Here is a 52,473-nt window from a genome sequence, read left to right as displayed (position 1 = left end):
CCATCGCATGTCCTGATGTCGGACCAGTCCCATGGGCGAGTGTGGCGATGCCCAAGATGACCCGAGTGCTCGCCCGCCGCAGCACCGGGCGGTCTCCTTCGAGCCACTGCAGACGCGTCCGCCGACGTGGTCGTAGATCAGCGCGTGGCCGGCTGCGTGGCCCCGCCGCCCTCGGCGTACCGGTCGGCGACAGCCCGACGCTTGGGCTCCTCGTGAGCCGCGACCGCGTGACGGCGTCGTCCTGGCGGTGGTGGGGTGCCGAGCTATGCGAAGCCCTGTGGGGCACGGCCCCCGACGTGCCCCACGGCTCGCTACCCACCGACCTTGGCTCGGCCGCCGACCGTCGGGAAGAGAGAGGGCGGCATCGAGGTCACCTGGGACACCGGTGCAGCGGGCGTGCGGACGGTGGAAGTGCGTCGACCCCACGCCCAGGCCGGCACAACATGACCGACGAGTTCGTGTCGCGGCACGAACGGACGCCGCCAGGACCGGCTGTCGCTGCTGGCGTCGCGGTTGTCGCCGAGCAGGAAGTAGTGGCCTTCCGGCACGTCGTACTCCGCGGTGAACACCGAGGGCGTCGCGTACGGCTCGGCCAGCGGACGGCCGTCGACGAGGACCTGGCCCAGCCGCAGGGCGAGGTGCTCCCCCGGCAGGCCGATGACGCGCTTGACCACGTGGCGCCCGACCTCGCTGGACGCGACGACGACCAGGTCGCCCCGGCGGACCGGGGTGGTCCGCCGGAGCCTCCTGGTCGGCACCAGCCGGCCGTCGCGCAGGGTGGGTGACATCGAGATCGAGTCGATGCGCGTCAGCCAGGCCATGGTGGGCTCCCCGTCAACGTCTCAGTGCGCGTGGGCGTGGTGGGCGTGCTGCTCGTCGTGGCCGTGGCCGTGGTCGTGGCCCTCGGCGTACTTGAAGAACGAGACGTACGCCTGCATGTACCGTCGCGCCGCGTCGAGGTCGTCGGGGTCGAAGTCGCGGAGGGAGACCGCTCGGTCGAAGCGGCGCTCCAGCTCCGCCCACCGCTCGTCGGCGACCAGCCCACGCAACGGGTCGATGCTGCGGCGCTCGATGGCCAGGTCGGCGGCGGCCACCTCGGGTGGGATGGGCGTCCAGGCCGGCTTGATCCCGTCGAACCCTGCCCCCTCGCCGGCCCGGTGGACGCGGACCAGGGTCTCGAGGAACCACCGGTCGGCCACCTCGGCTGCCTCACCGCCGGCAGCCCGGACGCGGCGGGCCTTGTCGTACGCCTCCCGCACCTCGGCCTCGCCGTCGGGGTGGACCCACTTGAGGGCAATGTTGACGTTGCCCTCCTCGAGGGCCCGGCGGCCGTCGACGACGGCGGGGCCGTCCTCGGTGTCGCAGTGCGCGGAGGCGGGGCGGACCAGCAGGTCGCGCAGGGTCTGGATGACGTTCATCTCGGTGTTCCTCTCGGCGGTCAGGTGGTGCTCGTCCTGATGGACCCACCGTCGCGCGGAACGGACCGGCGCGCCTTGACGCCGGTCAAGCCCCTCGGGCGCGGAGGTCGAGTGCGCCGGTATCGAGGATGTCGACGTGCGACCCCCGGACCCGGATGAGGCCGTCCGCCTCGAGCGCGGCCAGGCGCCGGCTCAGGGTCTCGGGCGAGCTGCCGAGGAAAGTCGCGACGTCCTTCTTGGCCAGCGGCAGCGTCACCGTCGCCGCCCCGTCGGGCCCCCAGGAGGCGGGCAGGTCCAGGAGGTACGCGGCCACCCGCGCCCCCACGTCCGCCAGGGTGCGGGCGGCCAGCATCCGCTCGGCGCCGGCCAGCCGCTCGGCCAGCGAGCGCATCATCGCCACGCCGATGTCGGGGTACTTCCTGATCAGCCCGCGCAGGGCGTCGTGGTCGATGACGCACACCCGGGACGGCTCGAGCGCCACGCAGTCCTGCTCGGGCCGGTCGCCGGTGAGGAACCACACCTCGCCCGCCACCTGCCCCGGCCCGAGGACCTGCAGGATCGTCTCCCGTCCCTCGGCCGTCGTCGTCGACAGCTTGACCCGGCCCTCGTGGACGACGAAGAGACGCGCCTGCCGCTCCCCGGCCCGCACCAGCGTGGCACCCCGCTCCACCGACACGGGGCGCGCGTACGCCGCGACCTCCTCCTGCTGCTCCCGGGTGAGCGGCTGGAAGATCGGGACGAGCGCGACGCAGGGCTCGCTCATGTCAGCAGTATCGACCGGGGTGCAACTCAGTCGGCAACGGCTCGATCAAGCCCGACATCGACTGGCCTTCACAGCGCACGAGCTTTGCAGGGGTGCGGGTTCCTTCGCCAGGTTCCACCACTCGATGTGGAGACAAGAGAGTTGGCGCCGTGCAAAAGAGCGGTGGCGTCGATCGATCGCTTGTCTGTCGCCCGCTACGCCCGACCGCGTCGCCGGATGCGGGAGGCGCCGAGCGAAGATGTGGACAGTTGGACAGCTGAGGACACGGCCCGTAGATGGGGCCAGCCAAGGACGTCACCCCGACGATCTTCAGGAGTCACACAATGCCCATAGCGTCAACGTCGATGTGCTGCACTCCACCGCCTGTCGACCGGCCGGATTGCGGCACGTGCGGATGTGCGGGCAGAGGCGATCCGGGACGGATAGCCTCCGTAAGTGGATATCTGGCAACTTTATGGGGCCTACGCGACGCCCGAGAGTCGTCGCCCTCTCAGTGACGAACAGCGGCAACTGCTCGCCGTGTGCGACCTTCGCCAAGAGGTGAACTCGGGAGGGTTCGACACTTACCTGCGCTTCTGGGGCGCAGACACGGCGCCCGATGCACTTGCGATCGTCGAGGGCGCTCTGGGTGAGCCCTGGCGACAGGGTCTGGTTGAGGCCTTGGACATCTTCGGTACTGCGAACCCTTCGACTGCCGATGAACGGGCGGAGGTGCTCGACGATGCCGCCGAGGCCGACGACATGCTGGGGATGCTCGATGAGCGCTTCTACGAACTGGAGGGCTCGCAGGACGCGGATGCCGCGCTGGGCCAACGTGCGGAAGCGCTCAGCCCGTGGCCGGACGCTGGCACACCAAGTCCAAAGCGCCGCCTTTGGGGTCGGAAGTCGGACTAGGCACCCGCCGATCTTCGGCACGAGGCGGACACCCGGACCTGCGTCTAACCGCCGCGAGTCGACCGGTCTCGCGACCTCTCGATCGATGTTCGGGTCGGAAGGGGGTTCAGCGCGCGTCTGCCTCGGCCAGCAGGGCGGCAGCCTGACGGACCATGGTCTTGGCCTTCTCGACCGTGATGAGGGCCGGTGAGTAGTGCGCGGCGTCCTTGTCGGCGAGCAGGCGCCGGAGCTTGCTGGGCAGGGTGGGGTCCCGTAGTGCAACGTCGCCGAGGAGCTCAACCGCCTGATGGTGGTCCTGGCCCCGGCTCCACTTGCCGAGGCTGAGCCCGCAGATGGCATCGGCTGCGGCGATGCCGGCCAGCACGGCCAGGGCGGCCGCGACGTGTGCCTCGCGGCGATCTTCGGTGAGGACGAGTTCGGCGACCTCGAGGAACGCGCGGGCCTGGTCGCGGCGGGCGCGGCACTCGGCCGGCGTGCACGCCACCACACGACCGGAGCGGCGGGGGGTCATCGCAGCTCCCGTAGCAGCTGGACGAGGCGTTCGCCGCAGACGGGGATGTCCTCGACGCGCCATGACTCGACCAGAGGGTCATCCTCGTGGGCCATCTGCCGCAGTGTGGCGGGGGTGAGGTCGACGATCTGGGCGGCGTTGCCGGTCCAGGCTCGGATGCCCCGGTCGAGGCCGTCGAGCTGGCTCAACCACACATCCTCGTCGAACTCGGCCGACGGCTCGGGCCGGACCAGCAGCACGTCGATGTCGCTGTCGGCGTTGGCGGCGCCCCGAGCGAAGGACCCGAACAGGCCGGCGTGAAGCGGCTCGACCCGCCAGCCGGCCACCTCCTGGCGGATCCTCTCGACGATCTCGTCCCTGACCCTGGTCAGCGCCTCGATGTGGGGCACGGCCACGTGGTCCCGGTTCAGGCGATACAGGGGGTAGCGGGCGGGGGTCGCGACGAGCACGACCCCCTGCCTGACCAGCCGCGCCAACACCTTCCGAACCCCCTCGTCGCTGCCGTGGCCGAGCCGACGGTGGATCTCGGCCGCGGTGCACTCAGCGGTCGTGGCCGCCAACACGTGCAACACCCCGGCATCGAGCGTGGGTGCGACGGTCGCGAGGGGGAATGAGAGGTCCACGCGACGATGATCCAACTATTTTTGGGATGAGTCAACAATAGTTGGAACGCCGCTTGAGTGCCAGCGCCCGCGAGACGCACCCGCCGACAGACCAGCGACTTGCCCCCTATCGCCGCGAACGAGGCAACACCGGACATTCCTGGCAGTTACGGGATGGCGATGCGAGGCGTTCCGCTCGTCATACCGGATCGGTGATGGGGGAGCTCTCGGCCGCCGACTCATTCTCGGCGGGACCGTCCTGTGACGAGTAGTCGGTCGACGAGAGGCTGGAAGGACGGACGGGCTCTCGTTCTTCGGTATTGCTCGGAGACTCGGGACGCAGCTTGGGCGGCGCGGCAGCCCACGTCTTGAGGTCCCCCAGGACGCTGGCATAGAACGTGTCGACTGCGGTGAGGACGGAGTCGATGAAGGCACCGCGCCCACGTCCACGCTTCGCTCCCAAGGGGCTGGTGAGGGCAACGCGGAAGGAGCGGATTTCCCGCGCGGGGTCGGTGACGAGAACGGCCGGGTTCTCTCGGACCACCTTCAGGAGCTCGGCGCTCGATGACCCCCTGGAGTGGGCAGTCATGCACTCGATGCGCGTGGAGTCGCTCGCGTTCTTCAGCTGGCGAGTGAGCCAGTTGACCCGAGTCGTGGGGCGACCTTCCCTCGGCGCGTCGATGTCCACGTGGCAGGTGACCTGCCCGGCGCGCAGGTCCGCCGTGATGACCAGGTGACCTGCCGTGTCCGGGATGCGGATCACGCCGGAGAGCTGGGACGAGGAAGCGAGCTGCTGCGTCAGCGCGCTCGCACGCAGGGTCGGGTCGGCCAGTTCCTTACGGGACAGGACCGGCACGACCTCGGTGCCCAGCCGGCGCCCGAGGCTGAGGCTGGCGAAGCGCAGGAGAGCATCAAACCGGGAGACGACCGTAGCGATGCCCTTGTCCGTGGCCCTGAGCGTCCCGGCCGCGACCGCGTCCCGCACGGCGGTCCAGGACTCGCCCATGTCGTCGAACTCCAGAGCGCCGCTGCGAGTGTGCTCGAGGTAGCGAATGAGCTCACCGAGGATCCACGCCTGATCAGGGTCCGCCACCCCGCGGAACTCCTTCTGCATGACCGCCTCGGCCAGGACCTGTGACCACGACAGGTGGTGCATCTCGACCTTGCGCAGCTTCCGCTTGTCGACCTTGGTGGGGTGCTGGCCCGCGACGGCGGGGATCTCGTTGCTGATCGTCAGGAGCGCGTCGAAGGCTTGGTCACGTGCCACGTCGAGGTAGTTCTCGAGCTGCTCCGCCACCAGGTCGTTGCTGCCGGTCTTGACCTCCACCAGCGCCGTCCACGACTTGGAGCCTCGAGAGACGCGGATCAAGCCGTCGGGGTAGACCTTCTTGTCCCACAGAATGAACGGCACCTCGATGTAGCACTCGACAGCACCAGCCGGCGCACCGAGCGGCTTGAGCAGTGCGCGGTTGAACTCCTTGACCGCGCTGAGCACCGCCAGCAGAGCTGACGTGGCTCGCCTCTCCTGCTCTTCAGCGCCATTGATGCCGGACGTTGGAATCAGACGTGCTTCGTGCCAGGCCTGCTCGACCATTCTTCGTCGCTCCCCGGTGTGACGGATGTGGTGTCCTGCACCGTACCTACATGACGTTGCCGACGTGCGGACCTTGCCGTAGAGGGATGCCGTAGGCACCGCGTGGCAGGACCATCCGGCGTTGGTGCTGCTCCTTTAGGTGGCATTCGACGCGGTGCAAGTCGTCGTCGGCTGACCGGTGCACTCTGGCTGGCCCATTCTCCGTTGGCGCACGCGCTGAGCACCTAGGGTGACGCTGACCAGAAGGGGAGCACTGGATGACTGACGGCGGGGTTGGGAAAGAAGCGGTACCCGAGCACGACGTGGACGACGTGACGCTGGCGAGTGATCTCGCCGGCGACGAAGCTGCGGCGGAGATCGCCGAGGCGGTCGATGGTCGGCGAGGCGTTGCTCGGCGGTACGTCCTGTGGCTGAGACGGCGCCACCCTGAGGCCACGCCGAGTGAGCTGATCGAGACCCTCGAACGGCACTATGTGACTGCGATCAGTGCTGCAGGAGCCGCGGTGACCGTGGGATCGATCGCTGTCACTGTGGGGATCGACCTGATCCCTGGCGGCGGAGCCGTCAAGACCAGTGGCAAGGCAGCCGCGAAGACCGCAACGAAGGTGGCTGCCAAGAAGGCGATGAAAGAGTCGCTCAAGGCCGCGAGCAAGAAGGCTGCGCTGAGCGCGGCAAAGCAGGGCGCGAAGAGGAGCGCCAGCCTCCTTCCCGCTGGTGACGCCAAGATCCAGTTCGAGATCACAGGGCTGTTCGGTCTCGCCGTCGCAGAGGTCCACGGTCTGGAGCTCGATGACCAACAGAGCCAAGCCTTGGTGTACGGCCTCGCGAACGGTCAGCTGAGCCAGGATCGAATTGCCGAGGTGGCCGCCACGGTGGCCGGAACCGACGAGGGGCCCCTCGGGTCCGTCGGCCAGGCCATCGCCCAAGGGCGAGACGACTGGGGGCACTGGGCCGACACCCTTGCCAGGTCTCTTCCCGGCGGACGAGCACAGGAGCTCGTGCGGGGCATGGAATTGGGCGCCTTGGACGACCTCCGTACCTCGATGAACGACGGTCAACGCAGCGTTGTCGAGTACGGGATGGGCGCCGCCGTCGGCGGCGTGACTCGCTTCGTGTTCGGTCGTCAGGTCGTGGAGTCCGCTCGCGAAGCCTTCTCAGAACCCCCCGACACATTCCCTCGGGCACTGCACGTCGATGCAGCGACAGATCCGGAGGAGAAGGACCGTAACCGCGCCTTTCTCGCTCTGGAAGAAGCGGCGAAGTCGGCCGGCAGCCGTATCGGGACGGGTGCGGCCGCCGTGGGCTCAGGAGCAGCGAGCGCAGCCGGGGCCGTCACGAAGCCGTTCCGCCACGTCGACCGGGACGGGGACGGGGTTCCCGATGAACCGCAGGCCGTCACAGGCCTCAAGAACGCGGCGTCCGCCGCCGGTCGACTGACTCGCCCCTTCCGGAGCGTCGATCTCGACGGCGACGGGATTGCTGACGAACGGCAGGCCATCACCGCGATCAAGGGTCTGCAGCGGTCGGTGCCGCGACCGCGACGCTCTCGTGACCAGGAAATCCTGGGAGACAGCCAGAAGACCGAGGAGTAGGAGTCCAGATTCAGCCGACGCGGGATGCCGCAGCTACGCGCATCGAGCTCGGTCCTGACCGAAGGAGGCGGAGGCCGGTCGCGATGAGCCAGATGAGCCAAAGGACCAAGCCGAGGAGGCCGACGAAGATCAGCGGGGAACCGTCGGCGACCGCGAGGTTGCCGACGCCCACGACGAGCATCAGGCCGCCACCGGTGAGCCCGAGGACGCGCTGCCACGGTCGGGTCAGCCCGCTCGCGTGCGTCGCGAGAGCCAGGCCGACCGCGGTGACGCCGAGCATCGGCAGGACGAACGCGAAGGCCGCCGCGTGGACGTGCCAGACGAGCTCGAACGCGCGCGACGCCTCGGTGAGGCCGTCGGCAGAGACCGCGAGCCCGACCTGCAGGACGTTGACGAGCACGAAGACCGCCGACGCCGCCGCTCCGGCCGCCACGGCGAGCCGCGACCACAGGGCGCCGGCTCCGCCGCGCCGCTCGACGATGCCGTGCAGGCCGGTCACGAGCACGAGCAGCAGCGGCAGGTACACGGCGACGATCCCGGCCGCGACGGCGACCGGGCCACGCTGGGCCGCGAAGTACCTCGCGACCTCGTCGATCGGGGTGTCGTAGCCCGGTGCTCCCGCTGCCGCGAGCACCACGTTCTCCGCCACCACGCCGACCGCAACGGCGATCGCGCTGGCGCCGACGAGACGGGCCCCGGCGGGCCGGCCGGAGGGGGCGGTTGGTTCCGCCGCGGGGAGGGTGCTCTGGGTGGACGACATGGTCGGGCTCCTTCGAGGGGTGGGGGGCAGCGCCCGGACGAGCGCAGGGTCGGATGGCGGCCGGTCACCGAGGACCGCCACGAGGGGGCGAGCGGGGTCAGCCGCCGAGCGAGGCCACGAGGGCGGGGACCGGGTGGAGCCAGGTGCTGGCGTTGGCGGCCGCCAGCAGGAGGAAGGCCGCGCCGGCCGCGCCGAACAGGCCGGCCCGCAGGAGCCACGTCGGCTGCGGCGACGGACCCGACCCGCGGACCCGCCACCGGCGCCACACCGCACCAAGGGCCAGGACGGTGAGCGCCACCCCGGTGACGGCCGCGAGCACCGCGAACACCGCGTGGTACCAGGTGAAGTCGCCGAGCAGCGCCCCGGCGACGCCGCCGACCGACGCCGGCGAACCGGCCTCGACGGCACCCCGCAGCTCGCCCAGCACACCGCCGACCTCGCCGGACCCGCCGGCCGGCAGGAACGACGCCACGGACGCGAAGGGCGCGGCCGCTCCCTGGAGGTTGGCGAGCAGCAGCGTCACCGCCGCGAGCAGCCAGACGACCGCCCCGGCGTACGCCGACCGCAGCAGCCACCGACGACCGCCGCGACCGGAGGCCTCCGCACGCCGGCGCACCGACGCCACGAGACCCACGAGGACGACGACGAGCAGGCCGGCGAGCACCGCCTTGACGACGTGGAACTCCCGCCACACCGTGGTCAGCTCGGCCAGCGCCGCCGAGTCGGCGACCGAGCCGGGCAGGTCGGCCCGCACGAACGCCGACTTGGTCGCCGCCACGAGCGACCCCTCCCCGCGGAACCCGCGCAGGGCCGCATAGCCAGCCGGGACGAGGAAGACCGCCGCGGTCAGGAGGACCGCCGACGGCAGGAGGCGACGACGCCTCGGCGCAGCAGCGCTCGGGGCAGAAGACGAGAGAGACGCGGTCACGGGAGGTCCTCCGATGCGGGTTCGACGACGTCGGACACGCTACTTTACGGCGTAAAGAAACGCACGCGTCGGCACGAGGAGTCAGGGATGGACCAGGGACAACCCGCAGGGCGGGGCTCCCTCACCGTCGAGCGCATCCTCGAGGAGGCGATGGCCCTCGCCGACGCCGACGGCCTCGCCGGGCTCTCGATGCGGGCCCTCGGCAAGCGGCTCGGCGTCGAGGGGATGGCCGTTTACCACCACGTCGCGAACAAGGAGGCCCTGCTCGACGCCCTCGTGGACGAAGTCTTCCGCGAGATCGCGCTCCCCGAGGGCGAGGACTGGCGCGACGGGCTGCGCACACGCTCGGTGTCGGAGCGCCACGTCCTGCGCCGGCACCCGTGGGCCATCGGGCTCGTCGAGTCGCGCACCGCGCCGGGCCCGGTGACGCTCGCCCACCAGGACCACGTGATCGGCTACCTGCGCGCCGGCGGCTTCGGCGTCCGCGCGGCGGCCCAGGTCCTCGCCTTCCTCGACGCCTACGTCTACGGCTTCGTCCTCCAGGAGGTCGCCTTCCCGAGCGACCCCACCCCGGTCGTCGACACCCTGCGCGAGCCCGAGGGATCGACCAACCCCTACCCGCACCTCGCGGCCGTCGTCACCGAGGTCGTCGACGCCGGGTACGACTTCGCCGAGGAGTTCGACGTCGGCCTCGAGCTGCTCCTCGACGGCATCGCCTCGCTCCGCGGCTGATCACCCACCCCCGGACACGACGACGCCGCGCCACCCGGCGGGGTGGCGCGGCGGTCAGCGGGACGTCAGCGGCCGAAGAGCTTCGAGAGGAAGCCGGTGCTGGGCTCGTTCTCGTGGCCCTGGCAGCGGTCGGCGGAGCGCACGCCCCGCATCACCTGGTCGACGTGCTGGCCGCAGCCGGCCCAGGTCGTCTTGCCGCACTTGCGGCAGCTCACGGCTCGGCACATGGGTGTCTACTCCTACGGGGAAGGGGTGGTGGGTCGCCGACCAGCATACCCCATGGGGTATCTAGGACTCCAGTCGCCGGAAGAGCACCACGGAGTCGAGGGCCGGGCGGTCGGCGCCGTCGACCGGCCGCTCGCGCAGCTCGGCCGAGACGACCTCGACCGGCAGGTCGGCGACCGCCGCGACGACGGCCTCGGGATCGTGGAGCACGGCGGCGTCCTGCGGCCCGCCGACGCCCTCGGCGAGGTTGCGCTCGGCGTGGCAGACGACGAGCACCGAGCCACCCGGCCGCGCGGCGGCCACCCCGTGGCGCAGCGCGACCCGCCAGTCGGCGTCGGGCAGCTGGAGGTAGGCGAAGAGGACGAGGTCGTACCCGCCGCCAGTGGTCGGCGCGGGAGCCGGGGCCAGGGCATCGGCGACGACGGCCCGGAACGGTCCGGCGCCGACACCCCCATCGAGCCGCTCGGCCGCGATGTCCTGCGCGCGCTCGACGGCGACCGGCGAGAAGTCGGCCGACGTGGCGTCCCATCCCTGCTCGGCGAGCCAGAGCGCGTTGCGCCCCTCACCGGCGGCGATGTCGAGGGCACGGCCGGGCGTCATCGGCCCGACCACCTCGGCGACGAACGCGTTCGGACCCACCGACCACACGAGGTCGGCACCGGCGTACCGGGCGTCCCAGGCGGCGGAGTCCATCAGGCGAGGGAGAGGAAGAGCTTCTCCATCGACTCGACGTCCATCGAGCCCTGCTGCGGGTCGGTGATGCACTGCCGCAGGCCGAGCGCGATGACGGCGAAGCCGGCGCGGTCGAGGGCCTTGGAGACGGCCGCGAGCTGCGTGACGATGTCCTGGCAGTCGCGCCCGTCCTCGATCATCTTGAGGATGCCGCCGATCTGGCCCTGGGCGCGCTTGAGCCGCTTGACGACGGCCTGCATCTCGGTGGGGTCGAGCTCCATGCTGGCTCCTCGGGCGATCGTGGACAAGGACTCGATGGTACCCGGGGCGGTACCCGCCACGGGGCCGGTCGAAGCAGGCATCGGAACTCCTTCGGGTCAGGCTGCGACGGTGCCGGTGACGACCGGGTGGCCGGCGGCGATCCAGGCGGACGTGCCTCCGTCGACGCTCACGGCGTCGTAGCCGAGACCGTTCAGGAGGTCGGTGACGGCGCGGCTGCGGTTGCCGGTCGCGCAGATCACGTGGACGGGACGGTCCTTCGGGATGGACCCGAGGACGGTGGTGACCCGGGAGAGCGGCGCGAGCACGGCCCCGGGCACGTGGCCCTGGACGTACTCGCCGGGCTCCCGGACGTCGAGGACGAAGGCGCCGTCGCGGTGGCGGGCGGCGAGGGTGCGGATGTCGGTGGTGCGCGTCATGCGGTAACTATACCCCAGGGGGTATGCCCTCCGTCAATCGCGCACCACCACCGCCCGGGCCTCAGCCCGCGGTCTGCGCCGCGACCTGGGCGCGGACCTCGTCCATGTCGAGGCCCTTGATGCCCTCGACGACCTGCTCGAGCGCGGCGGGCGGGAGGGCGCCGGCCTGGCGGAAGACGAGGATGCCGTCGCGGAAGCCCATGAGCGTCGGGATCGAGGTGATCTGCGCGGCGCCGGCGAGCGCCTGCTCGGCCTCGGTGTCGACCTTGCCGAAGGTGACGTCGGCGTGGGTCTCGCTCGACTTCTCGTAGGTGGGCGCGAACTGGCGGCACGGACCGCACCAGGAGGCCCACCAGTCGACGAGGACGATGTCGCTCTCGGTGATGGTCTTCTCGAAGGTCTCGGCCGTGAGGTCCACGGTGGCCATGTCAGCTCCTTGGAATGCTCGGGAGATTCTCTGTGCTTACGGATGGGAACAGGATACCCCTCTGGGTATATTCCGGACACCACCCGATCAGGAGGAGAACACCCACGATGGTCGAGATCATCCCCCTTGACACCCCCTCGCTCGGCGACCGCAGCTATCTCGCGCACGACGGGGAGACCGCCCTCGTCGTCGACCCGCAGCGCGACTACGACCGGGTCCTGCAGCTGGCCGAGGACGCCGGCGTGCGCATCACCCACGTCCTCGAGACGCACATCCACAACGACTACGTCACCGGCGGACTCGCCCTCGCCGAGGAGGTGGGCGCCGCCTACCACGTCAACGCCGAGGACCCGGTGGCCTACGACCGCGTCCCGACCCGCAGCGGCGACGTCATCGAGGTGTCGCCGTCGATGACCCTCACCGCCATCGCCACCCCGGGGCACACCTTCACCCACCTGTCCTACGCGCTCTCCTCCCACGGCGAGGACCTCGGCGTCTTCACCGGTGGCTCGCTCCTCTTCGGCTCGACCGGGCGTCCGGACCTCCTCGGCCCCGAGCACACCGATGCGCTGGCTCGCGCGCAGTACGCCTCGGCCCACCGGGTGGCCGGCGCGGTGGCCGACGACGCAGCGGTCTTCCCCACGCACGGCTTCGGCAGCTTCTGCTCGGCGACCCAGTCCGACGCGACCGCGTCGACGATCGGCCGCGAGAAGCGCGAGAACCCCGTCCTCACCCAGGGGGAGGAGGAGTGGGTCCGCGACCTTCTCGACGGCCTCGACGTCCACCCCGCCTACTACGCGCACATGGGTCCGGCGAACCTCGCCGGGCCGGACGCGCCCGACCTCGCTGCTCCCGAGCCGGTCGACACCCGGGCGCTGCGCACGCGCATCGAGCGCGGAGAGTGGGTGGTCGACCTGCGGACGGGGACGGCCTTCGCCGCCGGCCACGTCCCCGGCACGTTCAACATCGGCGTCGAGGGCCAGTTCTCGACCTATGTCGGGTGGCTCAAGCCCTGGGGCGCGGACCTCACCCTGCTCGGCGAGACCGCCGAGCAGGTGGCCCGGGCCCAGCGCGAGCTGGTGCGGATCGGCATCGACCAGCTCGCCGGCAGTGCGACGGGCCAGCCGGCGGACTGGACCGACGGTGAGCTCGGCTCGTTCCCGGTGGCCACCTTCGCCGACCTCGAACAGGTGCGCCACCACCGCCCCGTCACCGTCGTCGACGTCCGCCGGGCCCGCGAGTACGAGGCGGGGCACATCCCGGACGCCGTGAACATCCCCGTCCACGAGGTCCTCGACCGCGCCGACGAGGCGCCCGAGGGCGAGCTGTGGGTGCACTGCGCCGGGGGGTACCGGGCCATGGTCGCGGGGAGCATCCTCGCCGCCAGGGGCCGCCGGGTGGTGGTCGTCGACGACTCGTTCGACAGGGCCGGGGAGGTCGGCCTCCTGGGCTGAGCCCACCTTCACGGAGGCTTCACACGCGCCACACCGGGCCCTTCACGCTCGTGCCGTTCTCTGGTCGTAGGCATCCACCACGACACGAGGAGCACACGATGAACCGCACGATCCGCACCACCGCCGCAACGCTCGGGGCCGGCGCCCTCCTCGCCGGCGGGCTCGCCGCGGGCCAGGCCTTCGGCGTCCAGCTGCCCGGAGCCGCTCCCGCCGCTGCCTCGAGCGCGGCCACCACCACGACGCCCGCCGTCACCGCCGCCCTGCGCTTTGCGAGCGACGAGGAGCGGATGGCCCGCGACCTCTACGCCGCCATCGCCGACCGCTACGACGGGGCCCTCCCCTTCAGCCGGATCACGACGAGCGAGCAGCGCCACCTCGAGGCCGTCACCGCCCTCCTGGCGCGCTACGGCATCGCCGACCCGAGCGCCGGCAAGGCCGCCGGCAGCTACGCGGACCCGACGGTGCAGAAGCTCCACGACGCGTGGTGGACCCAGGCGCAGCGCTCGCTCGACGACGCCTACGACGTGGGCGTCGCGCTCGAGCAGCGCGACATCGCCGACCTCGAGAAGACCATCGCCGGAGACCTCCCGAGCGACGTCGACGCCGTCCTGACCACCCTGCTGCGCGCGTCGCAGATGCACCTGCGGGCGTTCACGGCCGCGGCGAACGGCGAGACCGTCACCGGCGGCGGGATGATGGGCGGCCGCTGGTCCACCGACGGCACGCCCGGTCAGGGCCGCGGCGGGATGATGGGCCGCTGGGGCAACGGGCCCGGCCCGGCGGACTGCCCGCTGCTCGACGACTGACGGGTCAGGAGGCGCGCGAGGCGGCTGCCACGGCAGCCGCCTCCGCGTCGTCCGGGGCCCCGAGGAGCACCGCGACCCCGAGCTTCCCGAGCGTGTGCTCCATCCCGGCACCCATGTGGCCGGCCGCGACGGCGCGGACGCCGTGGGTGCGCAGGTAGCGCACGACCCGCGCGTGGTGGGCCCCCGACCCGCCCTCGTCGTGGGCGACGTCCCAGCGGACCTCCTCCTCGGTCCAGCCGGTGACCTCGCCGTTCCGGACGGTCGCCAGCGCCACGGTGTGCGCCCGCCCCCAGGCGGGACCGAGCCGGCGGCCGGGCGCGACGGGGAGGCAGACGACGACCTCCTCGGCCACGGCGTCGGTGGGCTGCTCGGCAGGGCGCTCGGTCACGGGATCCTCCTCGCTGTCGGTGTGGTCACGATACCCATGGGCGTATCCGTCAGGAGGCGGGCCGGTCGGTCGGCAGCCGGAGGACGAAGCGGGCCCCGCGGCCCGGGCCGTCCGAGGCGGCGGTCAGCTCACCACCGTGCGCGCGGGCGATGCCCCGCGCGACGGTGAGCCCGATGCCGGACCCGGTGTCGGCACCCTCGCGACGCCGGCCGGCCACCCGGTAGAAGCGCTCGAAGACGCGCTCGAGGTCGTCGGCGGCCAGGCCCTCGCCGGTGTCGGCCACCGTGACGACGGCCGCGCCGGCCTCTGGCGCCACCCGCACCTCGACCCGGCCCCCCGGTGGCGTGGCCCGCACCGCGTTGCCGACGAGGTTGGTGACGACCTGGGCGACGCGGTCGGGGTCGACGACCGCCTCGACCGGCCCGGTGGCGGTCACCACGAGCTCGAGCCCGGAGTCCTCGGCCTGCGGGCGCAGCCGCTCGGCGGCGGCGGTCACGACGGCCGCGAGGTCGGCCCGTCGCGGCTGGAGCGCGAGCCGACCCTCCTCGGCCCGGGAGAGCGCCGAGAGGTCGTCGGCGAGCCGCCGCAGCCGGCGCACCTCGTCCGAGACCTTGCCCAGCTCCTCCGGACCGGTCGGCAGGACGCCGTCGATCATCCCCTCGACGTAGCCGTCGACCACGGTGAGCGGCGTGCGCATCTCGTGCGCGACCTCGCCGAGCAGCCGGGTGCGGCGGGCCTCGGTCTCGGCGAGCGCGCGGCCGAGGGTGTTGACGTCGTCGGCGAGCGCGGCGAGCTCGGTCTCGTGCGGCGGCTCGACCCGCACGTCGTAGCGGCCCGCGGCGATGAGCCGGGTCGTCTCACCGACCCGCTGCAACGGGCGGACGAGGCGGGCCGCGGCGAGCACCCCGAAGCCGGCGGCCGCGACCACCCCGACGCGCAGGCCGATGCCGATCGCCTCGGTGCGCCCGGCGACGACCTGGGTGCCCACCTCCTGCTTGGTGCCGAAGCCCGGACCGCGGCCCATCATCTGGCCCATCCCGGTCGAGCGGTCGAAGATGACCGGCGTCAGCGCGCGGACGACGACGACCGTCGCGAGGCCGCCGAGCAGCGCGACGACGAGGTGGCTGAGGACGAGGCGGACGGCGACGCGGTTCACGGCTCCCCCTGGGGGCGTGGCAGGAACTTGTACCCGACGCCGCGGACCGTCCCGATGAGCCGCGGGTCGGTGGCGTCGTCGCCGAGGGCGCGGCGCATGCTGCGGACGTGGACGTCGACGACCCGGGCGTCCCCGTAGAAGTCGTAGCCCCAGACCTCCTCGAGCAGCTGGGCCCGACTGAACACTCGTCCGGGAGAGGCGGCGAGCGCGTGCAGGAGGTCGAACTCGAGCGCGGAGAGCCGCACCTCGCGCCCACCGACCCGCAGCTCGCGACGTGCCGGGTCGATCTCGAGGCCGTCGAAGCGCAGCACCCCGTCGTCCGGCTGGCCCGCGCCCGGCGCTGCTGCGTCGCGGGTGCGGCGCAGGACGGTGCGCACCCGCGCGACGACCTCGCGGGGGCTGAACGGCTTGGTGACGTAGTCGTCGGCGCCGGTGGCGAGGCCGACGAGGGTGTCGGCCTCCTCGGCCCGCGCGGTGACGAGGATGACGTAGACGTCGGAGTCGCGGCGCAGGGTGCGCAGCACGTCGAGCCCGTCGAGGTCGGGCAGGCCGATGTCGAGGAGGACGAGGTCGGGGGCGCTGCCGTCGGTGGCGAGCGCGCGGCGCAGGGCCTCGGCCCCGGTCGCGGCCTCGGTGACGAGGTGCCCCTCGGCCTCGAGGTAGGCGCGCAGCACCGTGCGGATCTCCTGCTCGTCGTCGACGACGAGGACGCGTCCGGCCATCCGACCTCCTGGAGCGACCGCGCGCCCGGAGCGAGTGCGCGGCGCCTGACCCCAGCGTAGGAGGATGCGGGCATGCCCCTGACGCTGACCCGCGCCCTCGAGGCCGTGCTCGACGGCGAGGACGCCGAGGCGCTGCGGCGGGCCACCGCGCGGCTCATCGAGGTGTACCGGTCCGGAGCGCCGCCGTCGGCGCAGGTGCTGCGCGACCCGGTCTCCGCGGCGGCCTACGCGGCCTACCGGATGCCGGCCACGCACGCGGCCGTGTCGCGGGTGCTGCGGTACGCGGCCGAGGTGGTGCCGGGGCTCGCGCCCCGGTCGCTCGTCGACGTCGGCGGGGGAACCGGTGCGGCGGCGTGGGCGGTGGCCGAGGCCTTTCCGGGGCTGGGGTCCGTCGAGGTGCTCGACGGGTCGGCGGATGCCCTGGCGCTGGGGGCGCGGATCGCCCGGAACGGGCCGTCCGTGCTAGCCGGGGCGCGGTGGACGCGGCGCGACCTGGCCGCGAATGCGCCTCTGCCGCAGGCTGACCTGGCGACCGTCAGCTACGTCCTCGGCGAGCTTCCGGACGACCTGGGCGGGCGGGTGGTGGACGCCGCGATGGCGGCCGCGGGCGTCGTGGTGGTGGTCGAGCCCGGGACGCCGCGGGGCTTCGCCGCGGTGCACGCCGCCCGCGAGCAGCTGCTGGCCGCCGGGTGGCACCTCGTGGCCCCGTGCCCGCACGAGGACGCCTGCCCGCTCGCCGCCGCCGGCGACTGGTGCCACGTCGGGGTGCGGCTCGACCGCACCGCGCTGCACCGCCGGCTCAAGGGGGCATCCCTCGGTCACGAGGACGAGAAGGTGTCGTACGTCGTCGCCCGGCGGGAGCCCGCCGCGCTGCCCGAGGGGCGCGTGCTGCGGCATCCGGTGACCCGCAAGGGGATGGTCCGGCTCGAGGTCTGCCGGGCCGACGGGAACGCCGCCGCCGAGGTCGTCAGCAAGCGTCAAGGCCCGCGGTACCGGGCCGCGCGCCACGCCGGGTGGGGGGACCGGTGGCCGATCGGGGGAACCGACCCGGCAGACTGACCGTTGACGCCGCTGGACAGGATCCGGCGGTAGCGTCGGGATTTCAGCACCACTAGACAACCAGGAAAGGTCCCATGTCGACCAAGAAGGACATCGCCCAGGCCGTCGCCCAGCGCACGGACGTCTCCGCGTCCGCCGCGGAGGAGATCATCAACGCGGCGCTCGACGTCGTCGGTGAGCACCTCGCCAAGGGGGAGGACGTCAAGCTCGCCGGGTTCGGCAGCTTCGAGACCCGCGAGCGCGCCGCGCGCACCGGCCGCAACCCGCAGACCGGCGAGGAGATCCAGATCGCCGCGTCGACGTCGGTCGGCTTCAAGGCCGCCGCGCAGCTCAAGCGCGCCGTCAACGGCTGACGCAGCAGCACACTGCGCCACGGGGCGCCGACCACCACGGTCGGCGCCCCGTGCGCGTGTCCGGGGGGCTGCGGGCGCGCGGCGCCGGCGGAATATCTTGAGAACGGTTCTCATTGAATGGGGTGCGGCCGGACCCCCACCGGTCGCGACCACCGCACCGCTCTCGAAGGAGTGAGGCCACCCATGGCGAAGACCTCCGCCACCGCCCGCCCGACGATCACCCTGCGCTCGAGCGCCGGGACCGGGACGAGCTACGTCACCGAGAAGAGCCGCCGCAACGACCCGGACCGCCTCGTCCTGCGCAAGTACGACCGCGCCGTCCGCCAGCACGTCGAGTTCCGCGAGACCCGCTGACGCCCACTTATTGCGAATCACCCACCTGGAAGGCACCCTCAGGGCGCCGAAAAGGTGGGTGATTCGCAATAAGTCGGGGTGCGGCGGGGTTGGCCGAAGGGACGGAGATCCCCCGACGAGTCAGGAGAGCACCCGCATCAGCCTCGAGCGTCCCACCGCCCCGAACCCGTACGACCTGCTGCCGGCGGTCCCCTCGTTCACCGTGACGAGCGAGGACGTCACCGACGGCGCACCCCTGGCCGACGCCCAGGTCGCCGACGGCGGCAACACCTCGCCGCAGCTGTCCTGGAGCGGCGCCCCCGAGGGCACGCAGAGCTACGTCGTGACGATGTTCGACCCGGACGCGCCGACCCCGTCGGGCTTCTGGCACTGGGTGCTCGTCGACCTCCCGGCCGACGTCACCTCGCTGCCGGCCGGCGCCGCGTCGGGTGAGCTGCCGGGCAACGCCTTCCACGTGCGCAACGACGGCGGCGAGCGCGGGTTCGCCGGCGCCGCCCCGCCCGAGGGCGACGTGCCGCACCGCTACTACCTCGTCGTCCACGCGGTCTCCGAGCCGAGCCTCGGGGTCGACGCGGACGCCTCGCCCGCCGCCGTCTCCTTCGCCCTGGCCTTCAAGACCCTCGGCCGGGCGATCATCCACGGGACCTACCAGCACTGATGGCGGCAGCCGTCGCGACCACGCGCGACGGATTCCGTCGTCTCACGGCACCCCTGCTGCCCTTTCCGGCAGTGGGGGTGCCGCCGTATGCTCGCCGGCATGCACCAGTACATCGGCGGTGAGCGCCGGGCCGGAAGCACCGGCGAGAGCTTCGACGTCCTCGACCCCAGCACCGACGAGGTGCTCGAGTCCGTCACCCTCGCGGGCCCGGACGACGTCGACACCGCGGTCGCCTCCGCGAAGGCCGCGTACGCCGAGTGGTCGCGGGCCACGCCGGTCGAGCGCGCCGCCGTCCTCACCAGGGCCGCCGCGCTCCTCGACGAGCGCGCCGAGGAGCTCGCGCAGCTCGAGTCCCGCCAGGCCGGCAAGCCGATCCGCCTGGCCCGCGAGTTCGACGTGCCCGGCACGGTCGACAACACCGCGTTCTTCGGCGCCGCCGCCCGCCGGCTCGACGGGATGGCCAGCGGCGAGTACTCCGGCGACCACACCTCGTCCATCCGCCGCGAGCCGATCGGCGTCGTCGGCTCGATCGCGCCGTGGAACTACCCGCTGCAGATGGCGGCCTGGAAGGTGCTGCCGGCCATCGCCGCGGGCAACACGATCGTCCTCAAGCCGGCCGAGATCACCCCGCTCACCGCGCTGCCGTTCGCCGAGGCGTTCACCGAGGCCGGCGCCCCGCCCGGCGTCGTCAACGTCGTCACCGGCACCGGCCCGGTCGCCGGCGAGCACCTCGTCGCCCACCGCGACGTCGCGATGACCTCGTTCACCGGCTCGACCGCCGTCGGCCGCCGCGTGATGGCCACCGCCGCGGCCACCGGCAAGCGCGTCCACCTCGAGCTCGGCGGCAAGGCACCGTTGGTCGTCTTCGACGACGCCGACCTCGAGGCGGCCGTCCACGGCGCCGTCGCCGCGAACCTCATCAACGCCGGCCAGGACTGCACGGCGGCGGCCCGAGCCATCGTCCACCGGTCCGTGTACGACGAGTTCGTCCGGGGGGTCGCCGACCTCTACGCCGAGGTCCGGATGGGCCCGACGGCGGACCCCGCGACCGACCTGGGCCCGCTCTCGTCGCGCGCCCACCTCGCCAAGGTCGCCGGGATGGTCGACCGCGCCCGCGCGTACGCGAAGGTCGTCTGCGGCGGCGCCCCGCCCACCGGCGAGCTGGCCCGCGGGTGCTACCTCGAGCCGGCCGTCGTCACCGACGTGCCGCTCGACTCCGAGATCTGGCGCGACGAGGTCTTCGGCCCGGTGCTCGTCGTCGTGCCGTTCGACGACGACGACAAGGCCATCCGGCTCGCCAACGACACCGAGTTCGGGCTCGCCGCCAGCGCCTGGACCCGCGACACCTACCGCGCCGGCCGGGCCTCCCGCGAGATCGAGGCCGGCTGCGTCTGGGTCAACGACCACATCCCGATCATCAGCGAGATGCCGCACGGCGGCTACAAGTCCTCCGGCTTCGGCAAGGACATGTCGGCGTACTCCTTCGACGAGTACACGAACGTCAAGCACGTGATGCACGACATCACCGGGGTGGCGCACAAGCCGTGGCACCGCACGATCTTCACGCTGCCCGGGCAGGGATGAGCGCGCCGGTCACGGGTGCGCCCCGGCCGCGGACCCTCGCCTACCGTGAGGGGATGACCGACCTGCTGCCCGGCAACCCGCTGCGCACGGTGGTCGAGGTCGTGCGGCGCGGTGCCGACCTCGTCCGCGGTGTCGTCGGGCGCACCGACCATCCCCCGCTGCCCACGGTCGAGCACGTCGACGTCGCGCGGTACGCGGGGCGCTGGTATGAGCTCGCCCGGCTGCCGGTGCTCTTCCAGCCGGACGCGAGCGTCGCCATCGCCGAGTACGGCCTGCGCGATAACGGGACGGTCAGCGTGCGCAACACCGCCTGCCGCGGAACGGATCCCGAGCGGAGCATCGACGGCTCGGCCACGCCGGCCGCCGGGGCCGAGGAGAGCAACGCCCGGCTCCGGGTGCGCTTCGGCGGGGTCGCCCGGCTCGTCCCCACGCCGGTCGAGGGCAACTACTGGGTGATGCGCCTCGCCCCCGACTACTCGGCCGCGCTCGTCGGCACCCCGGACCGCTCGTCCCTCTGGCTGCTCGGCCGTCGGCCCTCGGACTGGGGGACACCGGTCGTCGAGGAGTACCTCGCCTGGGCCGAGGAGCAGGGCTTCGACCTCGACCCGCTGCTCGTCGCCGACTGGTCCGCCCGCACGACCCGCCCGTACCGCCCCGCCGCCTGACCGCCTGACCGCCTGACCGCCTGAACTACTGCCCCCGCACCGCCTGACCCCGAAAGGCCCCCGATGACCGAGTTCGCCTCCCCCACGGTCCAGCCCGACCCCGACAAGGGTGCGCGGGTGGCCGCCGACGACCGCGCCCACGTCTTCCACTCGTGGTCGGCGCAGGCCCAGATCGCCCCGCTGCCGATCGCCGGCGCCTCGGGCTCGCACTTCTGGGACTTCGAGGGCAACCGCTACCTCGACTTCTCGAGCCAGCTGGTCAACGTCAACATCGGCTACCAGCACCCGAAGCTCGTCGCCGCCATCCAGGAGGCCGCGGCCCGGCAGTGCACCATCGCACCGAGCTTCGCCGACGAGTCGCGCTCCGAGGCGGCCCGGATGATCGCCGAGCGCGCGCCCGAGGGCCTCGAGAAGGTGTTCTTCACGAACGGCGGCGCCGAGGCCACCGAGAACGCGATGCGAATGGCGCGCATCCACACCGGCCGGCACAAGATCCTCACGACCTACCGCAGCTACCACGGCGCGACGAGCGGCTCCATCCTCGCGACCGGCGAGCCCCGTCGGTGGGGATCAGAGCCCGGCGCACCGGGATTCGTGCACTTCTGGGGCCCGTACCCGTTCCGCTCGGCGTTCCACTCGACCTCGCCGGAGCAGGAGTGCGAGCGCGCGCTGCAGCACCTGCGCGACACGATCATGGTCGAGGGCCCCCAGACCATCGCGGCGATCATGCTCGAGACCGTCGTCGGCACCAACGGCATCCTCGTGCCGCCGGACGGCTACCTCGCCGGCGTCCGCGAGATCTGCGACGAGCACGGCATCCTGTGGATCGCCGACGAGGTGATGGCCGGCTTCGGGCGGTGCGGCGAGTGGTTCGCCGTCGACCACTGGAGCCTCGCGCCCGACCTCATCTGCTTCGCCAAGGGCGTCAACAGCGGGTACGTGCCGCTCGGTGGCGTCGTGATGTCCTCGAAGGTCGCGGCGACCTTCGACGACCGGCCCTACCCCGGCGGCCTCACGTACTCCGGGCACCCGCTCGCGTGCGCCTCGGCCGTGGCGTCGATGCGGATCTTCGAGGAGGAGGGCATCCTCGAGCACGTCCGGAAGATGGCCGACACCGTCATCGGTCCGCGGCTCGAGGCCATCCGCGACAAGCACCCCTCGGTCGGCGAGGTGCGGGGGCTCGGGGTGTTCTGGGCGCTCGACCTCGTCAAGGACACGACGACCAACGAGGCGCTGGTGCCGTACAACGCGTCCGGCGAGGCGGCCAAGCCGATGGCCGAGCTGATGGCCGCGTGCAAGGCCGAGGGTCTGTGGCCGATGACGCACTTCAACCGGCTGCACGTCGTGCCGCCGTGCACGACGACCGCCGAGGAGCTCGCCGAGGGGCTGGACGTCCTCGACCGCGCGCTCGACGTCGCCGACGCGCACGTCATCGCCTGACCCTGGCCACCCCGCCGTCCACAGCGCGGGCTACGCCGCAGTAATCGTCGCGATCACGACGGTTACTGCGGCGTAGCGTGCGATGGAGCCGGCGGCTCCCCCGCGGTGGGCACCGGTCCCTGCACCGGTGCCCGCCCGCGCGGGTCTCAGGAAGCCGTGGTCGACGGCGCCGGCGTCGGGCTCGAGCTGTTGGCCGGCTTCTGCGGCAGCTGGACGCCGCACTTCTCGGCAGCGGCCTTGAGGTCCGCCCGCACCGCCTTGCGCTGCTCCCTGGTCATCGGGCCCCACGGCCGGGTGACGTTCGCGTCGTCGAGGCACTGCTTCTGGGTGTCGGTCAGGCCGTTCCAGAACGCGCGCGCCTTCGGGAAGGGCAGCTCGACCTTGCACGCCTCGGCGGCCTTGGTCACCTGGTCGCGCAGGGCCTTGCGCTGGGCGTCGTCGAGCGGGCCGACGGGGCGGGTGATCTTGGCGTCCTGGAGGCACTGGCGCTGGGTGTCGCTCAGGCCCTTCCACCACTGGCGCACGCCGTGCCGCACGGGAGCGGTGGCCGTGCTGGAGCTCGTGTCGTCGGCGACGGCGCTCACCGCGGCGACGGGGGCGGGTGCCGCGGTGGCGTTCGTCGCGACGACGCCGGTGGTCACGGCGGCGCCGCCGACGGCCAGGGCGACGAGGGAGGTGCGGAGGGCGGGCATCGGATGCTCCTTGCGGGTCGGTCGGATCGGTGACGACGACGAGACTGCGCGCCGACCCTCGCGACCACTGCGCGTCAACCTCGGGACTTGCTGGAGATCCGCCCCGTGCCTGCCTCGGTGCGAGCTACCCCGCAGTACTCGTCGTCATCACAGCACTTACTGCGCCGTAGCACGCACCTCGAGCGGGGAGGTGGTGCGGCGGCAGGACCTTCAGGAAGTCTCGAGGTTTCCTCCAGACAGGTCCGCGGCCCGCATGGGACGGTGTGCCCGTGGCCGACTCCGCGAGCTCCCCCGCCCCGCGCGTCCTCGTCGTCGACGACGAGGAGAACATCGCCTACCTCGTCTCGTCCGCGTTGCGCCTCGCCGGGATGGAGGTCAGCACCGCGGCCACCGGCGGCGACGCCCTCGAGGCCGCGTCCCGCACCCACCCGGACGTCGTCGTCCTCGACGTGATGCTCCCCGACCTCGACGGCTTCGAGGTGCTGCGCCGGCTCCGTGCCACCGGCACGACCGCCCCGGTCCTCTTCCTCACCGCCCGCACCGAGACCGCCGACCGGGTCCGCGGCCTGACGAGCGGCGGCGACGACTACATCACCAAGCCGTTCGCCCTCGAGGAGCTCGTCGCCCGGGTCCACGTCGCCCTCCGTCGCGGTGGCGTCGCCGCCGCCCCGAGCGCCCGGCACCGGGTGCACGACCTCGTCCTCGACGAGGACCAGCACCGGGTCTGGCGCGGCGACACCGAGGTGCACCTCACGGCGACCGAGTTCAGCCTGCTGCGCCTCCTCCTCGTCAACACCGGCCGGGTCGTCACCCGCGCGCAGATCCTCGACCACGTGTGGCAGTACGACTTCGCCGGCGAGACGGCCATCATCGAGTCGTTCGTCTCGACCCTGCGCAAGAAGGTCGACGCCGCGACGCCCAAGCTCATCCACACCGTCCGCGGCGTCGGCTACACCGTCCGGGAGCCGTGATGACGCTGCGCCGCCGGCTGGTCGTCGCCGTCGTCGTCCTCGGCGTCCTGTCCGTCGTCGCGGGCGTCACCGTCGTCCTCGTCCAGCGGGCCTTCCTCGTGGGCCGCCTCGACGCCGAGATCGCCGCGCTCGCCGAGAACCCCCGGGCCGTCCTCCTCGCCTCGCAGCGCGCCGACGGAGCCGTCGCGACGGCCGCCCTGAGCGACGTCTACGTCGGCCGGATGTCCGGCGACGGCCGGCTCGTCACCGTCCTCGCGCCGCAGGCCGACCCGCAGCTCGTGCCGGCCCTCGACCCCGGCGAGCAGGTCCTCTCCCCCGCCGGCCGGCCCACGGCATCCGGTGTGGCACAACGGGTCCGGGTGGTCACGGTGCCGCTGGCCAACGGGCGCGCGCAGGCCGTCATCGCCGTCCCGACCACCTCCGCCGACCTGACCACCCGGCGCCTCGGCCTGACCCTCGGCCTCACCGGGCTCGTCGTCGCCGCGTTCGTGGGTCTGCTGCTCTGGTGGGTCGACCGGCTCGGCCTGCGGCCCATCGCGCAGATGACCGACGCCGCCGACGCCATCACCGCCGGGGACACGAGCCGCCGCGTGCCCCCTGGCCCGCCGGGCACCGAGGCCGCCCGGCTCGGCGAGGCGCTCAACACGATGATCGACGCGACGAGCGCGACGAACGAGCGGATGCGGCGGTTCGTCGCCGACGCCTCGCACGAGCTGCGCACCCCGCTGACGACGGTCGGCGGCTACGCGGCCCTCCACGCGACCCGCGAGCCGGGCCCGCTCGACGACCGCGGCCGTGCCGAGGTCGACGACGCGATGCGCCGGATCGGCGACGAGGCCGCCCGGATGCGACGCCTCGTCGACGGCCTCCTCGACCTCACCGGGCTCGAGTCCCCCGACGCGCTGCGCCGCGAGCCGGTCGACCTGGCCGACGTCCTGCGCGACGTCGCCTCCGACCTGCGGGTGGTCGCCCCCGACCGCGAGGTGACCCTCGACGCCCCGTCGACCCTGACGGTCGTCGCCGACCGCGACCGCGTCACCCAGGCGCTCGTCGGGCTGACGAGCAACGCCGTGCGGCACACGCCGGAGGGCACCCCGGTCGCGCTGCGCGTCCTCACCCGCCCCGGCTGGGTGCGGGTCGAGGTGTCCGACGCCGGCCCGGGCATCCCGCCGGAGCACCTCGGCCATCTCTTCGAACGGTTCTACCGGGTCGACCGCTCGCGCTCCTCGGGCAGCGGGGGCTCTGGCCTCGGGCTCGCCGTCGTCGACGCCGTCGCCCGCGCCCACGGCGGGGCCGTCTCGGTCGCCTCCGAGCCCGGCCGCGGCACGACGTTCGCCCTCGACCTGCCCGCCTGACCCTGTGGACGGGCTCGGCGGATGTCGGTCCGCCGACGTACGGTGGGGTGTTCAGGGTCCGCCGTCGCAGGGGCGGCCCGTCCGCGTGGGAGGAGGGTGCCCGTGGCGCGCGTCGTCACCGCCGGCCGGCTGTCCGAGCTGACCAACCGCGAGCTCGGCGACGTCTGCGGCACCGTCACCGTCGCCCGCGGGCTCGCGTACGCGCGCGAGGGCCGGGTCGTCGACGTCGAGGTCTCCGCGGACGGCGCGCACGCCACCGGATGGGTCGGCGGCAGCCGGGGCGAGACGTACACGACCGAGGTCGCGCTGCGCCCGCACGAGGCGGTCGGCACCCGCAGCGTCCGGCGCTGGCACAGCGAGTGCTCGTGCCCGGTGGCCGGCGACTGCAAGCACGCCGTCGCCGTCGCCGCCCGGGTCCGCGAGCTCGACCCCACCCCGGCGCGGCAGGAGGAGCCGCCGCGCCCCGCCTGGGAGCGCGCCCTCGGCGGCGTCCTCACCGAGGACGGCCCGCGCGACGTCACGCCGGTCGGGCTGCTCATCGAGGAGGCGCGCGCCGGCTCGGGGCGCGCCCGCGTCACCGACGACACCGGCCGCGCCCAGCTGCGGCTGCGGCCGGTCGTCCCCGGGGTCCGCGACGCCTGGATCCGCACCGGCGTCTCCTGGGAGAGCTTCGCCGGCGGCTACTACGGCTACGGCCGGGTCACCTACTCCGACGACCACGTCGACGCCCTCACCGCCATCGCCGACGCCCACCGCCGCTCGGTCCGCGCGTTCGGCTACGGCCGGATGCCCGACGCCATCCTCCTCGACCACCTCGGTCCCGGATGGGTGACGCTGCTGCGCTCCGCCGACCGCGCAGGCGTCCGGCTGCTGACCGACCTCACCGGCTCCGGCGAGGTCGCCTTCGCCACCGACCCCGCCGAGCTCGTCGTCGACATCGAGCGCACCGACGACGGCGCCAGCCTCCACCCGCGCCTCGACCTCCCGGTCGAGCCGGGCACCGACACCCACCTCGTCGGGTCCCCGGCCACCGGGTTCTGGCTGCGCGACGACGCCACCCTCGTCCTCGGGGCGCTCGCGGAACCGCTGGACGGCAGCCGCCAGCGCCTGCTCGACCTCGGTGTCGTCGAGGTCCCGGAAGCCGACTGGGCGCGGTTCACCGTCACCCACCTGCCCGGGTTGCGCCGCAAGGCCCGGGTCCGCAGCCTCGACCCCGACCTCGACCTCCCCGACTCGGTGCCGCCGCGGCTCGCGCTCACCGTCACCGTCGAGCCCGGCCACCGCACGCACCTGCAGTGGGGGTACCACTACGGCGGTCCCAGCGGCGTGCGGGTGCCGATGGGCTCGGACGAGCCCGACCCGATGCGCGACCACGGCGCCGAGCGGCGGCTCGTCGAGGAGCTGCGCGGGGTCGAGGACATCGAGGCGTTCCACCCGCTGTGGCAGGTCGTCGCGCACCACCCGCGGCTCGTGCCCGAGCTGCGCTTCCACGGCTTCACCACGGTCGGGTTCAGCCGGCTGCTCCCGGTCCTCGAGGAGCTGCCGTTCCTCGACCTGGAGGTGCACGGCGAGGTCGCCGAGTACACCGAGGTCGACGAGGCCCCGCTCATCCAGGTCTCGACGAGCGACGGTCGGGACGGCTCGGGTTCCGGCGGAGGAGGCGGGTCGGCCACCGACTGGTTCGACCTCGACATCTCGGTCACCGTCGCCGGCGAGGACGTGCCGCTCGCGCCGCTCATCGAGGCGATCGCCCGCGGCCACGAGCACCTCATCCTCGACTCCGGCACGTGGTTCTCGCTCGAGCGCCCCGAGCTCGAGACGCTGCGCCGCCTCGTCGACGAGGCGCGTTCGCTCCAGGACAAGCCGTCCGACCCGCTGCGCATCTCGGCCGTGCACATCGGTCTCTGGGAGGAGCTCGCGGCGCTCGGCGTCGTCGAGGAGCAGAGCGAGCGCTGGCAGCGCACCGTCGGCCGGCTCGTCGACGGCACCGGCCTCGAGCCGGCGGAGGTCCCCCGCGGCCTCGACGCCACGCTGCGCCCGTACCAGGTCGACGGCTTCCGCTGGCTCTCGATGCTCTGGGACTGCGGGCTCGGCGGTGTCCTCGCCGACGACATGGGCCTCGGCAAGACGGTGCAGACCCTCGCGATGGTGCTGCGGGCCCAGGAGCGCGGCGAGCTCGAGCACCCCGTCCTCGTCGTCGCGCCCACCTCGGTGCTCTCGACGTGGGCGGGCGAGGCGGCCCGGTTCGCGCCGTCGCTGCGCACCGCCGTCGTCGACCGCACCCGCGGCAAGGACGGCCGGGGGCTCGGCGCGGTCATCGACGGCGCGGACATCGTCATCACGTCGTACACGGTCGCCCGCATCGACGAGGTCGCGTGGCGCTCGCGCGAGTGGTCGGCGGTCGTCCTCGACGAGGCGCAGTTCGTCAAGAACCACCAGGCCAAGACCTACCAGGCGGTCCGACGGCTCTCCGCGCGAGCGAAGTTCGCCATCACCGGCACGCCGCTCGAGAACTCGCTGATGGACCTCTGGTCGCTGCTCTCGATCGTCGCGCCCGGGCTGCACCCGCGGCCCGGCGCGTTCAAGGAGCAGTGGGCCAACCCCATCGAGCGCGACGGCGACGCCGAGCGGCTCGCCACGCTGCGCCGCCGCGTGCGCCCGCTCATGCTGCGCCGCACCAAGGAGTCGGTGGCCCGCGAGCTGCCCCCGAAGCAGGAGCAGCTGCTCACCGTCGACCTCCACCCGCGCCACCGCGCCGTCTACGACCGGCACCTCCAGCGCGAGCGCCAGCGCCTGCTCGGCCTCATCGACGACCTCGACGGCAACCGGATGGCCGTGCTGCGGGCGCTCACCGCGCTGCGGCAGATGTCGCTCGACCCCTCGCTCGTCGACGAGCAGTACGCCGGGCTGGCCGAGTCGGCCAAGGTCGACACCCTCGTCGAGTACGTCACCGAGCTGGCCGGCGAGGGCCATCGGGCGCTCGTGTTCTCGCAGTTCACCGGCTTCCTCGGCATCGTCCGGCGCCGGCTGGAGGCGGAGGGCATCGCCTACGAGTACCTCGACGGCCGCACCCGCGACCGCGCCGACCGGATCGCCGCCTTCCGCGACGGGGACGCCCCGGTCTTCCTCATCTCGCTCAAGGCCGGCGGCTTCGGCCTCACCCTCACCGAGGCCGACTACGTCTTCGTCCTCGACCCGTGGTGGAACCCCGCCGCCGAGGCGCAGGCCATCGACCGTGCACACCGCATCGGGCAGACCAAGCCGGTCAACGTCTACCGGCTCGTCTCGCGGAACACCGTCGAGGAGAAGGTCGTCGCCCTCCAGGAGCGCAAGCGTGACCTCTTCACCCGGGTCGTCGACGAGGGAGCCGCGCTGAGCCGGGCCCTGACCGCCGACGACCTGCGCGACCTCCTCGCACCCTGACGTCGCGACCGGGCTCTTCCCGAACATGTGTGAAGAGCGTCGGTATGCCGACGTTCTTCACACACGTTCGGAGATGGTGAGGGGTCAGTCGGTCCGCAGGGCGCGCAGGCCCGCGGCGAGCAGCTCCGGGACGGCCTCCTCGGCTCCCGCGGCGCTCGCGTCCGCTGCGGCACCCTGCCGGGCGCGGTAGCTGATGCCCTGGGCGATGACCGCGAGCTTGAAGTTCGCCAGGGCCAGGTAGAACGGCCAGTGGGGCAGATCGACGCCCCGCATCAGGGCGTAGCTGTGCGCGAGGTCGTCGCCGGAGGGCAACCGGTCGCTCGCCCAGGCGGCCTCGACCCCGAGGATCGCGTCGAGCTCGGGCTGCCGGTACACGGCCATGAGCGCGACATCGGTCAGCACGTCGCCGATCGTCGCGAGCTCCCAGTCCACGACGGCCAGCACCGTCGTGATGTCGTCGACCGCCAGCAGCGTGTTGTCGATGCGGTAGTCGCCGTGGACGATGCCGACCGCTCCGGGGGTCGTGGGGAGGGCGGAGCGCAGCACGCGGTGGAGCTGCGTGGCGTCGGGAAGGTCGTTCTGCCGCACCTTGGTCCACTGGCGCCACCACAGCCCGACCTGGCGCTCGAGAAAGCCTTCAGGGCGGCCGAAACCGTCGAGCTCGACCTCGTCGACGTCGACGGCGTGCAGGTCGGCCAGCACCCCGACGAGCGCGTCGGTGCAGGCTCTCAGCTCGTCGCTCGAGTGGCCGCGCAGCTGCGGCCGGGTCCGGACGACCTGTCCCTCGACGTACTCGACGACCGCGACGGGGGCACCGAAGACCGACGGGTCTTCGCACAGCACGACCGTCGGGGCGACCGGCACCCGGCTGTGACGCAACGCCCGGGTGACCCGCCACTCGCGGGCGACGTCGTGCGCTGACGGCGTGAGCCCCGACGCCGGGGGCCGACGCGCGACCCACCGGCTCACGCCGTCGCTGACGACGTACGTGAGGTTGGACTTGCCGCCGCTGAGGAGCCCGGCCTCCAAGGGGCCTGCGACCGTCACGCCTCCCTCGACGAGGAGGGCGTGCAGGGCGACGAGGTCGAGGAGCGGCCGGTCGCCGCTCACCCGGGCCCCCCGTGCGCCGCGGGTCCGCCGGAGGGCGTCATGCGGTGTACCCCGTGGTCCCGGCCCGGCTGAGCACGATCTCGCTGACCACGGACCGAGGCGAAAGGTCGAGCAGCGCGAGGATCGTGGTGACGACGTCGGCGACGGGGATCATCGACTCCGGAGGCACCGTGTCGTGCACCCACGCGCTCATGTCGGTGTCGACGTACCCCGGCGCGAGGGCGGTGGCCGTGATCCCCGACCCCGACTCCTCGGCGTTGAGGCCGCGGCACAGCGCGACGAGCGCCGCCTTGCTGGCGCCGTAGACCGACAGGCCGGGCTCGGCGTACACCCCGCCCATGGAGGCCAGCGCCACGACCTTGGCGCCGTGTGCCGGGCGGGCCTCGGCCGCCGCGCGGAGCAGTGCCATCCCCTGGCTCACGAGGAGGAAGGGAGCACGGGTGTTGAGCGCGAACTGCTTGTCGAAGCGCCGTGGCGGGTAGCCGGCCAGGGGCGCCGCCGACCCGACACCGGCCGCGAGCACCATGGCGTCCACTGCGCCGAAGGCCGTCGCGTGCGTCTCGAGGACGGTGGACGACGTCTCGGGCTCGGCGAGGTCGACCGCGACGGCACGCACGGCGACGGCTCCGGCCCCCCTCGCCTCGTCGACGGTGGCGGCCAGCCGGTCACCGTCACGGGCGACGAGGGTCAGGGACCAGCCCCGAGCCGCCAGGGCCAGCGCGACGCCGTGGCCGATGCCGCGGGAGGCGCCGGTGACGACAGCCGAACGCGACGAGGTGGTCGGGGGCCGGGACGGCGCAGCCGGTGCGTCCGTCATCGCGACCCCGGTTCGGCGCCTCCGGCGGCCACGCCGACGATCGAGCGCGCGATCGTCAGGTAGCGCTCGAGCAGTGCCTCGACCGACAGGTCGCCGTCCGGGCGGTACCACGTGGCCACCCCGACGCAGAGCGACGCGATCGACCGGCTGGCGTCCGCGGGGTACGGCGTCGCGAACTGTCCCGAGGCCACCCCGTCGCGGACCACGCCGTCGAGCATCCGCTGCTGCTCGTCCCGCTTCGCGACGTAGCGCTCGCGGTACCCGGGCTCGAGGCTGCGCAGCTCACCGGTCGAGACCATCGCCGAGCGGCGGCGGTACATGTGGAAGCGGAGCAGCGACTCCACGAGGGCGTCGAACTGCGCCCGCGGGTCGGGGGGAGCGGCGTCCAGCGCCTCGTGGCTGCGCCTGAGCAGCTCGTCGATGATGACCGTCATCAGCTCGAAGAGGATGTCCTGCTTCGAGGGGTAGTGGTGGTAGACCCCGGGGACGGAGAGGCCGCAGCGCTGCGCGAGCTCACGCGTGGTCGTCCCGTGGTAGCCGTGCTCGGAGAACGCGTCGAGGGCGGCCTCGAGGATGCGCGGGTAGTCCGTGGGGCCGTAGTGGCGCCAGTCCCCGGCGTCGTCGCCGACCCTCGGGGCTCCGGGCGCCCGGGTGTCGTCGGAGCGGGCGACGGTCGCGTCGGCGGTAGGGCGTCGACTCATGGTCCGTGGCTCCTTCCCGTGCTCAGCGCGTGGTCGACGAGGTCGTCGAGGGCCCCCGGGTCGTCGACGGCCCCCAGGGCAAGCACCCGGTCGGGCTGCTCCCCCTGCAGGATGCGCTTGACCGGGACCTCGAGTCGCTTCCCCGTCCTGGTGTGGGGCAGCCGTCGTACGAATATCACGTCGTCGGGCACGTGGCGCGGGGAGGTGCGCACCCGGATCAGCTGACGGATGCGTGCGGCCAGGTCGGCCGCGGCGTGCTCCCCCGCAGGCACGACGAAGAGCGGGAACCAGTAGCCGCCGTCCGGCCGCTCGACGCCGACGGCGAGCGCGTCCTCGACCTCGGCGAGGTCACTGATCGCCGCGTAGATCTCGGCCGATCCCAGACGGACGCCGGACCGGTTGATCGTGGCGTCCGAGCGCCCGAGGATGACGACCGTGCCCCGCTCCGTGAGGACCGTGAGGTCGCCTTGGCGCCAGGCACCCGGGAAGGTCGCGTAGTAGGTCTCGCGCAGCAGGGCACCGTCCGGGTCGTCCCAGAGGCACACCGGCATCGACGGCATCGGCTCGGTGACGACCATCTCCCCCGGCTCACCGGGTGGGACCGGCGTGCCGTCCGGTCCCCAGACCTCGAGCGCCACCCCGAGGGCGACGCCACTGATCTCACCGTCGTACACCGGGGTCGTCGGTGCGCTCCCGACGAAGATCCCGACGACGTCGGTGCCACCGCTCATCGACCCGAGCTGGACCCGGTCGTCGACGTGCTCGCGGACCCAGGCGTTCGCGGACGCAGGGAGGACCGAACCGGTCACCCCGATGAGCCGGACGCACGAGAGATCGAGGTCGCGGCCCGGTTCCAGCCCGGCCCGGTGCGAGGCCTCGAGGTAGCCCGGGCTCGTGCCGAACACCGTGACTCCGAGGTCCGCGACGACCCGCCACAGGGCATCGGGGGCCGGGGTCGTCGGACGGCCGTCGTAGAGGACGATCGTCGCCCCATGGAGGAGGCCGCACACCTGGGCGTTCCACATCATCCAGTTGGGGGTGGTGAACCAGAAGAACACGTCGTCCTCGTGCAGGTCCATGTGCAGACCGGGTGACACGAGCTGTTCGAGCAGCGCACCCCCGTGCCCGTGGACGATGCCCTTGGGCCGGCCCGTGGTCCCGGAGGTGAAGAGCACCCACAATGGGTGGTCGAACGGGACCTGCTCCGGCCGCCCGTCCGGCGGCGCGGCGAGAGCCTGCGCCCAGGTGCTCGAGCCGCCCGGCACGCCGGATGCAACACCGGCCGTCTCGACGACGATCGTGTGCACCGGGTCGGGCAGCAGGTCGCGCAGCCTGGCGACCTCGGCCCGACGGTCGTGCACACGGCCGCCGAAGTGGTATCCGGTCCCGGCCACGAGGACCGACGGGGCGAGCTGGCCGAGCCGCTCGGCGGCGGCCTCGGGGGCGTAGTCGAGCCCGGCCTGGGCCCAGACCGCACCGACGAGGGCCGTGGCCACGAACGCGACGACCCCCTCGATCGCGTTCGGCAGGTACGCCGCCACGCGGTCGCCCGGACGCACGCCCAGGGCCCGCAGGCGTCCGGCCACCGTGGCCGCCTGCTCGCGCAGCTCGCGGAACGTGATCGTGGAGCGCTCGCCGCTCTCCGTCACCAGCACGACGGCGTCGGCGTCGTCACGGCCGCCTCGCAGCAGGTGCTCGGCGACGTTGAGCCGACCCTCCGGGAACCAGACCGCCCCCGGCATGCGGCGTTCGGCGAGGGCGACCCGTGGCCGGACGGACCACGCGACCTCGAAGAACTCGGCCACCGCTTCCCAGAACTCCCCCGGGTGGGTGGCCGACCAGGCCTGGAGCTCGCGGTAGTCGGTCACGTCGGTGAGCGTCGCGCGACCGGTGTCGCACAGCCACGCCGCGAAGCGCACTATGCGGGTGTCACCGACGGTCCGGGGGTCCGGGCGCCAGGCGGGGTCCAGGTCGCTCATCGGCGCCCCGGGAGGAGCGAGCCGCGGCTGAGCACGACGTCGACGGCGACGGCGAGGACCAGGACGACTCCGGTGGCGAAGAACTGCACCTCCGTGGACAGCCCGAGCAGCTGCACCCCGTTGCTGATCGAGCCGATGACCAGGGAGCCCAACAGCGCCGACCACACCGACCCCCGACCGCCGAAGAGGCTCGTGCCGCCCCCGACCGCCGCGGCGATCGCGTTTAGCATGAGGGGCCCGCCGCCCGACGTCGCGGACACCCCCCGCTGGCGGGAAGAGTCGACCATGCCGGCGACCGCGGCGCAGGCACCGAGGACGAGGAAGGAGTACATGACCATCCGGCGTACCGGGATACCGGCGCGCTGGGCGGCCTCCCGATCGCCGCCGACCGCGTAGAGGTGTGTGCCATAGCGGGTCTGGGTCGTCCAGTACCAGGCCACGAGGAGCATCCCGGCGAGGATGAGGACGGGCAGCGGCAGCCCGCGCTGCCGGCTGAGGACGAAGACGACGGCGAAGAGCCCGACCGCCGCGGCCACCGAGGGCGCAGCGACCGACCGCAGCACGGACCCACCGGAGCCGGTGCTCGTCCGCTCGCGGTGGAGCAGGGTCCGGTAGCCGGCGAACGCGAGGGCGCCGACCGCGGCGAGGGCGAAGCTCGCCCCCGCCGGCACGGCGGTCAGGGCGAGGGAGGCCAGCGGCGTCCCGGCGATGCTGATCGTGAACTCCTCCGGCAGCACGACGAGGAGCAGCCCCTGGAGGATGACCATCCCGCCCAGGGTCACGATGAGGGAGGGGACGCCGAAGATGATGACCTGCGCCTCGACGAAGGTCACGACCATCCCGAGGACGACGGCCGTGGCGATTCCCACTGCGAGTGGCAGGCCGTGGGTGACCACGACGGTGCCGGCCACCGCGGCACAGACGCCCGACAGCGCGGCCGACGACAGGTCGATCTCGCCGACGAGCAGGACGAAGACCACCCCGAGGGAGAGGATCGCCGTCGTCACGATCTGGAGAGTCAGGTTAGTCAGGTTGCCGAAGCTCAGGTAGAAGGGGCTCTGGCTGTAGAACACCGCCCAGATGAGGGCGAGCGTCACGAGGACGGGGATGCTGCGAGGCATCCTCGCGGCGCGCTCGATCGCGTGGCCCACGACAGTGCGTCGCTCCGCGGCCGGGGCCACCGGTGGCCTGGTCGACGTGGTCATCGGGACTCCTCGCTGCGGACGTCGTCGTGTCGTTCGTGCGCGCCGGTCATCGCCCCGACGAGGTCGGAGGCGGCGTACCCGTCCCGCGCGAACTCCGCGACCTTCGAGCCGAGCCGGAGGGCGACGATGCGGTCGGCCACCCGCTGCACGTCCTTCATGTCGTGCGAGATGACGACGACGCCCCGCCCCTGCTCCCGCAGCCGGTCGACGAGGTCGAGCACCTCACCACGCTGCGACACCCCGAGCGCCGCGGTCGGTTCGTCGAGCAGGACGACCGCCGGGTCGCTGATGAGGGCCCGGCAGATCGCGATGCCCTGCCGCTGCCCACCGGAGAGCTCGGAGACAGGCGCCGACAGGGACCGGAGCTTGACCGAGAGCGACTCGAGGATCTGTTGGGCCTGTCGTTCCATGACGTGCCGACGCACGCGGCGACCGGTCCACGACGGGCCGCACCGCTCGTGACCGAGGAAGAGGTTCTGGACGGCGTCGAGGTTGTCACAGAGGGACAGGTCCTGGAAGACCGTGTGGATGCCGGCCTCGGCGGCGGCCCGGGGCGAGTCGAGGCGCACCGCCCTGCCCCGCACCCGGATCTCACCGGAGTCCGGCGACTCGACACCGCTCATGATCTTCACGAGGGTCGACTTGCCGGCACCGTTGTCGCCGATGAGCGCCACGACCTCCCCGGCCGACACGGTCAGGTCGACGCCGTCGAGGGCTCGTACGCCCCCGAAGTGCTTCGAGATCCGGGTCAGCTCGAGCAGGGGTCCCTCGCCCCCGGGGCGGTCATCCCTGTCCACGCTCGGTCCCTTCGTCGGTTGGTCGCCCGCGGGTCGACGGGTCACGGTCGCCGGTCAGGGTGCGGGAGCTGCGGTCCGGCCGGACGGCTGCTCCCGCACCCGGGCGGCACTAGAGCTTGGCCTTGCAGGTCGGGGTCGACGCCGCCGGGCCCGTGCAGATCTGCTGCCACGTGAACATCCCGAGGTCGACCGCCTGCTGGACGGCGTCACCGGGGTCCTTGCCCTCCTCGAGGTGGATGAGCGTGGCGTCGAGCTTGGCCGTGGGCACCTGCATGGCGCCGTTGTCGATCGTGTCCTTGACGAGGTCCGCCGGGGGCTTCTCGCCGTTGATCGCGGCGAGGGCGATCTTGGCCGCCGCCTCGGCCTCGACCTTGAACGCCTTGAGGACGTCGTCCTGCTGCTGCCCGGTGAGCATGTACTGCAGACCGGTGAGCTCCGGGTTCTGCCCGCCGTACACCGGGATGGTCAGGTCCTTGGCGGTCAGGGCGGCGATCATGCCGGCCGTGATGCCGTCGTAGAAGCCGAAGAACGCGTCGACCTTGTTCTGCGTCTTCGTGAGGCACTGCTCGGTGGCCTTCGTCGCGTTGTCCGGGGCCCAGTCCTTGATGTAGTCCTCGCAGACCACCGTGATGTCACCGCTCTTGATCAGCGGGTCGATGACCTCGTTCTGCCCGGCGAGCATCTCGGTCGTGTAGACGTCACCCTTGTTGCCGTACTGCCGCGCGACCTTGACCGGCGTGGCCCCGAGCTTCCCGCTCGTCACCTGCTGTGCGAAGTAGTCCGCCTGTTGCTTGCCGACCTTGCGCGGGTCGAAGACGACCTGGGCGTAGAGCGTTCCCTTGATGGGCGGGTTCTCGTAGCCGATCACCGGCACGTTCGCCTGCTGGGCGGCCTGGAGGAGGCCGGCGCTGAGGTTCGGGTCGGCAGCGACGACGACGAGCGCCTTGGCACCTGACGCGATCGCCGCGTTGGCCTGCGAGAGCTGGGTGTTCGAGTCGCCGTTGGCGTTGACGAACTTCACGGTCACGTTGGGGTCGAGCGCCTTCACCGCGGCCTCGAAGGCCGGTCCGTCCTGCTGGATGTACCGGGTCGGGGTGGTGTTGGGCGCCATGAACACGATGGTCCGCTTCTCGTCCGACCCTCCGCTCGCGCTTCCCAAGCCCGAGCTCCCCGACCCGCCGCTGCCGCAGCCGGCGACGGCGAGGAGGACGCCGGCGCAGGCGGCGGCGGCGGTGAGGGACCTGAGGGAGGGGCCGGTGGACTGACGCTTCATGGGGAACTCCTTCTGCTGGCGCGTCCGGGCACCGGACGGCGGGGGTGGGGCTGGCGGAGGTCGGCCGGGGCCGACGGATGGCGGGCTGGTTCGGGCGGTCGGCGAGGTCGTCGCGGCGGGCCCGAGCCGTCACCTCGAGGTGTCGACCCCCGCGTGCTTGGCGGTGATCTGCAGGGCCAGGTGCTTGGAGTAGATGCGGACCCAGGCCAGCGGGCCGCCCATGAACCAGAAGGCCGGGTGGCCGGTGCGCCGGTACAGGCCGCCGAGCTCGCCGTCCTCGCCGATGCCGAGGACCAGGGGGAGGCGGTCGGCGACGTCGTCGCCGAAGAGGCGCCGCGCGGTCTCACGCATGTTCCGGTAGCCGGTGGCCAGCACGACGAGGTCGGCCTCGAGGGTGCGGCCGTCGGTGAGCCGGATGCCGTCCGGGGTGAACTCGGCGAGCCCGGCACCCTGGGCCAGACCGATCTTGCCCTCGGCGATGAGCCGGGAGGCGCCGACGTCGATGTAGTAGCCGCCGCCGTACGCGAGCGCGTAGCCCATGAGGCCCGTCCCGTCGGGTCCGTCGTTGAGCTTGAAACCGACGGCCTCAAGGGATGCGAGCAGCTCGGCGTCCTTCTCCGCGGTCTGCACCACGCCGTCCTTCGCCAGCTCCAGCACGAGCGGCCAGGGGGTACCGCTCGCGAGGAGGTCCGCGTACGCCGTCGGCGGACCGCCCTCGACGAAGTTGCTGCCGAAGATCGCCGGGATGCCGTGCTCCTGGCTGATGATGTGCGTCGAGGACCGCTGGACGAGCGTCACCTCGGCGCCCGCCTCGTGGAGGTCCTGCGCGATGTCATGGCCGCTGTTGCACGCTCCCACGACGACCGCGCGCCGCCCGGCCCACCGGGCGGCGGACGAGTGCCGGCTCGAGTGGTACGACTCACCCCGGAACGTGTCACGGCCCGGGACGTCGGGGATGTTCGGCTCGCCGGCGGCGCCGGTCGCGAGGACGACGTCCCGTGGGCGGACCACCCGCTCGCCGTCGGGGGTGCGCACCCGCAGCGTCCACCGTCCCTCGGCCTCGTCGTAGCTGCTGTCGACCATCTCGGCCGAGGTCCACACGTTGAGCTCCATCGCGGAGGCGTAGGACTCGAACCAGTCGGCGATCTTGTCCTTCGGGCAGTAGACCGGCCACGACGCGGGGTAGGGCATGTACGGGAGGTCGTCGGCCCACACCGGGTCGTGCAGGACGAGGGAGTGGTACCTCGTGCGCCACCCGTCCCCGACCCGTCCGCTCTTCTCGAGAATCAGGGTGTCGACCCCCATGAGGCGCAGGTTGGCGGCGACGGTGAGCCCGCCCTGACCCGCGCCGATGACGACGACGTCGGGGTGGGAGTCCGCGTACGAGGCCGAGGCGCGGCGCCGGTCCAGCCAGTTCGAGCCGTCGGCGTTCGAGGCGTGCCGCGGTCCGAGCGGGCGGCGGTGCCCGATGGCCCGCTCGTGGCCGCGCAGGTCGTCGAGCTCGGTCATGACGGTCCAGGCGACCCAGCGCCCCTCCTTCTCGACGAGCCGCACGGTGCCCCGGCCGTCCCCGGCCGGCGTCTCGAACCGGAGGAACCCCTCGACGACCTCGTCCTGGCGGCGTGGCCCGAACTCGGTGACGACCCTCAGGTTCTCAAGGGCGCCCGGCCGCAGGTGGTCGGCGAGCATGCCGCGCACCGCATCGGGCCCGCGGTAGGTCCCGAGATCCCACGTGAGGGCGAGGAGGTCGCGCCACCAGCAGTCCGCGGCGAGCAGCCGGGTGACCGCGTCGGCGTCACCTGCCTCGGTGGCGTCGCGAAAGGCGCCCAGCCAGTCCTCGAAGATCGAGCCGGCCGCGTCCCGGGCCACGGGTGCGTCGGAGTTCTGCGTCGCCATTGACGGACCTCTTCCTGGGGAGCATCATCGGTACCGCCCGAGCGCTCGCTCGGTAGGCGAGAGTGTGGACCCTCGCTCCGGCCCGGAGCAACAGGTTCGGCGAAGTTTTTCCGAGGGCCCGTCCCGAACGGGCGGTGGCGATGGAGCCTGCCCGGCGCCGGCCGGCCGCCTCCTGTGACCGAGCCGTGGGACGTCCTCGGCCCAGCTCACCACGAGAGAGGTATCGGATGACCGACGTCAAGCAGCTGGCCTCCCGGACACGCAGTTTCGTCGAGGACCGGGTCATCCCACTCGAGGACGTGGCGGACGGAGACGTCCATGCCGCCGGGGGTGAGTGGCTCCGCGCCGACCTGCAGGAGCAGGCTCGCCGGGCCGGTGTGTTCGCGCCGCACGTCCCGCTGCCCCTCGGGGGTCTCGGGCTCGGCATGACCGAGCGCGCCCCGGTCTTCGAGGCGGCCGGCCGGTCGCTCTTCGGCGCGATGGCCATCAACGCGAACGCTCCCGACGAAGGCAACCTGCACCTGCTCGAGCGCGTCGTGACCGGCGAGCAGCGGGAGCGCTACCTGGTCCCGCTCGCGCGCGGCGAGGTGCGGTCCGCCTTCGCGATGACCGAGCCCCCGCCCGGCGCCGGGTCGGACCCCGCCGGGCTCACCACGACGGCCCGCCGGGACGGCGACTCGTTCGTCCTCGACGGGCGGAAGAAGTTCATCACCGGCGCGGACGGCGCCGGGTTCCTCATCGTCATGGCCCGGACCTCCGGAGCGCCCGGCGACAGCGGGGGGGCGACGATGTTCCTCGTCCCCGCGGACCGACCCGGCGTTCGGATCGGCCGTCACGTCAGCACGATCGACCGCTCCATGCTCGGCGGCCACTGCGAGCTCGAGCTGAACGGCGTGCGGGTGCCGGAGCAGGACGTGCTCGGCGAGGTCGACGAGGGGTTCCGCTACGCACAGGTCCGGCTCGGCCCCGCACGACTGACGCACGTCATGCGCTGGCTGGGCGCCGCCCAGCGCGCGCACGAGGCCGCGGTCGAGTACGTCAGCCGGCGTTCGGGGTTCGGTCGCGCCCTGGCCCGGCACGGGATGGTCGAGCTCATGGTGGCCGACAACGAGATCGACCTCGCCGCGACCCGGTCGCTCCTCCTCACGGCCTGCCGAGCCCTCGACGAGGGCCGGCCCGGACGCGAGGAGACATCGCTCGCGAAGGTCTTCGGTGCCGAGGCCCTGCACCGCGTGGCCGACCGTGCGGTGCAGCTGTGCGGCGGCGCGGGCGTGTCGTCGGACCTGCCGGTCGCCCGCATCGCGCGCGAGATCCGGCCGTTCCGGATCTACGACGGGCCCAGCGAGGTCCACCGGACGTCACTGGCCCGCCGGGCGGTCCGACGCTACGGCGCGAACGAACCGGTGGCCGGGGCGTCCTGACGCCCGGCCTGCGGACCGTGCTCATCACCCTCCTCGCCCGGCAGTTTTCCCGCGAAGGTCCCTCACCGCGGTTCAGTCGGGGTGGGTCATCGCGGCGGGGTCGACCCACCGGTCGTAGTCCTCGCCCGACACCGCCCCGGACGCCAGCGCCGCCTCGCGCAGGGTCGAGCCGTCCCGGTGCGCCTGCTTGGCGATGGCCGCCGCCGCGTCGTACCCGATGTGCGGCGCAAGCGCGGTGACGAGCATGAGGTCGGCGTCGAGGTGCTCGGCGATGCGCTCACGGTCGGCCTCGAGCCCGAGGACGCAGTGCTCGCGGAAGGAGCGGCAGGCGTCCGACACCAGCCGTACCGACTCGAGCACCGCGTGCGCCATGACCGGGGTGAAGACGTTGAGCTGGAAGTTGCCCTGGGTGCCGGCGAACCCGACGGTGGCGTCGTTGCCGAACACCCGCGTGACGACCATCGTCATTGCCTCGGACTGGGTCGGGTTGACCTTGCCCGGCATGATCGAGGACCCGGGCTCGTTCTCGGGGATGCGCAGCTCGCCGATGCCGGTCCGCGGCCCGGAGGCCAGCCAGCGCACGTCGTTGGCCAGCTTCATCAACCCGCCGGCCAGCGTGCGCAGCGCCGACGACACGGCGACCAGGCCGTCGTGGGCGGCCAGCTGGACGAAGAGGTTGTCGGCCTGGTGGAAGGCCAGCCCGGTCTCCGCGGACAGGTGACGCGCCACCGCCGGACCGAAGGCGGCCGGGGCGTTGAGGCCGGTCCCCACCGCCGTCCCCCCGATGGCGAGCGCGAGGACCCGCTCCCCCGCGTGCCGGACGTCGGCCTGGGCCTCACGCAGCTGACCGGCCCACGCCCCGATCTCCTGGCCCAGGGTCACCGGGGTCGCGTCCTGGAGGTGGGTGCGCCCCACCTTGACGACGTCGGCCAGCTCGGCGGCCTTGGCCTCGAGCGCCTCGCAGAGGGCGTCGACGGCCGGGTGCAACCGCTCCGCGAGCTCGAGCGCGACGGCGACGTGCACCGCGGTCGGGAAGGTGTCGTTGCTCGACTGGCTGCGGTTGACGTGGTCGTTCGGGTGCACCGGGTCCTTCGACCCCAGCTCGCCGCCGAGCAGCTCGATGGCCCGGTTGGCGACGACCTCGTTGGCGTTCATGTTCGACTGCGTCCCGGAGCCGGTCTGGAAGACGACGAGCGGGAAGTGGTCGTCCAGCTCGCCGCGCGCCACCTCGTCGGCCGCCCGGACCACCGCGTCGGCCACCGCGTCGGGCAACAGCCCGAGGTCGTGGTTCGCCCGGGCCGCGGCCTTCTTGAGCAACCCCAGCCCCCGCACCACCGGCCGTCCCCAGACGAAGGTGTCGCGGCCGATGTCGAAGTGCTCGAGGCTGCGTTGGGTCTGGGCACCCCAGTACCGGTCGGCCGGCACCTCGACCGGCCCCATCGTGTCGCGCTCGGTGCGGGTCGCCCCGCGGTCGGGACCGTCCTGCGTGCTCATCCCTCCACGGTAGGCCCGGCCCGGGCGGCGCGGGACCCGGGCACCGTGCCGAAGGTCACCGTCCACGCCACGGCACGAGGGGTGGGGTATCTCCCCGCACCGGGTCCGCCTCTGGGACAATGACGACTGCCCTCGCAGCGCTGCAGGTCCCGTCCGGGGTCGTCGTGGCGCTGCGTCGCACGGAAGGAGCGAGGATGCCCCGGCTCGACCCGAGCACCGCCGGCCCGGCCGCACCCACCCTGTGGGCCGCCCGCCGGGAGTGGCGCGCCGCGCTCGAGCTCGCGAACTCCGCCGTCCGCACCCGCGACATCGCCGGCTGGCCGGTCGGCGACGGGCACCCCGTCATCGTCCTGCCCGGCTTCCTCGCCGGCCCGGAGTCCACCGTCTTCCTGCGCACCCACCTGCGCCGCCTCGGCTACCGCGTCCACGACTGGCGCCAGGGCCGCAACCTCGGCGCCAGCCCCGAGCTCGCCGAGCGCCTCGAGGACCTCCTCCTCGAGATCCACGACCGCTACGGCCGACGGGTCAGCCTCGTCGGCTGGAGCGCCGGCGGGGTCTACGCCCGCGAGATGGCCCGCGCGCTGCCCGACTACACGCGCTGCGTCGTCACCCTCGGCAGCCCGTTCCGCCACCACCCGGTCTCCACCCGCGCCTGGGCGATGTACCGGGTGATGAACCGCCACAACATCGACCTCATGTTCACCGAGGAGGCGCTCGCGCTGCGGGCGCAGCCGCTGCAGGTGCCGACGACGAGCATCTGGTCGCGCACCGACGGCATCGTCGCGTGGGAGTGCTGCGTCGCCGACCCCGCGCCGCTGACCGAGAACGTCGAGGTCGGAGCCACCCACCTCGGGTACGGGCACCAGCTCGACACGCTCCGGATCATCGCCGACCGGCTCGCCCAGCCGGAGGGCGCCTGGCGGCCGTGGGCGGACGAGGCCGCCGCGGACGAGGCGCCACCGGCCGACCATCGGGCGGTCTGACCCGGTGGGCCGGTCCCGCTGGGCCTCACCGCTCGACGCGATCTTCCTCATCGGCGAGTCGCCCGAGACGCTGATGCACGTCGGGTCGCTGCTGCACTTCCGCTACCCCGAGGGCGAGGACGACGGGTTCCTGCGCGACCTCGTCGCCGACGTCCGGGCCAGTCCGGTCGAGCCGCCGTGGACGCTGCGCCTGCAGACCCGCCGGCTGATGCGCCAGCCGCTGCACCGCTGGGTCGAGGACGAACGGTTCGACATCGACTACCACGTGCGCCACTCGGCCCTCCCCGCGCAGGGCGGCGAGCGCGAGCTGGGCGTCCTCGTCTCGCGGCTGCACTCCAACCAGCTCGACTTCCGCCGCCCGCCGTGGGAGATGACCTTCATCGAGGGCGTCGGTCCCGGCCGGTTCGCCGTGTACACGAAGATCCACCACAGCCTCGTCGACGGCTACACCGGCACCCGCATCCTCCAGCGCGGGCTGTCCGAGGACCCCGACGACCGCACCCACCCGCACTTCTTCAGCCTCACCCGACGGCCGCGGGTCGAGGGCGAGTCACGCGAACCGGTCGGCGACGTCGCCTCGATCCTGCGCAGCGTCTCGACCTCGGTCACCTCGCTGCCGACGGTGGCCCGCACCCTCGTCGAGACCCAGCTGCGGCGCGGGCAGACCTCGACCCGCGCGGTCACCTCGTACCAGGCGCCGATGAGCATCCTCAACGGCCCGACCGGCCGTTCGCGGCGCTTCGCGACCCAGCAGTACGAGCTCGAGCGGCTCCGGGCCGTGGCCCGCGCCCGCAACGCGACCCTCAACGACGTGCTCATGGCCATCTGCGCCGGCGGCCTGCGCCGCTTCCTCGACGACCTGGCCTCCCTCCCGGACCGCCCGCTCGTCGCCTTCGTGCCGGTCAACGTCCGGGCGCCGGAGAGCGAGGGCGGCGGCAACTACGTCGGGGCCACGCTCGTCTCGCTCGCGACCGACGTCGAGGACCCCCTCGCCCGCCTCTCCGCCATCGCCTCCTCCTCGCGGGCGGCGAAGGCGAGGATGCGCGGGATGGGCGGCGACGCCGTCATCGCCTACAGCGCGCTGCTCCTCGCGCCGGCCGGGCTGCAGGTGGCGCGGGCGATGAGCGGCCTGCCGCTGCCGGGGCCGCTGACCCTCAACGTCTGCATCTCCAACGTGCCGGGGCCGACCAAGCCGCTGTACTGGCGCGGCGCGCAGCTCGAGGCCACCTACCCGGTCTCGATCCCCGGCCACTCGATGGCGCTCAACATCACGGCGCAGTCGTACGCGGGCACCCTGAACATCGGGTTCATCGGCGACCGCGAGTCGCTCCCGCACCTCCAACGGCTCGCGGTGCACACCGGCGAGGCGCTCGCCGACCTCGAGCGGGAGGCCGGAACCGCCTGAGCGCAGGCCCGGGCGACGCGGCCCGGGCCCGAGCCGGTCAGCCCTGGGTGCCCTCACCGGTACCGATGTTGACCATCCACGAGATACCGAAGCGGTCGGTCAGGGCGCCGAACTCGTCGCCCCACATCTGCTTCTCGAGCGGCATCGTCACCGTGGCGCCGTCGGCGAGGCCGTCCCAGTAGCCGCGCAGCGCCGCGTCGTCGCCGCTCAGCGAGACGTGGACGTTCGTCACGCCGCTCGGCACCTCCTCCTGGCCGGGGGGCAGGTCGCTCGCCATGATGACGAAGCCGTCGGCGGTGCGCAGGTGCGCGTGCATGACGCCGTCGGCGCCGGGGCCCTCCACCCCGTACTGGCCGAAGGTCATGACGTCGAGGTCGCCCCCGAGCACCTGCTGGTAGAAGCTCATCGCCTCGCGGGCGGTGCCGGGGAAGTTGAGGTACGGGGTGAGCTGGCTGGCCACGGTGGCCTCCCTGTGTCTCGGGCGGATGGGTGGCCGTGACGGTACGCCCGGCCACCGACGGTGTCACTGCCCCCGGTGGGCCACGGCGCCGGGGAGCGTTGTGCGGACGCCGCGACCGGAGGCGCATCGAGGGAGGGCGAGCACGCCGGGCTCGACCGCGCCGACATCGCCCCAGGGTCAGCGGGGAGCGCCGAGAGGAGGCAACACGCAGAGGGCCGAGGCCGTCTCCCTGCGTGTTGCCTCCTCTCGCGGTGACCGGATGACCGGATGGGCCGACCGGGGTGGCCGGCGGACCGGGTCAGAGGTCGACGGTGTGGCTCTCGCCGGGGTCGGGCCGCTCCCCGCTGACCCGGGCGCGGACCATCTCGACGACCGTCGCGACCCGGCCGGGGCTGTCCCAGTACTCCGCGGTCTCGCCGTCGACCCGCAGGACGACGACGTCCGGGTCCTCGGGCTCCTTCTGGAACCACGTCTTGACCATCTCGTCCCACAGCTCGCGGGCCTTCTCGGGGTCGTGGCGCACCTCGGCCCGTCCCGCGATCGAGACCCACGCGCCCTCCTGGGCGAAGGCGACGTTGACGCGGGGGGTCGACTCGATCTCGTGGGCCGGGGAGCTCTCGCGCAGCGTGAGGAACCACAGGGTGCCGTCGTCGTCGACCTGCTGGAGGGTCATCGGGCGGCTGGTCAGGGCTCCCGTCTCGGGGTGGACGGTCGTGAGCATGGCGAGGCGCTGGTCCTCGACGAGCTCCTTGACGTGGGCGGCGCCGTCGTGGTCGGTCATGCCGGTCTCCTTCTGCTGGGGTCCTCGGGGGCTACCCCGCCGGCACACCAGTGACACGCGGCGTCGAACCTTCAGTCCGCGGCGACCTCGGTGCGGCCCTCGGACCAGAGGGTGTGGAACGCGCCCTCCCGGTCGACCCGCTCGTAGGTGTGCGCGCCGAAGTAGTCGCGCAACCCCTGGACGAGCGCCGCCGGCAGCCGCTCGGCACGCAGCGCGTCGAGGTAGGCGAGCACCGACGAGAACACGGGCACGGGGATGCCCGCCGCGACGCCGGCCGCGACGACGCGGCGCAGCGCCGGCAGCCGCTCGGTGACCGCGGCCGCGAACCCCGGGGTCGCGAGGAGGCTCGGGGCGTCCGGATGGTCCTCGAGCGCCTTGGTGATGTCGCCGAGCAGGCGGGCGCGGATGATGCAGCCGTCCCGCCAGATCCGCGGGAGGTCGGCGAGCTCGACGTCCCAGCCCTGCTCGGCAGAGCCGGCCCGCACCAGGTCGAGCCCCTGGGCGTACGAGACGACCTTGGCGGCGTACAGCGCCTGCCGCAGGTCGTCGGTGTCGACCCGGACCGGCAGCTCGGCGACCACCGGCGCGTCGAGCGCCTCGCGCACGGCGGTGCGCCGCGTGGTGTCGCCGGAGACGGCGCGGGCCATCGTCGCCTCGGCGATTCCGGTGACGGGCACCCCGAGGTCGAGCGCGGTCTGGACGGTCCACCGCCCGGTGCCCTTCTGCTCGGCCGCGTCCCGGACGACGTCGACGAACGGCCGGCCCGTGTCGGCATGGGTGTGCGACAGCACCTTCGCGGTGATCTCGACGAGGTAGGACTCGAGCTCGGTGCCGTTCCAGTCGCGGAAGACCGCGGCGGCGTCCGCGGCGTCGAGGCCGATGAGGCGGTGCATCAGGTCGTAGGTCTCGGCGATGAGCTGCATGTCGGAGTACTCGATGCCGTTGTGCACCATCTTGACGAAGTGGCCGGCGCCGTCCGGCCCGATCAGCGTGCAGCAGGGTTCGTCGTCGACGTGGGCCGAGATGACCTCGAGGAACGGTCCGAGCTCGGCGTAGGTGTCGCCGTCGCAGCCGGGCATGATCGACGGACCCTCGAGGGCACCGACCTCGCCACCGGAGACCCCGACCCCGGCGAAGCGGATGCCGTGCTCGGCCAGCGCGTCGTGGCGCCGCACGGTGTCGCGCCCGTGCGCGTTGCCGGCGTCGGCGACGACGTCGCCCTCCTCGAGGAGGGGCACGAGCTCGTCGATGACGGCGTCCGTGCCCTCCCCGGCCTTGACCATGACGATGATCCGCCGCGGCCGCTCGAGCGCGCCGACGAGGTCCTCGAGCGAGCGGGCCAGCGTGAAGTCGCCCTCGTCGCCGAACTCGTCGACGAGCGCCTCCGCCTTGCTCGTCGTGCGGTTGTGCACCGCCACGCGGAACCCGTTGCGGGCCAGGTTGCGCGCGAGGTTGCGGCCCATCACCGCGAGGCCGGTGACCCCGACCTGGGCGCGCGCGCCCGAGTCGTCCGTCGTCGTGTCGTCCGTGCTCGCGGCGTCGCTGCTCATCCGGGGTCTCCCGTCGTCCAGGGGTGGGGTGCCGACCGGCGGGCGGGCGGCGCGTGCTTGTGGGGCCAACCCCGCCGCGGGTCCCGCTCTTCCCACCCTCGACACGACGCCTCGCCCCCCCGCGCGTCACTCGCGTATCGGGTCACCCGATACGAGCGCGCTTCACCCCGGAACCGTTCCGGGGGGAAGCGCAGCGTTATCGGGTCACCCGATACGCGTGGGGCTCGGGGGCGGAGGGGGTCAGAGGCGGCGCAGGACGCTGCGGCTGCGGCGGAGCAGCTCCTCGCGCCGGTCACCGTCCATCCCGTCCCAGGTGCGGGTGACCATCCGCGAGCGAACGTTGCCCTCGAAGACCTCGCGATGGTGCTCGACGAAGCCCCAGTAGAGGGCGTCCCAGTCCTCGCGCCACTCGCCGGTGCCGAAGTCCGTCATCTTCCTGAGGTAGTTGCTGCCGGACACGTACGGCTTGGTCGTGATGCCGGTGCCGGCGGCGAACTGCGACATGGCGTACACGTTGGGGACCATGACCCAGTCGTAGGCGTCGACGAAGAGGGCCGTGAACCACTCGTAGACCTCGTCGGCATCGGTGCGCAGCAGGCACATCGCGTTGCCGAGGACCATGAGCCGCTCGATGTGGTGCGCGTACCCGCGCTCGAGGACGCCGCGCACGACGTGGTCGACCGGGTCGAGGCCGGTCGTGCCGTCCCACCACCCAGCCGCCAGGGACCGGGTGTGCCGCAAGTGGTTCGAGCTGCGCATCCGCCGCCCGTACAGGTGGTAGGTCGCCCGCACGTACTCCCGCCAGCCGATGAGCTGGCGGACGAACCCCTCGAGCGAGGGGAGCTCGACGTCCTGTCCGTGGGCGGCGTCGAGGACCGTGTCGAGCACCTCGCGCGGGTCGAGCAGGCCGCAGTTGAGGGCCGGGGTGATGGCCGCGTGGAAGACGAACGGGTGGCGCGTGGAGACCGCGTCCTCGTACGGCCCGAACTCGACGAGGCGCTCGTCGACGAACTCGCGCAACCCCACCCGTGCCTGCTCGTGGGTGACCGGCCAGTCGAAGGTGTCGGCGCGGCCCGGTGCGTCGGGGAAGGCCTCGGCGACCCACCCGATGGCCTCCTCGACCTCGGGCAGCCGGTCGAGCGCGCGCCGCTCCGGCACCGGATGGTGCTTCGGCAGCTTCTTCCGGTTCTCGGTGTCGAACGACCACCGTCCGCCGACCGGCCGGTCGTGCCCCGGACCCTCGACGAGGACGTCGAGCCGCTGCCGCTGCCACTGGTAGAAGGTCTGCATCCGGGCCCGGTGCCCGCCGAACCACTCGGCCAGGTCGGGGCGCGTCGTGAGGAAGTTCGGGGTCTCCTCGACGTCCTCGGGCGCGAGGTCGAGGTGCGCCTCGCGGAAGGCCCGGCGGACGTCGCGCAGCAGCCAGTCGTCGACGACGTCGTGCAGCCGCACCTCCTCCGGAGCGGCCTCGGCGAGCAGCTCGGCGAGCCGGGTCCGGGTCGTGCGCCGGGCGTCCGTCTCGATGACGTCGACGTCGAACCCGCTCTCCCGCAACCTCTTCGCGAAGAGACGCATCGACGCCCGGTGGAGCACGAGCTTCTGCGCGTGGAACGGCTGCTGGCGGAAGAGCAGGTCGTCCTCGACGAGCACGAACCGGGTGCCGGTCGGCTCGTCGAGCAGCGACTCGAAGAGCTGGTGCGGGAAGACCACCCGCAGGCGCCGGGTGCGTCTCACCACGCGGTGATCCCGCCGTCGACGAGCAGCTCGGTGCCGGTGACGACCGCGACGTGCCCGGCACCCATCTCCTTCACCGGAGCATCACAGCACAGCGGGCCGGCCGGCCGGACCGCACCGTCTGGGACGATGGCGCGGTGTCCATCCTCGACGGCTCGATGCGCGTCTCGGCCACCGGCGACCTCCCGCCCGAGCACGCCTGGGCCCGCTACACCGAGCCGCGGCGCTGGCCGGCGTGGGCGCCCCAGGTGCGCGAGGTCGACTACCCCCACGAGGTGGTCCGGGCCGGGACGCACGGCCGGGTCCGCGGTCCGGGCGGGCTGGTCGCCGTCTTCACCGTCGACGCCGTCGACCCCGCCGCCCGGACGTGGTCGTGGTCGGTCCGCTCCGGTCCCCTGCGCGTCTCCTTCGACCACGGTGTGGAGCCCGTGGGTGCCGACGGGCCGGGCGCCGCGGGCGGCGGCAGCACCGCGTGGGCCGTGGTCCGCGGCCCGTGGCCGGTCGTCGTGGGCTACGTCCCCGTCGCCCGGTGGGCGCTGGGGCGGTTGGTCGCCGGGACGCGGTGAGCGGACGCGAGCGCGACCGGGTACGCTCGACGTCGTTGTTGAGCTTTCCGTTGTGAAGTGGTGGCAGAACCGGTCCTGACGGGACCGAGCAGCTTTCTGAGCAGAGGTACGTACCAGGCATCACCAACGCCGGACCCCACGACAGTCGTGGGGTCCTCGCTCAGAGAGAAAGGCCATCCCATGGCTACTGGCACCGTGAAGTGGTTCAACGCCGAGAAGGGCTTCGGCTTCATCGCCCCCGACGACGGCTCCGCCGACGTCTTCGCCCACTACTCGGCGATCAACTCGAGCGGCTACCGCTCGCTCGACGAGAACGCCAAGGTCGAGTACGAGACCACGCAGGGCCCCAAGGGCCCGCAGGCGGCGAACATCACCGTCATCGGCTGACGTCGTCACCCCGCGCCGAGAGGCGCACCCCGAACGCCGTCCGGCTCGCCCGGGCGGCGTTCGCGCGTCCGGCGTCAGGCGACCGGGTCGCGGCCGAGGTCGAGGAGGATGCCGGCCCGCGCAGCCCTGCGGATGCCGACCAGCCCGGTGACCTTCTCGACGAGGTCGGAGAACCGCGCCGGCAGACCGTACTTGGCCACGACGGCCGACCGGACCCGCGCGACCTCCTCCGGCGACCGCACGACGACGGCGTCGCCGCGGTACGTGGGCGCCCCGTCGTCGACCCGACCACGCAGGTCGCACGGGCGCGCCTCGACCCGGCTCGTGTGGCCGAGCCGCTTGGTCTTGCCGGTGCCGTCGACGGTGATGACGACGAGCCGGTCGCTCCCGTCGAGCGCCGGGGCGACCCAGACCGGCGTCGCGACGGGGGTGCCGTTGCGACGGAAGGTCGTCAGGGAGGCGTACTTCGCGGTGGCGAGGGGGTGGTCCGCGGCGCTCATGGGCCCAGCCTAGGCGGGCTCGGGGACCCGGACGGTAGCGTCGGCGTCGTGACGCCCGTCATCGACCTCAACGCCGACCTCGGCGAGTCCTTCGGGGCCTGGGTGCTCGGGGACGACGACGCGATGCTCGAGGTCGTCACGAGCGCCAACGTCGCGTGCGGCTTCCACGCCGGCGACGCGACCACGCTGCGCCGCACCGTCGCCCGCGCCGCCGAGCGTGGAGTGGTCGTCGGCGCCCAGGTCGGCTACCGCGACCTCGCGGGCTTCGGGCGGCGCCGGATCGACGTCGCGCCGGAGGACCTCACTGCCGACGTGCTCTACCAGCTCGGTGCTCTGGAGGCGATGTGCCGGGTGACGGGGACCAGGGTGCGGTACGTCAAGCCGCACGGTGCGCTCTACACGACGGCCGCCGTCGACGAGGCGCAGGCCGCGGCGGTCGTCGCCGCGGTCGCCGCGTACGACCGGTCGCTGCCGGTCCTCGGCCTGCCGGGGTCCGCCCTGCTCGCCGCGGCGGCCGCGGAGGGCCTGCCGACGGTCGCCGAGGCGTTCGCCGACCGTGGGTACGACGCCGACGGCCGGCTCGTGTCGCGTCGGGAGCCGGGAGCGCTCGTCACCGACCCCGCAGAGGTGGCTGACCGCGTGGTCCGGATGGTGCGGGAGCGCCGGGTCACGGCGGTCGACGGCACCGACGTCACGATCGCCGCGGACTCGGTGTGCGTCCACGGCGACACCCCGGGAGCGGTGGCCGTCGCGACGGCGGTCCGCGACGCCCTCGCCCACGCGGGGGTCGGCCTGCGGCCGTTCGCCGGCCCGTGAGCATGCCGCGGCGACCGCTCGGCGTGCTCCCCGCAGGCGAGCACGCCGTCCTCGTCGAGCTCGCCGACCTCGACGCGGTGCTCGCGCTCGCCGCCGCGGCCCGGGAGCGGGTGAGTGCGGGTGCCGGTGCCTGGGCGGTCGTCGAGGACGTCGTCCCGGGCGCCCGGACGCTGCTGCTCTCCGGCGAGCGGGTCGCCCCGGCGGACCTGCGCAGCGCCGTGCTCGACCTGGCCCGGACACCGGCCGCGACGGGCCCCGCCCCCTCGAGCGCCACCAGCAGCGCGAAGACCGCCGAGGTGCGGGTGCGCTACGACGGACCGGACCTCGGCGAGGTGGCCCGGCTCACCGGGCTGTCGCGCGGCGAGGTCGTCGCAGCCCACACGGGCACACCCTGGCGAGTGGCCTTCGGGGGGTTCGCGCCGGGCTTCGCGTACCTCGTCGGCGGCGACCCCCGGCTGCGGGTGCCGCGTCGCGACGCGCCGCGCGGTTCGGTGCCGGCCGGCGCGGTGGGCCTCGCCGGCGAGTTCTCGGGTGTCTACCCGCGACCGTCGCCTGGCGGCTGGCAACTCATCGGCTCGACGGATGCCGTTCTCTGGCAACCGGACCGCGAGCCTCCGGCACTGCTCCAGCCGGGCTCCGCCGTGCGGTTCGTGGCCGAGGACCCCGCGTGAGGCCGGCCGCCCTCGAGGTCCTCCGCACCGGGCCGCTGGCGCTCGTCGAGGACGGGGGCCGGCCGGGTCTGGCCGCCGTCGGCGTCGGCCGATCCGGTGCCGCCGACCGCGCCGCGTACCGGCTCGGCTGCCGGCCCCTCGGGCACGGGGACTCCCCCGCCGCGGTCGAGTGCCTCCTCGGCGGGCTGGCCGTCCGGGCCCGTGGTCGCGTCGTCGTCACCCTCACCGGCGCGCCGGCCTCCGCCGTGCTCGACGGCCGACCGGTCCCCCACGCAGCGGTCCTCGAGCTGTCGGACGGCGCCGAGCTCGCCCTCGGCACACCGACATCCGGACTGCGGACCTACCTCTGTGTGCGGGGAGGCCTCGACGTGCCGCCCGTGCTGGGCTCGCGCTCCACGGACACCCTCTCCGGCACCGGACCGGCGCCGCTCGCCGTCGGGGACGTGCTGGCGGTCGGACCGGCGCCGGCCTCCTTCCCGCACGTCGACCACGCCGCCGTCTCGTCGCCACCGCACGGCGAGGTGGTCCTCGACGCGCTGCCGGGACCGCGGAGCCGCTGGGTGGGCGGTCTCGACGCGGTGACCCGCGCCGCCTGGGTCGTCGGCCCGGACAGCGACCGGGTCGGGGTGCGGCTGCGCCCCACCGGTGCGCCGGTCGAGCGCGTCGCGGCCCACCGGGACGTCGAGCTGCCGAGCGAGGGGATGGTCCGCGGCGCGGTCCAGCTGCCGCCCGGCGGCGAGGCCGTCGTGTTCCTCGCCGACCACCCGGTGACCGGCGGCTACCCGGTCGTCGCGGTGCTCACCGACGCGTCCGCCGACCGCGCCGCCCAGCTGCGTCCAGGCCAACCGGTGCGCCTCCGCGCCGCGCCCGCCGTCCGCTAGCTAGCCCCGGCCGAGGTGGGCGAGGAGCAGGGCGGCCGGCCCGGTCCCCGCCGGCCGCAGCGGTGGCGCGAAGTTCGTCCGGCGTCCCTCCACCGGCACCCGGCGGAGCGCGACCGGCAGCAGCGCGGCGGCGAGCAGCGGCGGGAACGG

At 73.2% G+C, this 52,473-nt stretch carries 54 protein-coding genes; 23 read left to right on the top strand and 31 right to left on the bottom strand.

Going from position 1 to position 52,473, the window contains the following annotated elements; genetic code table 11:
- Positions 1-311 precede the first annotated feature (311 nt).
- From lepB to PKA89_RS12425, 3 genes are all read right to left on the bottom strand, one after another.
- Positions 312-821, bottom strand: a complete 510-nt coding sequence (gene lepB, locus PKA89_RS12435; protein ID WP_324419881.1) for a signal peptidase I — start codon at positions 819-821, stop codon at positions 312-314.
- Between the two features lie 21 nt (positions 822-842).
- Positions 843-1,418: a DUF6448 family protein gene (locus PKA89_RS12430; protein WP_324419879.1), complete on the bottom strand. Its 576-nt coding sequence runs from the start codon at positions 1,416-1,418 to the stop codon at positions 843-845.
- A gap of 85 nt (positions 1,419-1,503) precedes the next feature.
- Positions 1,504-2,181 carry a Crp/Fnr family transcriptional regulator gene (locus PKA89_RS12425; protein ID WP_324419877.1) on the bottom strand — a complete coding sequence of 226 codons (678 nt, stop codon included), beginning with the start codon at positions 2,179-2,181 and terminating at the stop codon, positions 1,504-1,506.
- 435 nt (positions 2,182-2,616) lie between these two features.
- Here PKA89_RS12425 and PKA89_RS12420 point away from each other — a divergent pair, with 435 nt between their 5' ends.
- A complete protein-coding gene (locus PKA89_RS12420) occupies positions 2,617-3,075 on the top strand; it encodes a DUF4375 domain-containing protein (RefSeq protein ID WP_324419875.1) in 459 nt (152 codons plus the stop codon).
- Positions 3,076-3,181: 106 nt separating this feature from the next.
- Here the strand turns inward: PKA89_RS12420 and PKA89_RS12415 are convergent, their stop codons facing one another.
- The 3 genes from PKA89_RS12415 to PKA89_RS12405 form a co-directional block, all read right to left on the bottom strand.
- On the bottom strand, positions 3,182-3,586 hold the full coding sequence (locus PKA89_RS12415) for a hypothetical protein (RefSeq protein WP_324419873.1): 405 nt from the start codon (positions 3,584-3,586) through the stop codon (positions 3,182-3,184).
- Positions 3,583-4,224 (bottom strand): nucleotidyltransferase domain-containing protein, encoded by a 642-nt coding sequence (locus tag PKA89_RS12410; protein ID WP_324419871.1) that lies wholly within the window; start codon positions 4,222-4,224, stop codon positions 3,583-3,585. The genes PKA89_RS12415 and PKA89_RS12410 overlap by 4 nt, the downstream gene beginning before the upstream one ends.
- A 163-nt stretch (positions 4,225-4,387) precedes the next feature.
- Entirely contained in the window at positions 4,388-5,782 is a 1,395-nt protein-coding gene (locus PKA89_RS12405; protein WP_324419870.1) for a hypothetical protein, read from the bottom strand.
- A gap of 257 nt (positions 5,783-6,039) precedes the next feature.
- Between PKA89_RS12405 and PKA89_RS12400 the strand changes: the two genes are divergently transcribed.
- Positions 6,040-7,374 (top strand): hypothetical protein, encoded by a 1,335-nt coding sequence (locus tag PKA89_RS12400; protein ID WP_324419868.1) that lies wholly within the window; start codon positions 6,040-6,042, stop codon positions 7,372-7,374.
- A gap of 10 nt (positions 7,375-7,384) precedes the next feature.
- Here the strand turns inward: PKA89_RS12400 and PKA89_RS12395 are convergent, their stop codons facing one another.
- Entirely contained in the window at positions 7,385-8,134 is a 750-nt protein-coding gene (locus PKA89_RS12395) for a hypothetical protein (protein ID WP_324419866.1), read from the bottom strand.
- A gap of 97 nt (positions 8,135-8,231) precedes the next feature.
- Positions 8,232-9,062, bottom strand: a complete 831-nt coding sequence (locus PKA89_RS12390) for a hypothetical protein (RefSeq protein WP_324419864.1) — start codon at positions 9,060-9,062, stop codon at positions 8,232-8,234.
- A gap of 87 nt (positions 9,063-9,149) precedes the next feature.
- On the opposite strand from PKA89_RS12390, the gene PKA89_RS12385 reads away from it, so the two are divergent.
- Positions 9,150-9,794: a TetR/AcrR family transcriptional regulator gene (locus PKA89_RS12385; RefSeq protein ID WP_324419862.1), complete on the top strand. Its 645-nt coding sequence runs from the start codon at positions 9,150-9,152 to the stop codon at positions 9,792-9,794.
- 65 nt (positions 9,795-9,859) lie between these two features.
- Here the strand turns inward: PKA89_RS12385 and PKA89_RS12380 are convergent, their stop codons facing one another.
- The 5 genes from PKA89_RS12380 to trxA all read right to left on the bottom strand — a co-directional run bounded on the left by PKA89_RS12380 (position 9,860) and on the right by trxA (position 11,816).
- Positions 9,860-10,021: a hypothetical protein gene (locus PKA89_RS12380; RefSeq protein WP_324419860.1), complete on the bottom strand. Its 162-nt coding sequence runs from the start codon at positions 10,019-10,021 to the stop codon at positions 9,860-9,862.
- Positions 10,022-10,082: 61 nt separating this feature from the next.
- The gene (locus tag PKA89_RS12375; protein WP_324419858.1) at positions 10,083-10,712 is read right to left on the bottom strand and encodes a methyltransferase domain-containing protein; all 630 of its coding nucleotides are present in this window, start codon (positions 10,710-10,712) and stop codon (positions 10,083-10,085) included.
- Entirely contained in the window at positions 10,712-10,972 is a 261-nt protein-coding gene (locus PKA89_RS12370) for a metal-sensitive transcriptional regulator (RefSeq protein WP_324419856.1), read from the bottom strand. The genes PKA89_RS12375 and PKA89_RS12370 overlap by 1 nt, the downstream gene beginning before the upstream one ends.
- A 96-nt stretch (positions 10,973-11,068) precedes the next feature.
- Positions 11,069-11,389 (bottom strand): rhodanese-like domain-containing protein, encoded by a 321-nt coding sequence (locus PKA89_RS12365; RefSeq protein ID WP_324419854.1) that lies wholly within the window; start codon positions 11,387-11,389, stop codon positions 11,069-11,071.
- A gap of 61 nt (positions 11,390-11,450) precedes the next feature.
- On the bottom strand, positions 11,451-11,816 hold the full coding sequence (trxA, locus tag PKA89_RS12360; RefSeq protein WP_324419852.1) for a thioredoxin: 366 nt from the start codon (positions 11,814-11,816) through the stop codon (positions 11,451-11,453).
- A 107-nt stretch (positions 11,817-11,923) separates the two neighbouring features.
- On the opposite strand from trxA, the gene PKA89_RS12355 reads away from it, so the two are divergent.
- Together PKA89_RS12355 and PKA89_RS12350 are read left to right on the top strand one after the other, a co-directional pair.
- A complete protein-coding gene (locus PKA89_RS12355) occupies positions 11,924-13,270 on the top strand; it encodes an MBL fold metallo-hydrolase (RefSeq protein WP_324419850.1) in 1,347 nt (448 codons plus the stop codon).
- A 98-nt stretch (positions 13,271-13,368) separates the two neighbouring features.
- Complete coding sequence (locus tag PKA89_RS12350; RefSeq protein ID WP_324419848.1) at positions 13,369-14,076, top strand: DUF2202 domain-containing protein; 708 nt, start codon at positions 13,369-13,371, stop codon at positions 14,074-14,076.
- 4 nt (positions 14,077-14,080) lie between these two features.
- Here the strand turns inward: PKA89_RS12350 and PKA89_RS12345 are convergent, their stop codons facing one another.
- The 3 genes from PKA89_RS12345 to PKA89_RS12335 are packed head-to-tail and all read right to left on the bottom strand — an operon-like array spanning position 14,081 to position 16,342.
- Positions 14,081-14,464 carry a NifB/NifX family molybdenum-iron cluster-binding protein gene (locus PKA89_RS12345; RefSeq protein WP_324419847.1) on the bottom strand — a complete coding sequence of 128 codons (384 nt, stop codon included), beginning with the start codon at positions 14,462-14,464 and terminating at the stop codon, positions 14,081-14,083.
- 49 nt (positions 14,465-14,513) lie between these two features.
- Entirely contained in the window at positions 14,514-15,620 is a 1,107-nt protein-coding gene (locus tag PKA89_RS12340) for a HAMP domain-containing sensor histidine kinase (RefSeq protein ID WP_324419845.1), read from the bottom strand.
- Positions 15,617-16,342, bottom strand: a complete 726-nt coding sequence (locus PKA89_RS12335) for a response regulator transcription factor (RefSeq protein WP_324419843.1) — start codon at positions 16,340-16,342, stop codon at positions 15,617-15,619. The genes PKA89_RS12340 and PKA89_RS12335 overlap by 4 nt, the downstream gene beginning before the upstream one ends.
- 72 nt (positions 16,343-16,414) lie before the next feature.
- On the opposite strand from PKA89_RS12335, the gene PKA89_RS12330 reads away from it, so the two are divergent.
- The 7 genes from PKA89_RS12330 to PKA89_RS12300 all read left to right on the top strand — a co-directional run bounded on the left by PKA89_RS12330 (position 16,415) and on the right by PKA89_RS12300 (position 22,455).
- Positions 16,415-17,401, top strand: a complete 987-nt coding sequence (locus PKA89_RS12330; protein ID WP_324419841.1) for a small ribosomal subunit Rsm22 family protein — start codon at positions 16,415-16,417, stop codon at positions 17,399-17,401.
- Positions 17,402-17,475: 74 nt separating this feature from the next.
- The gene (locus PKA89_RS12325) at positions 17,476-17,754 is read left to right on the top strand and encodes an HU family DNA-binding protein (RefSeq protein ID WP_204129686.1); all 279 of its coding nucleotides are present in this window, start codon (positions 17,476-17,478) and stop codon (positions 17,752-17,754) included.
- A 183-nt stretch (positions 17,755-17,937) separates the two neighbouring features.
- A complete protein-coding gene (rpmG, locus tag PKA89_RS12320; protein ID WP_324419837.1) occupies positions 17,938-18,108 on the top strand; it encodes a 50S ribosomal protein L33 in 171 nt (56 codons plus the stop codon).
- Positions 18,109-18,244: 136 nt separating this feature from the next.
- Complete coding sequence (locus tag PKA89_RS12315) at positions 18,245-18,766, top strand: YbhB/YbcL family Raf kinase inhibitor-like protein (protein ID WP_324419883.1); 522 nt, start codon at positions 18,245-18,247, stop codon at positions 18,764-18,766.
- Between the two features lie 99 nt (positions 18,767-18,865).
- Positions 18,866-20,350, top strand: coding sequence for a gamma-aminobutyraldehyde dehydrogenase (locus tag PKA89_RS12310; RefSeq protein ID WP_324419835.1), 1,485 nt, complete (start codon positions 18,866-18,868; stop codon positions 20,348-20,350).
- Between the two features lie 53 nt (positions 20,351-20,403).
- Entirely contained in the window at positions 20,404-21,015 is a 612-nt protein-coding gene (locus tag PKA89_RS12305) for a lipocalin family protein (protein WP_324419833.1), read from the top strand.
- Between the two features lie 63 nt (positions 21,016-21,078).
- Positions 21,079-22,455, top strand: coding sequence for an aspartate aminotransferase family protein (locus PKA89_RS12300; protein ID WP_324419830.1), 1,377 nt, complete (start codon positions 21,079-21,081; stop codon positions 22,453-22,455).
- Between the two features lie 146 nt (positions 22,456-22,601).
- On the opposite strand, the gene PKA89_RS12295 is transcribed toward PKA89_RS12300, so the two are convergent.
- Entirely contained in the window at positions 22,602-23,147 is a 546-nt protein-coding gene (locus tag PKA89_RS12295; RefSeq protein WP_324419828.1) for a hypothetical protein, read from the bottom strand.
- 269 nt (positions 23,148-23,416) lie between these two features.
- Between PKA89_RS12295 and PKA89_RS12290 the strand changes: the two genes are divergently transcribed.
- The 3 genes from PKA89_RS12290 (at position 23,417) to PKA89_RS12280 (ending at position 28,896) form a co-directional block, all read left to right on the top strand.
- Positions 23,417-24,118, top strand: a complete 702-nt coding sequence (locus PKA89_RS12290) for a response regulator transcription factor (protein WP_324419826.1) — start codon at positions 23,417-23,419, stop codon at positions 24,116-24,118.
- Entirely contained in the window at positions 24,118-25,473 is a 1,356-nt protein-coding gene (locus PKA89_RS12285; RefSeq protein WP_324419824.1) for a HAMP domain-containing sensor histidine kinase, read from the top strand. Before PKA89_RS12290 ends, PKA89_RS12285 begins: the two co-directional genes overlap by 1 nt.
- 102 nt (positions 25,474-25,575) lie before the next feature.
- Positions 25,576-28,896, top strand: a complete 3,321-nt coding sequence (locus PKA89_RS12280; protein ID WP_324419822.1) for a DEAD/DEAH box helicase — start codon at positions 25,576-25,578, stop codon at positions 28,894-28,896.
- Between the two features lie 84 nt (positions 28,897-28,980).
- Here the strand turns inward: PKA89_RS12280 and PKA89_RS12275 are convergent, their stop codons facing one another.
- The 8 genes from PKA89_RS12275 to PKA89_RS12240 form a co-directional block, all read right to left on the bottom strand.
- Positions 28,981-30,006 (bottom strand): phosphotransferase family protein, encoded by a 1,026-nt coding sequence (locus tag PKA89_RS12275; RefSeq protein ID WP_324419820.1) that lies wholly within the window; start codon positions 30,004-30,006, stop codon positions 28,981-28,983.
- A gap of 37 nt (positions 30,007-30,043) precedes the next feature.
- Positions 30,044-30,823: an SDR family oxidoreductase gene (locus tag PKA89_RS12270; protein WP_324419818.1), complete on the bottom strand. Its 780-nt coding sequence runs from the start codon at positions 30,821-30,823 to the stop codon at positions 30,044-30,046.
- Positions 30,820-31,524, bottom strand: coding sequence for a TetR/AcrR family transcriptional regulator (locus PKA89_RS12265; protein ID WP_324419816.1), 705 nt, complete (start codon positions 31,522-31,524; stop codon positions 30,820-30,822). Before PKA89_RS12265 ends, PKA89_RS12270 begins: the two co-directional genes overlap by 4 nt.
- Complete coding sequence (locus tag PKA89_RS12260; RefSeq protein ID WP_324419814.1) at positions 31,521-33,503, bottom strand: acetoacetate--CoA ligase; 1,983 nt, start codon at positions 33,501-33,503, stop codon at positions 31,521-31,523. Before PKA89_RS12260 ends, PKA89_RS12265 begins: the two co-directional genes overlap by 4 nt.
- Positions 33,500-34,708 carry a hypothetical protein gene (locus tag PKA89_RS12255; RefSeq protein WP_324419812.1) on the bottom strand — a complete coding sequence of 403 codons (1,209 nt, stop codon included), beginning with the start codon at positions 34,706-34,708 and terminating at the stop codon, positions 33,500-33,502. The genes PKA89_RS12260 and PKA89_RS12255 overlap by 4 nt, the downstream gene beginning before the upstream one ends.
- The gene (locus PKA89_RS12250; protein ID WP_324419810.1) at positions 34,705-35,505 is read right to left on the bottom strand and encodes an ATP-binding cassette domain-containing protein; all 801 of its coding nucleotides are present in this window, start codon (positions 35,503-35,505) and stop codon (positions 34,705-34,707) included. The genes PKA89_RS12255 and PKA89_RS12250 overlap by 4 nt, the downstream gene beginning before the upstream one ends.
- 109 nt (positions 35,506-35,614) lie before the next feature.
- The gene (locus PKA89_RS12245; protein ID WP_324419808.1) at positions 35,615-36,778 is read right to left on the bottom strand and encodes a substrate-binding domain-containing protein; all 1,164 of its coding nucleotides are present in this window, start codon (positions 36,776-36,778) and stop codon (positions 35,615-35,617) included.
- Between the two features lie 129 nt (positions 36,779-36,907).
- On the bottom strand, positions 36,908-38,674 hold the full coding sequence (locus PKA89_RS12240) for an NAD(P)/FAD-dependent oxidoreductase (RefSeq protein WP_324419806.1): 1,767 nt from the start codon (positions 38,672-38,674) through the stop codon (positions 36,908-36,910).
- A 227-nt stretch (positions 38,675-38,901) separates the two neighbouring features.
- Between PKA89_RS12240 and PKA89_RS12235 the strand changes: the two genes are divergently transcribed.
- Positions 38,902-40,095: an acyl-CoA dehydrogenase family protein gene (locus tag PKA89_RS12235; RefSeq protein WP_324419804.1), complete on the top strand. Its 1,194-nt coding sequence runs from the start codon at positions 38,902-38,904 to the stop codon at positions 40,093-40,095.
- A gap of 72 nt (positions 40,096-40,167) precedes the next feature.
- On the opposite strand, the gene fumC is transcribed toward PKA89_RS12235, so the two are convergent.
- Positions 40,168-41,589, bottom strand: a complete 1,422-nt coding sequence (gene fumC / locus PKA89_RS12230) for a class II fumarate hydratase (protein ID WP_324419802.1) — start codon at positions 41,587-41,589, stop codon at positions 40,168-40,170.
- A 194-nt stretch (positions 41,590-41,783) separates the two neighbouring features.
- Between fumC and PKA89_RS12225 the strand changes: the two genes are divergently transcribed.
- A complete protein-coding gene (locus PKA89_RS12225) occupies positions 41,784-42,572 on the top strand; it encodes a hypothetical protein (RefSeq protein ID WP_324419800.1) in 789 nt (262 codons plus the stop codon).
- A gap of 4 nt (positions 42,573-42,576) precedes the next feature.
- A complete protein-coding gene (locus PKA89_RS12220) occupies positions 42,577-43,977 on the top strand; it encodes a wax ester/triacylglycerol synthase family O-acyltransferase (RefSeq protein ID WP_324419798.1) in 1,401 nt (466 codons plus the stop codon).
- Between the two features lie 37 nt (positions 43,978-44,014).
- Here PKA89_RS12220 and PKA89_RS12215 read toward each other — a convergent pair whose 3' ends face one another.
- The 4 genes from PKA89_RS12215 to PKA89_RS12200 all read right to left on the bottom strand — a co-directional run bounded on the left by PKA89_RS12215 (position 44,015) and on the right by PKA89_RS12200 (position 48,505).
- Positions 44,015-44,437, bottom strand: a complete 423-nt coding sequence (locus PKA89_RS12215; RefSeq protein WP_324419796.1) for a VOC family protein — start codon at positions 44,435-44,437, stop codon at positions 44,015-44,017.
- Positions 44,438-44,735: 298 nt separating this feature from the next.
- A complete protein-coding gene (locus tag PKA89_RS12210; RefSeq protein WP_324419794.1) occupies positions 44,736-45,218 on the bottom strand; it encodes a pyridoxamine 5'-phosphate oxidase family protein in 483 nt (160 codons plus the stop codon).
- Between the two features lie 71 nt (positions 45,219-45,289).
- On the bottom strand, positions 45,290-46,768 hold the full coding sequence (gndA, locus tag PKA89_RS12205; RefSeq protein WP_324419792.1) for an NADP-dependent phosphogluconate dehydrogenase: 1,479 nt from the start codon (positions 46,766-46,768) through the stop codon (positions 45,290-45,292).
- Positions 46,769-47,008: 240 nt separating this feature from the next.
- Positions 47,009-48,505, bottom strand: a complete 1,497-nt coding sequence (locus PKA89_RS12200; RefSeq protein ID WP_324419790.1) for a cryptochrome/photolyase family protein — start codon at positions 48,503-48,505, stop codon at positions 47,009-47,011.
- 134 nt (positions 48,506-48,639) lie between these two features.
- On the opposite strand from PKA89_RS12200, the gene PKA89_RS12195 reads away from it, so the two are divergent.
- Both PKA89_RS12195 and PKA89_RS12190 read left to right on the top strand, forming a co-directional pair.
- Positions 48,640-49,068 (top strand): SRPBCC family protein, encoded by a 429-nt coding sequence (locus PKA89_RS12195; protein WP_324419788.1) that lies wholly within the window; start codon positions 48,640-48,642, stop codon positions 49,066-49,068.
- A 180-nt stretch (positions 49,069-49,248) separates the two neighbouring features.
- Complete coding sequence (locus PKA89_RS12190; RefSeq protein ID WP_324419786.1) at positions 49,249-49,455, top strand: cold-shock protein; 207 nt, start codon at positions 49,249-49,251, stop codon at positions 49,453-49,455.
- A 74-nt stretch (positions 49,456-49,529) separates the two neighbouring features.
- On the opposite strand, the gene PKA89_RS12185 is transcribed toward PKA89_RS12190, so the two are convergent.
- Complete coding sequence (locus PKA89_RS12185; protein ID WP_324419785.1) at positions 49,530-49,955, bottom strand: PPOX class F420-dependent oxidoreductase; 426 nt, start codon at positions 49,953-49,955, stop codon at positions 49,530-49,532.
- Between the two features lie 48 nt (positions 49,956-50,003).
- On the opposite strand from PKA89_RS12185, the gene PKA89_RS12180 reads away from it, so the two are divergent.
- From PKA89_RS12180 to PKA89_RS12170, 3 genes are read left to right on the top strand one after another with little or no spacing between them, the layout of a single operon-like run.
- Positions 50,004-50,771: a 5-oxoprolinase subunit PxpA gene (locus PKA89_RS12180; RefSeq protein WP_324419783.1), complete on the top strand. Its 768-nt coding sequence runs from the start codon at positions 50,004-50,006 to the stop codon at positions 50,769-50,771.
- Between the two features lie 2 nt (positions 50,772-50,773).
- Complete coding sequence (locus PKA89_RS12175) at positions 50,774-51,442, top strand: allophanate hydrolase subunit 1 (RefSeq protein ID WP_324419781.1); 669 nt, start codon at positions 50,774-50,776, stop codon at positions 51,440-51,442.
- A complete protein-coding gene (locus PKA89_RS12170; RefSeq protein WP_324419779.1) occupies positions 51,439-52,323 on the top strand; it encodes a biotin-dependent carboxyltransferase family protein in 885 nt (294 codons plus the stop codon). The genes PKA89_RS12175 and PKA89_RS12170 overlap by 4 nt, the downstream gene beginning before the upstream one ends.
- Positions 52,324-52,473: the final 150 nt, after the last annotated feature.

The sequence above is a fragment of the Phycicoccus sp. genome, assembly GCF_035325325.1.
Lineage (GTDB): Bacteria > Actinomycetota > Actinomycetes > Actinomycetales > Dermatophilaceae > Phycicoccus.
Note: the sequence above shows the minus strand (reverse complement) of the source record. Positions and strands in the feature narration are given on the sequence as shown.

Coding starts and splice junctions, on each gene's coding strand:
- PKA89_RS12370 (WP_324419856.1), bottom strand. CDS start 10,972: ATGGAGCTCGACCCCACCGAGATGCAGGCCGTCGTCAAGCGGCTCAAG.
- PKA89_RS12240 (WP_324419806.1), bottom strand. CDS start 38,674: ATGGCGACGCAGAACTCCGACGCACCCGTGGCCCGGGACGCGGCCGGC.
- trxA (WP_324419852.1), bottom strand. CDS start 11,816: ATGGCCACCGTGGACCTCACGGCCGAGACCTTCGAGAAGACCATCACC.
- PKA89_RS12295 (WP_324419828.1), bottom strand. CDS start 23,147: ATGCCCGCCCTCCGCACCTCCCTCGTCGCCCTGGCCGTCGGCGGCGCC.
- PKA89_RS12225 (WP_324419800.1), top strand. CDS start 41,784: ATGCCCCGGCTCGACCCGAGCACCGCCGGCCCGGCCGCACCCACCCTG.
- PKA89_RS12415 (WP_324419873.1), bottom strand. CDS start 3,586: ATGACCCCCCGCCGCTCCGGTCGTGTGGTGGCGTGCACGCCGGCCGAG.
- PKA89_RS12400 (WP_324419868.1), top strand. CDS start 6,040: ATGACTGACGGCGGGGTTGGGAAAGAAGCGGTACCCGAGCACGACGTG.
- gndA (WP_324419792.1), bottom strand. CDS start 46,768: ATGAGCAGCGACGCCGCGAGCACGGACGACACGACGACGGACGACTCG.
- PKA89_RS12380 (WP_324419860.1), bottom strand. CDS start 10,021: ATGTGCCGAGCCGTGAGCTGCCGCAAGTGCGGCAAGACGACCTGGGCC.
- PKA89_RS12185 (WP_324419785.1), bottom strand. CDS start 49,955: ATGAGCGCCGCGGACCACCCCCTCGCCACCGCGAAGTACGCCTCCCTG.
- PKA89_RS12405 (WP_324419870.1), bottom strand. CDS start 5,782: ATGGTCGAGCAGGCCTGGCACGAAGCACGTCTGATTCCAACGTCCGGC.
- PKA89_RS12355 (WP_324419850.1), top strand. CDS start 11,924: ATGGTCGAGATCATCCCCCTTGACACCCCCTCGCTCGGCGACCGCAGC.
- PKA89_RS12300 (WP_324419830.1), top strand. CDS start 21,079: ATGACCGAGTTCGCCTCCCCCACGGTCCAGCCCGACCCCGACAAGGGT.
- PKA89_RS12270 (WP_324419818.1), bottom strand. CDS start 30,823: ATGACGGACGCACCGGCTGCGCCGTCCCGGCCCCCGACCACCTCGTCG.
- PKA89_RS12265 (WP_324419816.1), bottom strand. CDS start 31,524: ATGAGTCGACGCCCTACCGCCGACGCGACCGTCGCCCGCTCCGACGAC.
- PKA89_RS12425 (WP_324419877.1), bottom strand. CDS start 2,181: ATGAGCGAGCCCTGCGTCGCGCTCGTCCCGATCTTCCAGCCGCTCACC.
- PKA89_RS12350 (WP_324419848.1), top strand. CDS start 13,369: ATGAACCGCACGATCCGCACCACCGCCGCAACGCTCGGGGCCGGCGCC.
- PKA89_RS12260 (WP_324419814.1), bottom strand. CDS start 33,503: ATGAGCGACCTGGACCCCGCCTGGCGCCCGGACCCCCGGACCGTCGGT.
- PKA89_RS12365 (WP_324419854.1), bottom strand. CDS start 11,389: ATGACGCGCACCACCGACATCCGCACCCTCGCCGCCCGCCACCGCGAC.
- PKA89_RS12395 (WP_324419866.1), bottom strand. CDS start 8,134: ATGTCGTCCACCCAGAGCACCCTCCCCGCGGCGGAACCAACCGCCCCC.
- PKA89_RS12330 (WP_324419841.1), top strand. CDS start 16,415: ATGCCCCTGACGCTGACCCGCGCCCTCGAGGCCGTGCTCGACGGCGAG.
- PKA89_RS12175 (WP_324419781.1), top strand. CDS start 50,774: ATGCCGCGGCGACCGCTCGGCGTGCTCCCCGCAGGCGAGCACGCCGTC.
- PKA89_RS12255 (WP_324419812.1), bottom strand. CDS start 34,708: ATGACCACGTCGACCAGGCCACCGGTGGCCCCGGCCGCGGAGCGACGC.
- PKA89_RS12245 (WP_324419808.1), bottom strand. CDS start 36,778: ATGAAGCGTCAGTCCACCGGCCCCTCCCTCAGGTCCCTCACCGCCGCC.
- fumC (WP_324419802.1), bottom strand. CDS start 41,589: ATGAGCACGCAGGACGGTCCCGACCGCGGGGCGACCCGCACCGAGCGC.
- PKA89_RS12335 (WP_324419843.1), bottom strand. CDS start 16,342: ATGGCCGGACGCGTCCTCGTCGTCGACGACGAGCAGGAGATCCGCACG.
- PKA89_RS12235 (WP_324419804.1), top strand. CDS start 38,902: ATGACCGACGTCAAGCAGCTGGCCTCCCGGACACGCAGTTTCGTCGAG.
- PKA89_RS12285 (WP_324419824.1), top strand. CDS start 24,118: ATGACGCTGCGCCGCCGGCTGGTCGTCGCCGTCGTCGTCCTCGGCGTC.
- PKA89_RS12430 (WP_324419879.1), bottom strand. CDS start 1,418: ATGAACGTCATCCAGACCCTGCGCGACCTGCTGGTCCGCCCCGCCTCC.
- lepB (WP_324419881.1), bottom strand. CDS start 821: ATGGCCTGGCTGACGCGCATCGACTCGATCTCGATGTCACCCACCCTG.
- rpmG (WP_324419837.1), top strand. CDS start 17,938: ATGGCGAAGACCTCCGCCACCGCCCGCCCGACGATCACCCTGCGCTCG.
- PKA89_RS12325 (WP_204129686.1), top strand. CDS start 17,476: ATGTCGACCAAGAAGGACATCGCCCAGGCCGTCGCCCAGCGCACGGAC.
- PKA89_RS12375 (WP_324419858.1), bottom strand. CDS start 10,712: ATGGACTCCGCCGCCTGGGACGCCCGGTACGCCGGTGCCGACCTCGTG.
- PKA89_RS12310 (WP_324419835.1), top strand. CDS start 18,866: ATGCACCAGTACATCGGCGGTGAGCGCCGGGCCGGAAGCACCGGCGAG.
- PKA89_RS12305 (WP_324419833.1), top strand. CDS start 20,404: ATGACCGACCTGCTGCCCGGCAACCCGCTGCGCACGGTGGTCGAGGTC.
- PKA89_RS12190 (WP_324419786.1), top strand. CDS start 49,249: ATGGCTACTGGCACCGTGAAGTGGTTCAACGCCGAGAAGGGCTTCGGC.
- PKA89_RS12210 (WP_324419794.1), bottom strand. CDS start 45,218: ATGACCGACCACGACGGCGCCGCCCACGTCAAGGAGCTCGTCGAGGAC.
- PKA89_RS12385 (WP_324419862.1), top strand. CDS start 9,150: ATGGACCAGGGACAACCCGCAGGGCGGGGCTCCCTCACCGTCGAGCGC.